Annotated in this window: 41 protein-coding genes (1 of these 41 cut by a window edge); 17 read left to right on the top strand and 24 right to left on the bottom strand. The window is 58.3% G+C overall.

All coding sequences use genetic code 11. From position 1 onward, the window contains the following. The first annotated feature begins 105 nt into the window (after positions 1-105). The 3 genes from DSM3645_RS21920 to DSM3645_RS21930 all read left to right on the top strand — a co-directional run bounded on the left by DSM3645_RS21920 (position 106) and on the right by DSM3645_RS21930 (position 2,326). Positions 106-1,254, top strand: coding sequence for an FAD:protein FMN transferase (locus DSM3645_RS21920; RefSeq protein WP_002654773.1), 1,149 nt, complete (start codon positions 106-108; stop codon positions 1,252-1,254). A 76-nt stretch (positions 1,255-1,330) separates the two neighbouring features. Further along, a complete protein-coding gene (locus DSM3645_RS21925) occupies positions 1,331-1,657 on the top strand; it encodes a YbjQ family protein (RefSeq protein WP_002654774.1) in 327 nt (108 codons plus the stop codon). A 30-nt stretch (positions 1,658-1,687) separates the two neighbouring features. After that, a complete protein-coding gene (locus DSM3645_RS21930; RefSeq protein ID WP_002654775.1) occupies positions 1,688-2,326 on the top strand; it encodes a DUF1801 domain-containing protein in 639 nt (212 codons plus the stop codon). Between the two features lie 48 nt (positions 2,327-2,374). Here the strand turns inward: DSM3645_RS21930 and DSM3645_RS28820 are convergent, their stop codons facing one another. Both DSM3645_RS28820 and DSM3645_RS31465 read right to left on the bottom strand, forming a co-directional pair. After that, a complete protein-coding gene (locus tag DSM3645_RS28820; RefSeq protein WP_002654776.1) occupies positions 2,375-4,105 on the bottom strand; it encodes a DUF1598 domain-containing protein in 1,731 nt (576 codons plus the stop codon). A 233-nt stretch (positions 4,106-4,338) separates the two neighbouring features. Then, entirely contained in the window at positions 4,339-4,821 is a 483-nt protein-coding gene (locus tag DSM3645_RS31465; protein WP_131282790.1) for a keratin-like protein, read from the bottom strand. Between the two features lie 409 nt (positions 4,822-5,230). Here DSM3645_RS31465 and DSM3645_RS21940 point away from each other — a divergent pair, with 409 nt between their 5' ends. After that, positions 5,231-5,560 (top strand): Hpt domain-containing protein, encoded by a 330-nt coding sequence (locus tag DSM3645_RS21940; protein WP_040352919.1) that lies wholly within the window; start codon positions 5,231-5,233, stop codon positions 5,558-5,560. Between the two features lie 62 nt (positions 5,561-5,622). Here DSM3645_RS21940 and DSM3645_RS21945 read toward each other — a convergent pair whose 3' ends face one another. After that, complete coding sequence (locus DSM3645_RS21945) at positions 5,623-8,007, bottom strand: redoxin domain-containing protein (RefSeq protein WP_002654781.1); 2,385 nt, start codon at positions 8,005-8,007, stop codon at positions 5,623-5,625. Between the two features lie 153 nt (positions 8,008-8,160). Between DSM3645_RS21945 and DSM3645_RS21950 the strand changes: the two genes are divergently transcribed. Further along, complete coding sequence (locus DSM3645_RS21950; RefSeq protein ID WP_002654783.1) at positions 8,161-9,417, top strand: lactate racemase domain-containing protein; 1,257 nt, start codon at positions 8,161-8,163, stop codon at positions 9,415-9,417. Continuing rightward, complete coding sequence (gene ygfZ, locus DSM3645_RS21955; protein WP_002654784.1) at positions 9,414-10,370, top strand: CAF17-like 4Fe-4S cluster assembly/insertion protein YgfZ; 957 nt, start codon at positions 9,414-9,416, stop codon at positions 10,368-10,370. Before DSM3645_RS21950 ends, ygfZ begins: the two co-directional genes overlap by 4 nt. A gap of 44 nt (positions 10,371-10,414) precedes the next feature. Here ygfZ and DSM3645_RS28825 read toward each other — a convergent pair whose 3' ends face one another. After that, positions 10,415-10,912 carry a hypothetical protein gene (locus DSM3645_RS28825; RefSeq protein WP_002654785.1) on the bottom strand — a complete coding sequence of 166 codons (498 nt, stop codon included), beginning with the start codon at positions 10,910-10,912 and terminating at the stop codon, positions 10,415-10,417. A gap of 40 nt (positions 10,913-10,952) precedes the next feature. Continuing rightward, on the bottom strand, positions 10,953-12,611 hold the full coding sequence (locus DSM3645_RS21965; RefSeq protein WP_116344550.1) for an HD-GYP domain-containing protein: 1,659 nt from the start codon (positions 12,609-12,611) through the stop codon (positions 10,953-10,955). 390 nt (positions 12,612-13,001) lie between these two features. Here DSM3645_RS21965 and DSM3645_RS21970 point away from each other — a divergent pair, with 390 nt between their 5' ends. The 3 genes from DSM3645_RS21970 (at position 13,002) to DSM3645_RS21980 (ending at position 16,565) form a co-directional block, all read left to right on the top strand. Then, the gene (locus tag DSM3645_RS21970; RefSeq protein WP_002654787.1) at positions 13,002-13,505 is read left to right on the top strand and encodes a DinB family protein; all 504 of its coding nucleotides are present in this window, start codon (positions 13,002-13,004) and stop codon (positions 13,503-13,505) included. Beyond that, on the top strand, positions 13,505-14,551 hold the full coding sequence (locus DSM3645_RS21975) for an SDR family oxidoreductase (protein ID WP_002654788.1): 1,047 nt from the start codon (positions 13,505-13,507) through the stop codon (positions 14,549-14,551). The genes DSM3645_RS21970 and DSM3645_RS21975 overlap by 1 nt, the downstream gene beginning before the upstream one ends. A gap of 94 nt (positions 14,552-14,645) precedes the next feature. Continuing rightward, positions 14,646-16,565, top strand: a complete 1,920-nt coding sequence (locus DSM3645_RS21980) for a hypothetical protein (protein WP_002654789.1) — start codon at positions 14,646-14,648, stop codon at positions 16,563-16,565. 36 nt (positions 16,566-16,601) lie between these two features. On the opposite strand, the gene DSM3645_RS28830 is transcribed toward DSM3645_RS21980, so the two are convergent. From DSM3645_RS28830 to leuS, 4 genes are all read right to left on the bottom strand, one after another. After that, positions 16,602-17,009, bottom strand: coding sequence for a hypothetical protein (locus tag DSM3645_RS28830; RefSeq protein WP_002654790.1), 408 nt, complete (start codon positions 17,007-17,009; stop codon positions 16,602-16,604). 115 nt (positions 17,010-17,124) lie between these two features. After that, on the bottom strand, positions 17,125-18,417 hold the full coding sequence (locus tag DSM3645_RS21985; RefSeq protein ID WP_002654791.1) for a glucose-1-phosphate adenylyltransferase: 1,293 nt from the start codon (positions 18,415-18,417) through the stop codon (positions 17,125-17,127). A 130-nt stretch (positions 18,418-18,547) separates the two neighbouring features. Then, complete coding sequence (locus DSM3645_RS21990) at positions 18,548-19,105, bottom strand: inorganic diphosphatase (RefSeq protein ID WP_002654792.1); 558 nt, start codon at positions 19,103-19,105, stop codon at positions 18,548-18,550. A gap of 78 nt (positions 19,106-19,183) precedes the next feature. After that, positions 19,184-22,021 carry a leucine--tRNA ligase gene (gene leuS, locus DSM3645_RS21995; protein WP_002654793.1) on the bottom strand — a complete coding sequence of 946 codons (2,838 nt, stop codon included), beginning with the start codon at positions 22,019-22,021 and terminating at the stop codon, positions 19,184-19,186. A gap of 334 nt (positions 22,022-22,355) precedes the next feature. Between leuS and map the strand changes: the two genes are divergently transcribed. Together map and DSM3645_RS22005 are read left to right on the top strand one after the other, a co-directional pair. Next, on the top strand, positions 22,356-23,153 hold the full coding sequence (gene map / locus DSM3645_RS22000) for a type I methionyl aminopeptidase (protein WP_002654795.1): 798 nt from the start codon (positions 22,356-22,358) through the stop codon (positions 23,151-23,153). 150 nt (positions 23,154-23,303) lie between these two features. After that, the gene (locus DSM3645_RS22005; RefSeq protein ID WP_002654796.1) at positions 23,304-23,948 is read left to right on the top strand and encodes a zinc ribbon domain-containing protein; all 645 of its coding nucleotides are present in this window, start codon (positions 23,304-23,306) and stop codon (positions 23,946-23,948) included. Between the two features lie 59 nt (positions 23,949-24,007). On the opposite strand, the gene DSM3645_RS22010 is transcribed toward DSM3645_RS22005, so the two are convergent. Both DSM3645_RS22010 and DSM3645_RS22015 read right to left on the bottom strand, forming a co-directional pair. Next, positions 24,008-24,313 (bottom strand): hypothetical protein, encoded by a 306-nt coding sequence (locus tag DSM3645_RS22010; protein ID WP_002654797.1) that lies wholly within the window; start codon positions 24,311-24,313, stop codon positions 24,008-24,010. A gap of 7 nt (positions 24,314-24,320) precedes the next feature. Beyond that, positions 24,321-25,790 (bottom strand): sulfatase, encoded by a 1,470-nt coding sequence (locus DSM3645_RS22015; RefSeq protein WP_050769483.1) that lies wholly within the window; start codon positions 25,788-25,790, stop codon positions 24,321-24,323. A gap of 271 nt (positions 25,791-26,061) precedes the next feature. On the opposite strand from DSM3645_RS22015, the gene DSM3645_RS22020 reads away from it, so the two are divergent. Then, a complete protein-coding gene (locus tag DSM3645_RS22020; RefSeq protein ID WP_002654799.1) occupies positions 26,062-27,162 on the top strand; it encodes a serine hydrolase domain-containing protein in 1,101 nt (366 codons plus the stop codon). Between the two features lie 122 nt (positions 27,163-27,284). Here DSM3645_RS22020 and DSM3645_RS30540 read toward each other — a convergent pair whose 3' ends face one another. Then, the gene (locus DSM3645_RS30540) at positions 27,285-27,446 is read right to left on the bottom strand and encodes a hypothetical protein (RefSeq protein ID WP_002654800.1); all 162 of its coding nucleotides are present in this window, start codon (positions 27,444-27,446) and stop codon (positions 27,285-27,287) included. A gap of 170 nt (positions 27,447-27,616) precedes the next feature. Here DSM3645_RS30540 and DSM3645_RS22025 point away from each other — a divergent pair, with 170 nt between their 5' ends. Continuing rightward, on the top strand, positions 27,617-29,074 hold the full coding sequence (locus DSM3645_RS22025) for a hypothetical protein (protein ID WP_040352921.1): 1,458 nt from the start codon (positions 27,617-27,619) through the stop codon (positions 29,072-29,074). A 27-nt stretch (positions 29,075-29,101) separates the two neighbouring features. Here the strand turns inward: DSM3645_RS22025 and DSM3645_RS22030 are convergent, their stop codons facing one another. After that, entirely contained in the window at positions 29,102-29,983 is an 882-nt protein-coding gene (locus DSM3645_RS22030; RefSeq protein ID WP_161603400.1) for a serine/threonine-protein kinase, read from the bottom strand. Positions 29,984-30,586: 603 nt separating this feature from the next. Here DSM3645_RS22030 and DSM3645_RS22035 point away from each other — a divergent pair. From DSM3645_RS22035 to DSM3645_RS22045, 3 genes are read left to right on the top strand one after another with little or no spacing between them, the layout of a single operon-like run. Beyond that, positions 30,587-31,702, top strand: coding sequence for a substrate-binding domain-containing protein (locus tag DSM3645_RS22035; protein ID WP_002654804.1), 1,116 nt, complete (start codon positions 30,587-30,589; stop codon positions 31,700-31,702). Positions 31,703-31,744: 42 nt separating this feature from the next. Continuing rightward, positions 31,745-33,244: a sugar ABC transporter ATP-binding protein gene (locus DSM3645_RS22040; protein ID WP_002654805.1), complete on the top strand. Its 1,500-nt coding sequence runs from the start codon at positions 31,745-31,747 to the stop codon at positions 33,242-33,244. Between the two features lie 30 nt (positions 33,245-33,274). After that, complete coding sequence (locus tag DSM3645_RS22045) at positions 33,275-34,396, top strand: ABC transporter permease (protein WP_081444969.1); 1,122 nt, start codon at positions 33,275-33,277, stop codon at positions 34,394-34,396. Positions 34,397-34,627: 231 nt separating this feature from the next. Here DSM3645_RS22045 and DSM3645_RS22050 read toward each other — a convergent pair whose 3' ends face one another. Next, a complete protein-coding gene (locus DSM3645_RS22050; RefSeq protein ID WP_002654807.1) occupies positions 34,628-36,772 on the bottom strand; it encodes a prolyl oligopeptidase family serine peptidase in 2,145 nt (714 codons plus the stop codon). 279 nt (positions 36,773-37,051) lie between these two features. On the opposite strand from DSM3645_RS22050, the gene DSM3645_RS22055 reads away from it, so the two are divergent. After that, positions 37,052-37,342, top strand: a complete 291-nt coding sequence (locus DSM3645_RS22055) for a hypothetical protein (RefSeq protein ID WP_002654808.1) — start codon at positions 37,052-37,054, stop codon at positions 37,340-37,342. 99 nt (positions 37,343-37,441) lie between these two features. Here the strand turns inward: DSM3645_RS22055 and DSM3645_RS22060 are convergent, their stop codons facing one another. The 10 genes from DSM3645_RS22060 to DSM3645_RS22105 form a co-directional block, all read right to left on the bottom strand. After that, positions 37,442-38,347 (bottom strand): DUF58 domain-containing protein, encoded by a 906-nt coding sequence (locus tag DSM3645_RS22060; protein ID WP_002654809.1) that lies wholly within the window; start codon positions 38,345-38,347, stop codon positions 37,442-37,444. An 18-nt stretch (positions 38,348-38,365) separates the two neighbouring features. Beyond that, positions 38,366-39,397, bottom strand: a complete 1,032-nt coding sequence (locus DSM3645_RS22065) for an AAA family ATPase (RefSeq protein WP_002654810.1) — start codon at positions 39,395-39,397, stop codon at positions 38,366-38,368. Between the two features lie 64 nt (positions 39,398-39,461). Continuing rightward, complete coding sequence (locus DSM3645_RS22070; protein ID WP_040352922.1) at positions 39,462-43,493, bottom strand: hypothetical protein; 4,032 nt, start codon at positions 43,491-43,493, stop codon at positions 39,462-39,464. Next, entirely contained in the window at positions 43,490-45,181 is a 1,692-nt protein-coding gene (locus DSM3645_RS22075) for a hypothetical protein (protein ID WP_040352923.1), read from the bottom strand. Before DSM3645_RS22075 ends, DSM3645_RS22070 begins: the two co-directional genes overlap by 4 nt. Then, entirely contained in the window at positions 45,178-47,670 is a 2,493-nt protein-coding gene (locus DSM3645_RS22080) for a hypothetical protein (RefSeq protein WP_002654813.1), read from the bottom strand. Before DSM3645_RS22080 ends, DSM3645_RS22075 begins: the two co-directional genes overlap by 4 nt. Further along, complete coding sequence (locus DSM3645_RS22085) at positions 47,671-50,202, bottom strand: BatA domain-containing protein (RefSeq protein ID WP_002654814.1); 2,532 nt, start codon at positions 50,200-50,202, stop codon at positions 47,671-47,673. It abuts the gene before it with no gap. Positions 50,203-50,237: 35 nt separating this feature from the next. Continuing rightward, positions 50,238-51,398, bottom strand: a complete 1,161-nt coding sequence (locus tag DSM3645_RS22090; protein ID WP_002654815.1) for a hypothetical protein — start codon at positions 51,396-51,398, stop codon at positions 50,238-50,240. 116 nt (positions 51,399-51,514) lie between these two features. Next, positions 51,515-56,170 (bottom strand): PQQ-binding-like beta-propeller repeat protein, encoded by a 4,656-nt coding sequence (locus DSM3645_RS22095; RefSeq protein WP_002654816.1) that lies wholly within the window; start codon positions 56,168-56,170, stop codon positions 51,515-51,517. Next, entirely contained in the window at positions 56,163-56,828 is a 666-nt protein-coding gene (locus DSM3645_RS28835) for an RNA polymerase sigma factor (RefSeq protein WP_002654817.1), read from the bottom strand. Before DSM3645_RS28835 ends, DSM3645_RS22095 begins: the two co-directional genes overlap by 8 nt. A 175-nt stretch (positions 56,829-57,003) precedes the next feature. After that, positions 57,004-57,671, bottom strand: partial view of a Gfo/Idh/MocA family protein gene (locus tag DSM3645_RS22105; protein ID WP_040352924.1) — the 3' portion only. It continues 661 nt past the right edge of the window; 668 of the gene's 1,329 nt are visible here — the last part of the coding sequence; its start codon lies off the right edge, out of view — the gene reads right to left on this strand; the stop codon is at positions 57,004-57,006.

Raw genomic sequence — 57,671 nt, forward strand, 5'->3', positions numbered from 1 at the left:
CCCCTTTTTTCGCCGACGCACCGATATCGCAGACCGGGAGCGCTATAATCGAAGTATCGACGACGAAACAGTTTTCGGCAAGCAATCGAACGTAAATCGCCTCTGATGAATTCTCGCAAATCGAACCGCCGCGACTTTTTACGGGGAAAATCGGCCGTTGATGCGCTGCACGACCTGACCTCCGAACCGTTGCCGCCCCCCAAATCGGTAAAACCGGCGGCGCGCCCTGCCGACGAAGTTGCCGAAGCTGGCGCCGACGGCGAAACGCCAGAATCGCCCGCTGAGCAAGACAGTTACCTGGTCGAAGTCAGTCGCGAAGCGATGGCCTGTACGTTCGCGATCTATCTGAACGCCGGCCAACATCGCCTGGGCGCCGAAGCGGCAGTCGCCGCGCTCGATAAAATTGATGACTACGAAGAACAACTGTCGATCTATCGATCGAGCAGCGAAGCTTCGCGATTGAATGCCGCCGCCGATTTTGCGCCAATCCAGATCGAGCGGGGGTTCTTTGACCTGCTGGTTCAAGCTCAACAAATCTACGCCGAGACCGACGGCGCCTTCGACATCACCGCCGGACCGCTCGCCAAAATCTGGGGCTTTTATCAGCGCAAAGGACGCGTGCCTGAAAAAGAGGAACTCGCCGCCGCGCTGGCCAAGGTCGGCAGCCAACATCTGACGCTCAACGCCGAGAACCGAACGGTCTTCTACGAACGGGCGGAGATGGAAATCAATCTCGGCGGCATCGGCAAAGGGTACGCGCTCGACCGCGTGAGCGAATTTCTGCTCGAGCAGGGAGTCGACAACTTCCTGTTCCACGGCGGCACCAGCAGCGTCTTGGCCCGCGGCTCACGTCTGCTGGGCGAGACCGTCGGGTGGCGCGTCGGCGTGCCGCATCCCTATCTGCCGGGCAAGCGAATCGGCGAAGTCGTGCTGCAAGACGAATCGCTTGGAACCTCCGGCGCCGCGCATCAAACCTTCATCGAAGGAGGCCGCAGCTACGGGCACGTTCTCGATCCCCGCACCGGTTGGCCCGCCGAAGGCGTGCTGTCGACAACCATCGTCGCGCCGACCGCGGCGATCTCAGATGCGCTCTCGACCGCATGCTTTGTGATGGGCCCTGAACGAACCGCCGCCTACTGCGAACAGCATCCCGAAGTGGGCGTGCTGTTTGCGATGCAAGGGGCGCGGCGCAATACGTTTGAGCTGCGGTTTTGTGGGGCGATTGAAGAGAAATTTCTGCCGGAGGGCGCATAAGGAAACGTTGGTAACGCTACCCAACAACCGGTAACGCAATTTCCATAATCTCTACCCATCCTTGAGAAAGCCAATCATGATTGTCACCACCGGCAACGAAATCGCCGGCTACCAAATCATCGAGTATCGCGGCGTCATCCGCGGCATTGTCGTGCGGTCGACGGGGATTGCCCGCGGTTTGGTCGGCGGCATCCGCTCGATCGGCGGCGGTAATATTCCAGAGTACGCCGACGTCTGCGAAGAAGCGCGGCGGCATGCCTACGAACTGATGCTGCAACACGCGCGAGAAGCGGGGGCCGATGCGATTATCGGCATGCGTTACGACGCGACCGAATTTATGCAAGGCGCGACGGAAGTGCTTGCTTATGGGACCGCTGTAAAGATTCAACCGGTCCACTTCTAAATCCCATCGCCCACTTTGAGCACGCGTCGCATGAATCCGAAAGTGAATGAGTATCTGCAAAACGCCAAGCTGTGGCCGAAAGAACTGCGGGCCCTGCGAAAAATCATTCTCGCCAGCGAGCTGACTGAGGATTTTAAATGGCGCAGTCCTTGTTACACCTATCAGAAGAGCAACGTGCTGATCATCGGCGAGTTGAAAGCATGCTGCACGCTTGGCTTTCTGAAAGGTTCACTCCTCAAGGATCCGCACGGCGTTTTGACCAAGCCTGGCGAAAATTCACGAGCGGCCCGCATGATGTCGTTCACCGATGTGAGCGAAGTTACGGAAGCGAAATCCATCCTGCAGGCCTATATCCACGAAGCGATTGAAATCGAAAAAGCGGGCCTGAAAGTCGATTTCGACCAGAATCGAGAGATGGATATTCCTGTTGAACTTCAACAGAAGTGGCGAGAAAATCCGTCGTTCAAAACGGCCTTTGACGCATTAACCCCGGGACGACAACGAGGCTATCTCCTCCACTTCACCGCCGCCAAACAATCCCAAACCCGAGAATCGCGGATTGAAAAAGCGACGCCGCGCATTCTCGCCGGCAAAGGGCTCGAGGATTGCATTTGCGGGCTATCGAAAAAAATGCCGCGATGCGACGGCTCGCATAAATCGACTGGTTAAAGGGCTGCTTGCCGTTCATCCAGCTTCAACAACCGCACCCAGTACACGTTAGTCCCACCACCAGGCTTCCGCCGCCATCTTCGGCGGAACAACGCTGCCCTTGAGATCCGCGTCCAGCAGGCCATATTCGTCGAGCTTGAAGTTTTCGTCGGTGATAAACTTCGACGCGTCGACGCGGACTCCGCCGCTGACGCCGGCGATGATATGCCTTTTGTTGATCACTTTGTGGTTCATGATCGTTTCGACTTCTTTAGCGACCAGTAAGCGTTCGGGGCGATAGCGGCCTTCGACGCCAAAATAGGTCTGTCCCCAAGCGCCGCGTGAGGCCAGGGCTTCTTTCTCGATGATCGCAGCGACCAGCGTCAAGTCAAAGACGTTTTGCAGTTCGGCGTAGATCGGGTATTTTTTCGCCAGCGCATCGTAGTGTTTGGTGAAATTGTGGGCGAAGGTTTCGTTGAGCGTGCTGCTTTTGCCGGTATGGACTCGCTCTCCATCTTTGGCCAACAACTCGTTCTCACTCAGCACTTGCACGCCGGGGCCGCGGATTTCAAATATATCGCGTGAGTCGGTGGTCGCCACCACCGAATAATTGAGCGCGAACCACCAACGCAGTACGTCCATCGGCGGCGGAGTTTCGTCAGGGCCAAGCTCAACCATCGAAAGATAGCTGGGAACGCCCAGCGTTCCTTCTTCCAGCCCCATGCCGATCCGCTTCATGTGATAGTCGGCTTCGACCAGGATCCGCGCGACATGCGTGTCGGCGTCGATCCCGTAGACTTCGATCTCTTGCTTGCCGAGCGTTTGCCGCAGATCATCGAGCCATTTGTCGCGTTGTCGCGGGTTGAGACTCTTCTCGCCTGACTTCTTCAAAAAGTCTTGCGTCGCCGCGAGTCGTTCTTGATACGGCGTAATCGAGCAACCGTAGCGTCCCTTGTCGCGCTGCGCGTTTCGCATGACGACGACCAGATCATCCAACCGCAATACGGGGCGCTGCGTCTCGATATTGACGACGCGGCCTTCGGCGTTGGGCGTCCAGTTGCCGGCTGGACCGGCGATCACAATGTCGCCGGTCTCGGGGTAGACCAGGACGTATTTCACTTTGTAGATTCCGGCAAGTCGCACCATTTCTTCATCCAACGGCTCGCCGGCCGCCATCTTCAGATGAACTTCCCGCTCCAAACGATTCAGAGAGATTTTGCGCAGCGGCGAGCTGACCGCGGCGCGGCGGTTGCCGGAGTCGCCGCCAGTCGCTTCACGGATCAGCTCTAAACGTCCCGACCGGTCACGCAGTTGGGCGCGTTGCAGCGTTCCCTTGGAATCGACATAGACGCCGCTTTCAAACGGGGCAACGGCGCCCGGGCCGCCCAGCAGATCCCATGTTTCGGGCTCGATGGTCGTGGTGATCAAATCGATCAATTGATCAAAGTCGGGTTCGACGCCTCCTCCCATCGCACCGGGTCGCGCGGTCAACGGCTTCTCGAGCCCGATCAATGTTTCGGTCCGGTATTGATCGCTGGCGATCGAGCGAGCGCTGGCGATCGCCGCTTGTTTGGCGCCGCCGGCCGCTTGAGCGCGAGCCAATCGAGCGTACATCTGATCGCGTTGCTCGGCGGTCTTCGCCTTTTTGGCGAGATCGATCGCCGGTGGAAACTCGCCGGCGACTAGCAACGCGTCAAAGTCGGCCATCATCGGATCGGGTCCGGCGCCCCAGACAACCGAAGTTTGGCCCCCAGTGACGACCAGCAAAAGCAACAGCGCGAGGGGAAAAAGCCGTGACATGGCGTTTCTCTCAATTCAACGAGGAGCGCGGCGAAGAGTTTAAGCGAAGCGAAACCCAACCAAAAGGGGGCCCACGGTCGACTTCTCCTTATTGTCAACCGTTTGGCGGGCGCGTCAATGAACCAGATCCAGAATCTGCGGCAAGAATGGAGAGCGGCAAGAAATAAAAGAACCGCTTACCAAGCGGTAAGCGGTTCTTTCTCAGTTTCAGACGGGACTACTGGTGTGGGCAATTAGCCACAGCAGGTCGGTTCCGGAGCGCAGCAGGTCGGCTCACAGCAAGACGATTTCTTGCAGTGATTGAACAGACGCTTCAGGAAGCAAGGCTTCTTGCAGCAAGGTTCGCAGCACGACGGCTCAGGAGCGCAGCAAGTCGGTTCCGGAGCACAGCAGGTCGGCTCGGGAGCGCAACAGGTCGGTTCCGGGGCACAGCAGGTCGGCTCGGCGCCGCAGCAGCTCGATTCGCAGCACTTCGGCTTGCAGCACGAAGCAAGTTTCGCACGCAGCTTGCCAAACAAGCCCATGCGGCAGCTACAGGGATCACAAGGATCGCAACAGCTAGGTTCGGGGGCACAACAGGTCGGTTCCGGCGCGCAGCAGGTCGGCTCGCAACCGCAACCGTGGTGGCCAAACAGGCCCGCTTCGGCGTTGGCAGCAACGACAGCAAAGATCGAAGCGACAACCAAAAACGCCGGGAGAACAAGACGGCTCTTCATCTGTGAGAACTCCAAAAGTCTCGACAAAAAAACTAAAACGGCTCTTGCGGCGCCAGCGTCTCCATAGCAAACAAACTATGAGACCCACCAGCTTGCAGAGATTACCTACTCGTTCAGTGACGAACGCTATCTGATGCTATCGTCCTCCCAGGACGCCCAGGTTAACCATGCGACTCTGTTTTCGCGAACGGATTTCTTTTCCCGGTCCGAACGTACCGAACGTCACGATTATCCGATGCAAAATCCCTAAACGGAGCATCTTACGGAGCTGTTACCCCCTCTCAAAAGCCTGTTCTTACTTCTCCTAACCCTGCTTTGCCCAATTTGCGACCTACCCTTTTTAAATGCAGCGCCCTATCCAATGGGCGAAAGGGGCAAAGGGGCAACAAAGGCACAACAGGAGTGCGAAATGTCAATTCAATCCATCAGCAAACCGCTCTATTCTGAGTTGGGGGATGATCCCGACTTGGCGGAAATCGTAGAAATGTTCGTCGACGAGATGCCGGACCGAATCGAATCGATGCTGAATTGCGTCGATAAGAATGACTGGGAAGGTCTCGGTCGAATCGCTCATCAGCTGAAAGGGGCGGCCGGCAGCTATGGATTTGGGCAGATTACGCCGTACGCTGCTCAACTCGAACACGACTGCCGCAGTCAAGCCGGCGACCAGGCGATGATCGCTTCGTGTCGCGAACTCGCCGGAATATGCCGTCGCATTCGTAGCGGCGCTCCTAGCTAGCAGAATGGAAACGTTTGAGAAACGGCGAAGTCGTGCAGGCGGCCGCGCCTGCCGAATCGCCGTTACTCCTGCTTCGCCAGCGCGAATCGTAGCCGGACAATGCGCCCCGGCAGCGTAGCAATCAGGTCGGCGCCGTTTATCGACGCCAGACCGCTGGGCATTTCGCCAAACGACAGACGATCGGTCACTGCGCCGTCCAGTTGCATGAGATGCAGCGTCCCATCGGGGCCGAGCCCGCACCAACCGCGCTGCTGACCAATCGCGAGGGCTATCATCGGCGGCGAAACATTCGGCAACTCGGCCGCCGGCAGGGGATAGCTCCACGTTTGCGCGCCATCTTTGGCCAGCGCGTCAAACTCCAACATTTCAATCTCGGCCAGCGCCAGGGCCAACAGTTCGCCAGACGGCGCGTCATACGCGAGCGACAGCAACGAGCGCCCCGGCAACGCGATCTCACGGCGAATTTGTCCTTGGCGATCGATCACCAGCGCTTTGCTAGATGCGTCCATCAACGCAATCTGTCCGGCGCCGACGCTCGCCAAGTCGCGCAGCTGCAGCATGTCGCGAAAGCTCCAGAGTCGCTTTCCGGTCTCATCGACGCCGTGAGCGCCGACCTCTCCATGAAAGGCGACCACCAACGTCGTCTGCTCGGCGCCGCTGAGAAGTTGGGCGTCGGCAATTCCGGCATGCGGCGCGTCGCTGGTCGGGTAACGAAACAACGGCTCAAGCTGTTCGTCGAGCAGCCAAAGTCGCTGAGCGTTCGCGGCAAAAAGAGCAACCCGCAATCCCTTGTCCGCCGAGGCGACGCGGAGACGATCGACAACGACCTCTTCTCCCAGATCGAGATCATGCCGCGACACGAGCTTGCCATCGCTATCGAGTTCACAAATAGCCGTACCGCCGTCGAGGACAAAAATACGCTCTCTCTCTTCGTGGCGCAGCACGGCGACGGCGCCTGGTTGCTCGACATCGGTCGTTGACCAGACCGTCTCCGCCGCAAAGTGACTCAACGTACGAGCCGGCGCCAAATCAACCGCCGGCAGCGGCAAATCACGATACGGATTTTTGCCTGCCATCGATGCGGTCAACGCCGCTTGATACAGCTTTTGCTCTGCTCTGGCGGCCGTCAGCGTCACCGCTGCGACGTTCTCTCCATCGGCGATGCGACGAGCAATTCCCCACAGGCGTTCGGCCAGATCCGGCGTAGCGCCCGCTTCCATAAACTGCACGCGGCCTTTTGCATCCAACAGAACGACCGTCGGTGCGCCTGGGATGCGGAACTGCTGTTGTCCCACCGCTTGCCCATCGCGATAGACGGCGAAATTGGCGCCCCATTGCTCGAGCCGCCGTTGCACTTGCTCGGCGGTCGTTTCACGCGGGTCGACCGAAATCAGTTTTACATCCACCCCGGTCGAAGCGTCCGCCGCAAAGCGGGTCAGTTGTTCCGCCATCAGGCGACTGGACGGGTGATCGTTGATCCACGCCAACAGGGTTGGCTGGCCCAGAAATTCGGTCGACGCGATCTCGCCGCCGGAGAGTCGCTCTAGCGTGAACTCCGGCGGCGTCTCGCCCAGCAGCGGACTGGTCGACGCTTGCGACGGACGCACGAAATAAGTGACCTGCTTGTCGTCTCCACGGATATTGAAGAGAAATTCATTCTCGTGAATCGGGTCGCCGATCGATGCGTCGATAAAATCGGCTACTAGCGAGATCTTGGCGTGAGGATCGCTCTCTTTCAACGCCGAGAGCATCGGCTCTTGCGGATATTCGATCCGACGCAGCAAAAAGTTGTCTGCGTCCACAAACATCGTCAGCGGACCATTGGGCGTTTGATAAATCAGCCGATGACAACGGCGACCATTGATATTGTCATCGACCCCCAGCACGTAGTGAGTCGCTTCTTGCGTAAAGTCAGGCTTTTCTTGGGCCAACAACATCTCCAGCGTTGGCGGAGGCCCCACGATGCCGCCCACCAAAATCTCGGACAAAATCGGGTCGCTTTGCTGCGGATCGAGATAGAGGACCGCCGCGTCAATCTGCTCCGGCGCCGGGCGAACCAACGCCTGATGATCCATTTCTTCGGTCGCTTCGTCAAAAATTTTGGCGATCAACCGTTTTCCGTCACAGGCGATCATCACCTGGTAGGCGTCAATCCGCAAATAATTGGGACGCTTCCATTTGACGGAGAATGCAACGTCATCGATGGTCGTTTCTCCGGCCAGCGTTCGACTCAGCCGCAACTTCCCATGATCGAGGTAAGAATCGGCCTGAGCATAAGCGGCGGCCATCCCCTCTAATAGTTCGAGCGGCGTTTTAGGGTCGTCAACGACCGCATCCGCCGGTTGACTGGGGGTGTCGGCGGCTGATTTTCCAGCTGAACCAGTCGATTTTTCGCACCCAACCGCTGGGCACAGGCCAAGGACCAAGAGAACGATCCAAACTCGCATGACGACATCCCTTCCGACAAACTGCGACTCGCAGAAAAGGCCCATTATCATCGATTTGGCGTCTCGGCGTAAACCTCGACTCGTTGACCCCCAGCGACAATCCCTTCTAAGATTGCAGGAATCATTTCGCTGTCACATTGTGCGTAGTTGACCATGCAGATCTCATTATCGTTCGGCGAAAGCCAAAAATTCGAGCTGGAACTGAAAGATGACAAGGTCGTCGCCCTCTGTGATGGGGCCGGTTCGACGCTGTCATCGGTCGGGGAAGCAGTCGACGCGGCGCTGACCAATCCTCCGCAGTTCCCCGCACTTGCCGACGCCACCGTGCCGGGCGACCTCATCGCTTTCGCGATTGGCCGTCATATTCCGGCGGTGGACGAAATCATCGCCGCGATTTTGCAAGTCGTCGCGCGGCCGGAGATGGCGGATCGCCGCATGGCTATCGTTCTGCCGCACGACGCCGCCAAAGATCTGGAAGCGGCCGTTCAGCAAATGATCGGCGAGCGCAACGATGTCACGGTCGAGCGTCATGACCCCGATGACCGCAACAAGCTGGCGTTCATCGGCGCGACCAAAGAGAATCGCCCGATCATGATCAACCGTTCGCTTAGCGACGCGGACATGGTGGTTCCGGTCGGATTGGCTCGTCTCGATTCGTCGCTCGACTACTTCGGCCCCTACGAAGCGGTCTTCCCCACGTTCACCGACCGCGAAACGATGCAACGTCTTTCGGCGCCGGCCTTCGTCGAACAACCGGTTTTACGCAAACGTCGCGCCGGCGAAGCGACCGAAGTGGGCCATATCCTCGGCGTGCTGTTTGGACTTCAGGTCGAAGCGAATGGCCCCGAGTCGATCAGCGCGATTCGCGCCGGCGCCATCGACCAGCTTTCGACGCAGATCCAAGCCGAACTCGCCAAAACGTGGCGCTATCAACCTTCCAAACGCGCCGCGTTGGCGGTGGTCGCAATCAGCGGCGGCCACTACCAGCAAACCTGGGCCAACTTCGCCCGGGCGCTTGCCGTCGCTTCGGCGGCGGCCGACGACAACGCGGCGATCATGATCTGCTGCGAGTTATCGACCCATCCCTCGGCGACCATGTTGCAATTGGCCGAGCACGACGATCTGGATGATCAGCGCCGCCGAATCCGTCGCGAGCGCACCACTGACGCCGTCGCCGCATTGCAATTGGCGACCACGCTCGACCGCAACAAGATCTACCTCTTGAGCAACTTGCCCGAAGCGATTGTCGACGAACTGAACATGGCGCCGGTCGCCAATCTCGAGGAAGCTCGCAAGGTGTGCGAATACTACGACTCGTGCACGTTCATCGCGCATGGGCAACTGGCCGAAGTCGCGGTCGAAGGGGAAGAGATTTCGAGTGATATCGATTGGGATCAATACGCACTATGAGTTCGTCTGAAGTTCGTTCGGCTGCCGATCCTTTGGAAAAGCCGCTCTGCTTTAATCTACCCCGTCGGACGCGTCTGCAAATGTCGGGCGCCGACCGGGTAAAGTTCCTGCACAATCTGTCGACCGCCGAGATCAAAAAGCTGCCGCCGGGGCAAGGCTGCGAAACGTTCATTCCGACCCTGCAGGGGAGGATCCTGGGACACTTCTTCGCACTGCCGACGGACAATTCGATCCTCCTCACCGGCGTGTCCAATCAAGCTGAGACGCTCCTCCCCCATTTTCAAAAGTACGCGGTGATTGAAGATGTCGAAGTCGTCGATCGTACGGCGGACACGAGCGAATACCTGCTCGTTGGTCCGCATGCGGCGACATGGATCGAGCAGACGTGGGGGATTGCGCCGCCGGAAACCAACTTGCAGATCGTCGCCGACGACGACGTGACGATCTATCGCACGCCTTATGTCGGGCATTCGGCCTGGGGAGTGATCGCCAGCGGCGAGAACCAAGCCGCACCGGCGGACGCATTGGCCGCGTTGCCGCAAGGGACCGAGGAAGCGCTCAGCGCACTGCGTATTGAAGCTGGTTTTCCGTATTTTGGTCGCGATATCACCAGCGAGAATCTCGCCCAAGAAGCGGACCGCGACGCCGCGGCGATCAGCTTCACCAAGGGATGTTACTTGGGACAAGAGACGATCGCGCGTATCGATGCGCTGGGACATGTAAACCGTCGCTTGCTCGGCGTGAAGTTCGCCGCAAAGCCAAGCGACGAAGCGACCTTTGAAATCGACGGCAAGTCGGCGCTAAACGTCACGTCGATCGCTTTCTCGCAGGATCAAGATCAATGGATCGGCCTGGCGATGGTGCGCCGCGGTTTTGATAAGCCGGGGCAAACGTGGGAGACTTCCAACGGACCGGTCGAAATCACAGCACTCCCCTTCTCTTCAAAGAAATAACGCAACCTCAAAACTTGCGTTGCGGGCTACGAAGAGATAGATGGCTACGCCTTTGGGGCGACGACGTTGGGAGCGGCGGCGACTTCGATGTTCATCTGTTGTTGTCGCCACCAGGCTAAGAATTCTCCGGCGACTTCCGTCCCGGCCGGGATCACGCTGATGCAGTCGACCTCGCCCTCTTCGATCGATTCGGCAAGCGTGCTCAGGCGCCATTCCATTTTGATGATCAGTTCGGCCTGATCGACATCGCTCAGCGGCGTAGAGACCAACGAGGTCGATTGCTCGTTACGCTCGCGACGCATGCGGATCAAGCGATTGTGATCGGCCTTGATAAGTTCGCCGTCGATATATCCACGGCGGAACTGACCGGCGTCGTTGAATTGGTAGACCGGGTCTGGCCCAAAATAGAGACTCAGCGCGCCACTCGTGCGAAAACCGATCGTCACCGATTCGACTTCCTGCGGCGCGTTGTAGGCCCCGCGGCGGACCAGAGCGGTCGCTTCCTGCATAAGATCTTCACGGTCTTCTTCGCTGTGAGCCATTCTCTCAGTATAGAGATTCTAGCGAGCAATTCGACCCGATTTATTTTAGCCAGTCGCGAACATCGAACCTGATTTCGGCTCTCTCTTCGCTCAGGATCGAGCGGAGTTCGTCGCGAGCGGCGAAAAAGGCGTTAATCACCGCCGGATCCCATTGTTGGCCGGCGCCATCGCGAAAGATCGCATCGACCTTTTCTTCCGGCATTCCCTTGCGATAGGGACGATCGCTCGACATCGCGTCATAAGCGTCCGCGACGGCGGTAATTCTTGCGAGCAAGGGAGTATCATCCGCCTTCAGCTTATGCGGATATCCTTTTCCGTCCCATTGCTCGTGATGATGCAACACGACCGGCAAGACTTTTTCAATCTGCTTCAAGCCCTTGAGGATGTTGTACCCTAGTTCCGGATGAAGCTTGATGTGCTCGTACTCGGCGTCGGTCAAGCGGCCCGGCTTGCGTAACACGCTATCATCGATTCCGATCTTGCCGACATCGTGCAGCAGACCCGCCATGTAGAGCAAATTAAGCGAGTCGGTATCTTGTCCCATTTGCCGCGCCAAGCAAACCGACAGCCGGGCGACGCGATCGCTATGACCGCAAGTATAGGGATCTTTCGCATCAATCGCGGACGTCAACGCTTGCACCACGCTGGTGACAAATTCGGACTGTTGACGATAAAGCTCGATATTTCCGCTATGAATGCCTAGGATCGCGCCGACGCTGCTGAGCAAGCTCGCTTCGACGGTGCCGAAACCTTTGTTCTCGCAGTGATTGAAGGCCATGATCCAACCGAAGATGTTATCCCCTTCGGCGAGCGGCACCACGATCAGTTGACGCACTTTTGGGAACGGCCATTCTTCGCGAGCCGTGATCCGTTGATTCGCGACAAACGGCGCTCCCTTCTCGCCCAAATTTAGATGTTGGACCAAACGGGAAAGTTCTTCCGACTGAAGCGGACAAACGCCGACGTTCAGCGTCTTCGTTTCGTTCCGCCCCTTCGACGAAACGTCGTCGTCGCGGGTCGGCAAAAATTGGATCGCCAGCCCTTCGCACGGCAGCACTTCTAACAACCAGTTCAGGGCCAGATCCCCCAACTGCTCGTCACTGCTGGAGATTCGCAAGTTTTGCGTCAGGCCATAGAGCAAGCTGATTTCTTCGTAGGTCGAAGATAGGCTATCCGAGATCTTGTCGATCTCGTTCGACAGACGTCGCGCCTCATCATCCACGCTTAGTTTCGACAACTGTAAGCGGGCGATCCGCTCTAGGCTTTGCGTCGTCCAGCGATTTTGTTCTCCTTTCCATTGACCAGCGCGATCAGGGGTCGTTCCCAAGAGTCGCGCCAGCGCTTCGACGTCATCGTCGCACTCAAATTGTTCGCCGGTCAGAAAGGGGCTCGTTGCGACAATCGTAGCGCTATCCATCGCGAGCGGCATCGCCAGGATGCAAGCTCCGGCTTGTTCGGCGACAATTTCCGGTTTTTTCTTGACTGCGACAGCGCGCACAATCGGCGAGAGGTAGTTCTCATCGCCGGAAGGCTGCATCTCGGCAGCACGCATCATTTCCCCGGTTTCGCCATCCCAATAGGAAAAGTCGACGCCAAACCAAGTTTGCAGTTCTCGGTTTACTAGCTCGAGACGATGCAAATTTGCATGTCGTTCTAGCGGTTTAGTTGGCAGCGCTGGTGCGCCTGGCAGGGTGGACATAGTCAAACCCGGGACTCGGACTGTACTTACGGATCAATTCCCATACGCAAGGGCAATTTTCCTGCTGAAACATAGGTTGGGCAAAAGGTAACTGCAATTTCTGATTTCTCATTCGCGCTCAAATTAGTACGATCCGCAGATAATCATGGATGCGACGATGGAGATGGTTCGAGAAACGCTACCCTCCAGAGAGCCGGAATCAGCGGAAATACCGTCACAACCCGCTGTTGGGGTGGGCCAATTAGACGACTCACGGCGAATAGTCTAGTTGCAAGGGGGGATTTCTGAGAATCCGCAGTACGGATCACCGAATTCCGGCATGTTGACCCAATACGGAGGTCTACCTACCCCCGATGAACATGCCTAGAATGCTGGGGCTGGAGAAAACCGATGATGAATTCGCTAGAAGTCGCACTTCATCAGATCCAGGCCGTCCGCCGTTATTCCACGGATCTGATCGAGTCGATCGATCACGCCGATTGGTATCGAATGACCGATGAAGGGATTTCGCATATCGCCTGGCAAGTCGGGCATTTAGCGATGGCCCAATATCGGTTGGCGTTGCGGCGCGTGCGCGGTCCGGCGGAAGGAGACGACGAACTCATTTCCGCCGACTTCTTGCGCGTTTTCGGCAAAGGATCGACTCCCGTCCCACAGCCGGAAGTTTATCCCTGCCCGGACGAAATATTGTCGGTTTTTCATCACGTTCATCGCCGGGTTATGGAAGAGCTGCCGCAGTTCCCCATTTCCCGCTTGTCCGACCCCCCTGAAGAACCTCACCCCCTGTTCCACACAAAACTCGACAGCCTCCTTTGGTGTGGCCAGCATGAAATGCTGCACGCCGGGCAAATTGGGCTTATTCGCCGCCTTCTGGGAGCGGACTACCGCTGGTAATGATTCAAAACACGCTAATCCATCGAGCACGAAATCTGGCCGTTGATACCACTCGGGCACAAACGCCGTTGCCGCTGCTGATAACCGGCGTCGCAGGCGTCCCCGGCTATAACGCGCTCCCCTACTTCACCGAAAAATACCCCGACCAAGTTGTCGGGGTTCGTCAGGTCAACAATTGGCGCATGCTCGGCGACAACATTGTCGCCTGCGATGTCGAAGACGTTGACGGCATGAAGCGTCTGTTCGACAAGTATCAATTTCGCGCAGTGCTCAACTGCGGCGGCTGTTGCGCCCTCAAATCGTGCGAGCTCGACCCGTCGATGGCTTGGCGAATCAATTTTGAAAGCGTTCGCAATCTGCTGACCGTGTTAGAAGGAAGCGACACGCGGCTCGTTCAGCTTTCGATCGACCTGGTTTATTCCGACAAGCTGGGCGGCGGCTATCTCGAGCATGAACCGACCGATCCGGTCACCATCTACGGCAAAACGATGGCCGCGGCGGAGAATCTCATTCAACTAGAGCGCCCCGAGTCAGCGGTCCTACGAATTTCGCTGCCGATGGGAGTCAGCTTCAACGGGCACGCCGGTGCGATCGATTGGATTCAATCGCGTTTCATGAAGAACAAACCGGCGACGCTCTACTACGACGAGATTCGCACCCCCACCTACACCGATTGCATGAATCGCGTAATCGACGACGTATTGGGGCGTGATTTGGCGGGCATCTTCCATGCCGGCGGTCCGCGTCGTTTGAGCCTGTATCAAATCGCCCAAATCATCAATCGCGTCGGCGACTATAACCCGCACAATTTAATGGGTTGTATGCGAGTCGAAGCGGGTCCCATTCCTCCGCGGGCCGGCGATGTCACCATGGACTCGACCAAGCTGGCCGATCAGTTGGGATACGAACCGTTCGATCCATGGCCGCTGGAAGAATGCTGGATGCCGACGCACGCCGATTGGCATCACGAGCGACCGGCGGACGAAGAGCGGGGCCCCCATCGGATTCAAGAGTTGCTTTGCCGCAACCCACGCTTTTTCGACTGAGCGCCATCGCCCCTGCGGCAGTTCTCGATTGCCCAAACAGCGGGTTTCTGATAGCAACTAGCCTGACCTTCCTCGTTCGGTTCAGGTTTCCACCATGTCTAAGTCGATCCCCGCCAAAATCTCACAGCGGCTGGCCGCTTGCGGCTGGATCGAACCGATTGCGCTAAGAGCGGCCGAAGAACGTCTGAGCGAGACGCCTGCAGCGCTCCGCGAGATGGACATCGTCTGGATCGACGCCCTACAAAGATTGGGACTGCTGACGCCGACGCAAGCCGAATTTTTCTACGCCGGCCGCGAATCGCAACTCACATGCGGCCTTTATCTGATTTCTCGCAAGCGCCTCTCGCTGGACGGGATCGATTGGTACGAAGCGACCAGCGAAGGCCAGTCAGGCTATTTGCTAGCAGTCGGCAAGCAACCGCTGCAAGAGCGGCCGCTCTCGCCGATCGCCGGTTATCGAGGTCGAATCGTCGACACCGGACAAAATGGAGACTCTCACTGGGCGGCGGCGATTCTTCCCGCTGGCAAAACCTTGGCCGAGTTGCTGACCCGCTACGGTCGCATGCCGTCGACGGTCGTGATCGCGATCCTGCGGCAACTGGTTCATCAACTGCTGTCGCTCGAAACCGCCGGACGGATGCATGGGCGCGTCTCGCCGGAGACGGTCTTGCTGAGTGCCGACGGAATCACCAGTGCTCCGCTGCCGGGCGTTTGTTGGCCATCCGCTAGCCCGCTGCGGAAGTCGAGTGACATGAAACAACTGGCGCAATTGATGCGGCAACTGTTGTGTGGAATTCCGCATGGCGCGCCGCCGCGCGTCCCCTTTAACTCGTTGACCGCCGATCCGCTGTTGTGCGAACTTCAGACGCGTCAGAACAGACCCGAAGTTCGGCTGGCCGATTGGTTCGCCTTGTTGGGGCCGTCCGATCAGGCCGACGCGCGGCTGCTGCAAAACTATCTTGGCGACCCGCCGCTGGTGTTGCCGTCGCTGCATGTTCATCTTCGCGAGGAAGCGAACCGCCGCCGCAAACGGAATATGCTGGTCGCATCCAGCGCCGCCGCGTTACTTGCCGTCGGGGCGGCGTGCTGGCCATCGCCTAGCGTCACTTCGCCAGAACTGCCGATCCGCTCTCCTGCTCCGCTCACAGCGGTCACTGCGAAGCCGCTCGTCCCCGAAGTTCTCGCCAAGCCTTCCCGCGAGATCCACCTGGCGTCGATCGAAATGCCTACAGCGGCTCTCCGCCGCGTTGTTCTGCCCAGCAGGCTAACGGTAAGCCAGTTTCCTCAAGCAATTTCCGCGGAAGCGACGATCTCGGCCGCAGAAAACGCGCGGACGATCCTGGAGATCGACGCGGCGCCATTACGACTAACGACCGAAAAGTTGACGCTGGAGCGAATTGATTTTGTCGCGAGCGGATCGACCGCCGCCGGCAGAGCCGCGCTGCTAGAAGTCGCCGCGTCCTCGATCACGCTGCGCGACTGCACGTTTCGTTGGCAAGGCGCAGCGGCGGCGGAATCGATCGCACTAGCATGGCGCCCTGTGGAAAGAACGTCGGCTGGATTGCAGTCGCTGCCGGAAGCGAAGCTAGACAACTGCCGATTCGACCAGTTACTGGTCGGAGTCGACGTGTCGGCGATCGGCGATGCGGCGATCCACTTGCACCGGTGTCACTACGAAGGAGTCGGAGGGCTGGTCCGCACCCAAGCGGGACCATCACCGCTCCGTTTTCACTTTCAAGGTTCGCAGCTAACGACCACCGGCGGAATGCTGTGGCATCATTTTCAAGCGGATCGCGACCTCCCCTTCTCGGCCAACGTACGGATCGCCGACTCGCAGATATCACCCGGCGATAACGGCGCCGCGGTCGCGATCATTGGAACAAAAGGACAGCCATACGCTCCGGCCGTTCGCTTTGACTTACGTAAGCTGACTATTGCCGATGACGCGCCGCTGGCGACATTCTTTGACAGCGAGCAGTTTCAACCGCTGCCAAAGAACGCATTCGCACACTAATCCGCTTCCGCCGCGCGCTGCGAAGATCGGAAGCATCTAGCTGAACGTTTCATTCTCGGGATCAAACAGCACGGCGCCGGGCAACTTTTCGAGCGATTCGATTAGCAGCGCGAAATCGTGAAAATGCTCCATCTCCGGATCATCACTCGCCATCACGATAATCCGCTGCGAGCAGTTGGCGATTCTTTCCTGGTCTTCCCGAAACTCTGCGAACGACTGGGCGATTTCCGCCGACTCTTGCCGGACGATGTCGCCGCTCTCATAAACGACCGCAATCGCCCAATCTTCCCACTGCAATTCGAGAAAGCGAGCGCCCTCTGGCGACGATGAAATCAGCATGCCGATCTCGGGCTCCGCTTCGCAGTCGGCGCACAAATGTGCTTCGAGCCGCTCGAGATCCCATGGATCGGCCGCGGTGAGCAAAATCATTTGGCCGTAGGACATGGTGAATTCTCCTCGCAGCGGAAATTGATGATTCCCATTGTTTCGTCGTCCACTACAAAAAAACACCCTCTGGTGGAGAGGGTGTTTTCAGCAATTATCAATCAACGGTATCGCGTTACGTCAGCGTCCAACCATCCGGAATCTGGGCGCCCTTTTCAACGCACGGAATTCCTTCGACCACGGTGACGCCTACGTCGTATTCTTTGTCTTCGATCCCGTGATCGTTGACGATGCGGACATTCTTGCCGATGTTGCAATTCTTGTCGATGATCGCTCCTTGGATGACCGATCCGCTGCCGATGCCCAGCGGCGGGCGCTTGCAACTACGGTGATCGGCCAGTTCCCCTTCGGTCTCAAAATAATCAGAGCCCATCAGGACCGAATCTTTGATCGTGACGTTCTCGCCGATCAAGCTGCGCAAACCGACGACGCTGTTGTCGATCACGCAACCGGCGCCGATGCGGCAACCGTCGGCGATCTGGCTTCGTTTGATGGTCACCTCGGACATCAAGGTCGGCGGCAGGAAGCGAGCACGCGAGTAAATCGGTTCATCCTCGTCCGAGAAGCTGAACGGCGGATTGGGATTGGCCAGCGAAAGGTTCGCTTCGTAGAAGGCGCGAATCGTGCCGATGTCTTCCCAGTAGTCGTCAAACGCATGCAATTGGACGTGGCGCGAACGAATCGCCGCCGGGAAGATCTCGCGGCCGAAATCTTCGTAGTCGGTCTTTTCCAACACGTCGACCAGCGTATCGCGATTGAACAAGTAAATGCCCATGCTGGCCAAGCAGTCGCGGCCTTGGCTCTTTACGCCGAGCGCCTCCAGCTTGTCTGGGGCCATGCGGACCAGGTTCAAATCTTCTTCGGTTTGCGGCTTCTCGACAAAGCCGACCACGCGTCCCGAATCATCCAAACGCATGATGCCGAGCGAACCGGCGTCTTCGCGCGTCACCGGGATGCCGGCGATCGTCACGTCGGCGCCGCTTTTGATGTGGGTTTCCAGCATCTTGCGGTAGTCCATCCGATAGAGTTGATCCCCCGCGAGAATCAAAACGTAGTCGGTGCCGTATTGCTGAATGTATTTCAGGTTCTTACGAACCGCGTCGGCGGTACCTTGGTACCAATCGGTCGATTCGTTGCCGGTTTGCTGAGCGGCCAACAGCTCGACAAATCCGCCGCGGAAATTGTCAAAGCGGTAGGTTTGCCGAATATGACGATGCAAACTGACCGAGAGAAACTGCGTCAACACATAGATGCGGTTCAGATCGCTGTTGATGCAGTTCGACAGGGGAATATCGATCAGGCGATATTTTCCGGCGAGCGGCACCGCCGGTTTGGATCGGTACTTGGTCAACGGATAGAGCCGAGTGCCGCGACCGCCGCCCAGTACCAGAGAGATGACATTACGCATAATTTCGACCGAGATTCCTCAAAGAAGTTTGTCCGTGGGCGGGTCTTTTCCACCCTAGCATATCAGTCTCGTCGCCGCTCTGGCAAGCGTCGCAGGCGGCGGTCAAAGAGAAGTTCTGATGAGGAACGAGCTAGCTCGACGGTTTTACATCAAAGCCGCGACGACGTTGCTCGCTATAGCGCTGCAACGCTTCTTCAATCACCGGAATCGCCATCTCGGTGGGTTGCATTTCGTCGACTTCGACCGTTTTGCCTTCTAATTGTTTGTAATCTTGGAAGAAACGCCGCAACATGTTGCGGCGATGGCTCGGCAGATCGACCGCTTCGCGATACGACGAATACTCGGGGTCGTTCACGGCGACCGCAATGATCTTATGATCCAGCTTGCCGCTGTCGATCATCGTCATCAGGCCCACGACCCGGGCTTCAATCAACGTCAACGGATAAACCGGTTCTTGGCAAAGAACCAGCACGTCCAACGGATCGTCATCATCGGCGAGGGTTTGCGGAATAAATCCATAATTGGCCGGGTAATGCACGGCCGAGTAAAGAATGCGATCCATCCGTAACAAACCGGTTTGTTTGTCGAGCTCGTACTTGAGACTACATCCGGTAGGGATCTCAATGACTGCGCAAAATTCAGTCGGCATGCGATGGCCGGGGCTGACGTCGTGCCAAGAGTGCGTCATCGTTCGTCCTAATTGTCAATTAAAAGAGAAGAAATGGGCGGGGTCTGTTTGACCGCCGATGGCGGCGTTCGAGTTCGCTTATTTGACGACAAAATTGACCAAGCGGCCAGGGACCACAATGGCTTTTACAATCTGTTTTCCGACGATTAGCGTTTGGATGCGTTCGTCAGCCAATGCGGCTTTCTCCAAATCGGCCTTAGAAATATCGGCCGCGACGACGATTTTGCTACGAATTTTTCCCAATATCTGCACTGGGATTTCAATTTCGTCATCCTTCGTAAACTTTTCATCAAATTGGGGCCAAGGATGATAAGCGAGCGTCTCGCTTTCGCCCAACACGGCCCACAATTCTTCGGCGATATGCGGTGCATAGGCCGAAAGCATCAACACCAGTGATTTCATCGCAGACTTGGGACGCACTTCTTCTTTGGTGAAGAAATTGGTGAATTCCATCATCCGTGCGATCGGCGTATTGAACTCCAACCTCGACAGATCCCGCGTCACCGCTTCGATCGTCCGGTGGATCACTTTGTTTTGCTCCGCCGTCGGTTCAATCTCCTGAACTGCCGCCAACAGCGTCGTCGTCTCGGCGAAGTCGTCCACGATCAAGCGCCAGACGCGATCCAAAAAGTTCCGGACGCCGCTCACCCCGGCCATGCTCCACGGCTTGGTCGCTTCCAGCGGCCCCATGAACATCTCGTAAAGTCGCAGGCTGTCGGCGCCATATTCTTTCACCACGATGTCGGGATTCACGACGTTGCCGCGACTCTTCGACATTTTCATTGCGCGGGCGTCGATCTTCACGCTGGCGTCGGCCTTCAGGACGAAGGAATCCCCCTGCTTCTCGACTGCGTCGGCTTCCAACTTGACGGCCGCAACCGGCTCGCTCGTCTTCGGGTCGATCCGCTCTCCAGCGGCGTCGGTTTTGGTTTTATTGTGCGAAACCCAGCGACCAGCGGCGGTTTGATAACCGGTATATTCCAGCTCGCCCAGAATCATTCCCTGATTGACGAGCTTCTGGAACGGCTCGGCCGTGCCGACCACGCCGCGGTCAAACAGCACTTTGTGCCAAAACCGCGCGTACAGCAGATGGAGCACGGCATGCTCGGCGCCGCCGATGTACAAGTCGACCGGCATCCAAGCTTTTTCTTTTTCGCGATCGATCAAAACCTGATCATTGGTCGGATCAATAAATCGCAGGTAATACCAGCACGAACCTGCCCATTGCGGCATCGTGTTGGTTTCGCGTTTGTACTTCACGCCGTCGATGATGGGATACAGCCAATCGTGCGACGCTTTTTCGAGCGGCGGCTCAGGACGGCCCAGCGGCTTGAAGTCCTCAAGATGCGGCAAGTTGACCGGCAATTGATCAACCGGAACCGGTAAGATCTTGCCGTTGGGCACTCCGTCGGCGTCCAACTCTTTGAGAATCGGAAACGGCTCGCCCCAAAAACGCTGCCGGCTGAAGAGCCAATCGCGCAGCTTGTAATTGACCGCAGTTCGTCCCAGCCCGGCAGTCGTCAAATCTTCGGCGATCTTGCCTTTGAACTCGGAAGTCGGGGTACCGTCGTATTTGCCTGAGTTGATCGCGACGCCGTCAACGGTCGAGCAAACTTTGCCTGCCAAAACTTCGGCTCGCTCGACGTCTTTGGATTCACCAGGATCGACGACGGCGATCACGGGAATATCGAACGTTTGCGCGAATTCAAAGTCGCGCTCGTCATGCGCCGGAACGGCCATGATCGCGCCAGTGCCGTAACTGATCAGCACGTAGTCGGCGATCCAGATCGGCGTTTTTTCGTCGTTGACCGGATTGATCGCGTACGAACCGCTGAAGACGCCGGTCTTCTCTTTGGCCAGTTCGGTTCGCTCCAGGTCGCTCTTGCTGGCCGCTTTGTCGCAGTAAGCTTTGACGGCGGCCGATTGCTCGCTGGTCGTCAGCGCATCAACCAACGGATGCTCAGGCGCAATCACCATATAGGTCGCGCCAAACAGCGTATCGGGACGCGTTGTGTAGACGCGCAAGACATTGTCGCTCGGTTTACGGGGGAAACCGCCGGCGGCGCGCGACGTTTTCCAGTCGGCCAGCTTGTCGGCGGCGCCGATATAAAAGTCGACTTCGGCGCCGGTGCTGCGGCCGATCCAGTTGCGCTGGCGAGCTTTGATCCCTTCCGACCAATCGAGCCCCTCCAGATCGCTCTCCAGGCGATCGGCGTAGTCGGTGATCCGCATCATCCACTGCTTCAGCGGAATTCGCTGCACCGGGTGACCGCCGCGTTCGCTTTTGCCGTCGATCACTTCTTCATTGGCCAGAACCGTTCCCAAGGCGGGACACCAGTTGACCGGGGCTTCGTTCAGATAGGCCAGGCGATGCTCGTCTTGATACTCACGAACCGCTTCGGCGCCTGCGGCGGAGATCTCGGCCGGAATCGGCAACTCGGCGATCGGACGCCCTCTCTGCTGCTCGCGGTCGTACCAGGTATCGTAAACCTGCAGAAATATCCACTGCGTCCAGCGAACGTACTCGATATCGGTGGTCGCGATCTGACGTTCCCAGTCGTAGCTAAAGCCGAGCATCTTCAGCTGACGGGTAAAATTGGCGATATTTTTTTCAGTCTGCACTCGCGGGGGGGTCCCCGTTTTGATTGCGTGCTCTTCGGCCGGCAAACCAAACGCATCAAAACCCATCGGATGCAAAACCGATTTGCCTTGCATGCGGGCATAGCGGCAGACGATATCGGTCGCCGTATATCCTTCAGGGTGACCGACATGCAGACCATCCCCGCTGGGATAGGGGAACATGTCCAGCACGTACATCTTTTCGCCGGAGGGCATTTCTGGCGTCGCGAAAGTTCGCTTTTCTTCCCAGAATTGCTGCCATTTGGGTTCGATTTCGGCGGGATTGTAGCGCGGCATCTGTCTATCGTGGTTTTTGGGAAGCGTCAGCGTGGCAGTTTGTACGTAAGCCGTTATCTTTGTTCGGCTTTCGCCAACCGCCAAGAAAGCCGTGATTCTAATTCTTTGCCCGATTTATCGCAATCGACGGCCGCGGATCGGCAAAATCGGTAGGGGCCGAAAATTGGGCGAAATCTTCTTGTCGATCGGCGTTTTCATTCCAGAATTGTTGGACGATGCGTAGGCTGATGGCCGGGTCGTTGTTAAACTTCTTCATATCTTGTAAATCATGTCGCTGGGCCTGTGCGACGTTCGATTTCGCCTCTCATTGTATAAACTCGGAAGGCAATCCTTCATGCTCGATGGACGTAGAAATTTAAGGCTGGTCGACACCGATCGCGACGCCATGCGCATAGCGGGCAAGTTTAACGCCCAATTGATGGATTTCATCCGTCCTCATGTTCAAGCCGGAATCACCACCGGAGAAATCGATCGTCTGATCCACGAATACACGCTGGATCATGGACACGTCCCTGCTTGTTTGGGTTATCACGGATTTCCCAAAAGCTCGTGCACCAGCGTCAACGAAGTAATCTGCCACGGCATCCCCGGCAGTTATGAGTTGAAGGATGGCGATATCGTCAACGTCGACATCACGTCGATCGTCGACGGTTGGCACGGCGATCAGTCAGAAACGATCTTGATCGGCGAAGTCTCGGACGAAGCTCGCAGCGTTACGCAGTGCGCCTTCGATGCGATGCACGCCGCGATCGCCGCGATCACGCCGGAGTGCTGTGTCGCAATCATCGGCCGCGCCGTCGTCGCCGAAGCGAAGAAGCACGGCTACGGCGTCGTGGAAGAATACGTCGGCCACGCGCTGGGCCGTCGGTTCCATCAAGAGCCATCGATTCCGCATGTTCCGACCCGCGCCACGCACAACGTGTTCCTGATGCCAGGCGTCTGCTTCACGATCGAACCGATGATCAACCTCGGCACGCACGAGACGGTCCTCGATCGCCGCGACGGTTGGACGGTTCGGACCAAAGACAACAAGCTGAGCGCCCAGTTCGAGCACACGATCCTGATGACCGAAACTGGTCCCGAGATCCTGACGCTGACGCAGAATGGCCCGCAAATCGGACATCAGTTCTAAGCATCTGACAACCAGCATGCAGAAAAACAAGAAAGCCGCCTGCAAATCGCTGGCGGCTTTTTTGTTGGTTCACTTCTCCCCCCTCGCTTGCCGATGGAAACAAGAGTTAGGCGAAGCGTCATTCTCATTTTGCTAGCACGGAGAACAAGGATGTTCTGCTGCGAGTGCGGGTCGAAGGCCCAAGGCAAGTTTTGCTCCCATTGTGGTCATCCTTTGCAAGCGGACGCGTCCGCGCCGCTGACGGAAGACTGGGAACACGATGTCCGCTACGAGGCGATCGTCAACGTCGCCGCCGTGCGTGACGTCATCGCGAGCCATGCGCAGCACGCGAAAAAAGGAATGTCGGCCGAGACATTTCTGTCGATCTGCGACAAAGTGATCGACTCCCCCATTTCTTATGCGGGCCTGGCCGAAGTCGTTCAACCGATGTGGGCCAAAGTTGGTGTTCGAACCGGCAAAGAACGAGCCGAAGAAATCGCCGCGCCCATCGGTCGCGTCATTGCACGCGCTGTTTGCAGCTTAGCGAAACATGGCCAGCCGATTCTAAACGTCCAACAAGGAGACGGCGGTTGTTTGCTAACGGCCGAGTTCCCCTCGTCGATGTTGGCGATGAAGGGAGACCTCAGGATCTCCGTGGTCCGCATGGAACAAGGTGCTTTCGTCGGCGCCGAGACCGACATCTCTGGTCAGATGTTTGACTGGGGAAAAAGCACGAATGCGTTGGCGCAACTCTTCGCCGATTTGCACAGCGAGATGGGACTGCCGGCAAGCGAGCAAAAGCGAATCGCGGCGTAGCTTGCTACGACGCTTGGCATAAACCCAATTTTGCAGCAAAATTGGGACCTGATCCCCTTTTATGCCAACTCACGCTGTCTGGAACCTCGACTGAATAGCGCTGCCGCAATGATTGCGAGCAGCGCGAGAGGAACTGTCAGCAATGCGACGAAAAAGTAGATCGATGTCGTAGCATAAAAGTTGTGGAATTGAACGTCATTTCGATCATAAGGAACTCGGCCTGAAAGGGGCGCATCCCAGCGGATCGTTACCTCTGTTCCCTGCATGCTGATAACGCCAGAACCAAAACCAATGATCAAGCCAGCGCCGATGGCGACAAATATCAGCGCAAAGATGATCCAGACGTAAATAGCGGCGGTCTTCATGCTGGTTCTATTTCGGCTTGGCCGCTTGCCAGCCGGCATCCAACTGTTTTTGCAATTGCACGATCAACTCCGCGTTCTCCGTCAGCCCGGCAACATTAACATTCTCAGCCGGGTCAACCTGATGGTCATACAATTCGGTCGCGACTACCTTGCCTGACTTTTTGTTCTTCCACGCGGTGAAGCGATAGCGGTCGGTCTTCATCGTGTAACCCATGATCTGGCGACGCGGATATTGGCTGAACGCGGCCGTTTTCCAAGCGGCGTCCGGCTGATCTAACAGGGGCGCGGCGCTCGTTCCTTCTAGATGCTGCGGCAACGGCAGTGCGGCCAATTCGCAGAGAGTCGGATAGATGTCGACAAACTCGACCAGCGCCGTCGATTTGGCGCCAGGCGATTTTTGACCTGGGGCGCGTATGATCAGCGGCGCGTTTGCGTCGTCTTCAAAATTCGTATGCTTGCACCAACTGTTGTGCTCGCCCAACTTCCAACCGTGATCTCCCCACAATACGACGATCGTTTCGTCGGTCAGTTTCAACTTGTCGAGTTCGTCTAACAGTTTGCCAACGTTGGCGTCGGTGTAGCTGATGCAGGCATAGTAGCCATGCTTCAACTCGCGAGCTTTTTCGGGTGATAGATCTCCCTGCTTCGGAATCCCATCGTAGACGCGCATCTCACCCCAACTGGTCAGCGAGTAGGGAGTCACATTCTTCGGCGGATAAGGATTGGCGGCTAACTCAATCTTGGCCGGGTCGTACATGTCCCAATACTTTTTGGGCGCGTTGAACGGCAGGTGAGGTTTTACGAAACCGACCGCCAAAAAGAAGGGCTCGTCGCGTTGGCTCAACTCACGCAGCGATTTGACCGCCAAGTCGGCGACGGCTCCATCGGCATAGGCGTTGTCGGCAACATCAGCCATTTCGGTCGCCGGGCCACGAGCGGCGCGACTTAGCTGCACCCCTCTCAGGCCTTTCGCCCTGGCGGCGTTTCGTTTGTCTGTGATCGTTTGCAAGTTCTCGGCCAGCACATAACCAGCGCCTCCTTGCGGCTTGCGAGCCGGTTCGCTCCAGGTCGGCGGATCGTCATAGCCCCCGTGATAGATCTTCCCCATGCTGACGCTATAGTAGCCGTTCTGTTTGAAGTGCTGTCCCAACGTCACGACATCCGGCACATTCTTGCGGAAGTGGGTCACCAGGTCATATACCTTGGTGGAGTCGGGCCGGAGTCCGGTCATCAAACTGGTGCGCGACGGCGAGCAGACCGCTTGCTGACAATAGGCCCGTGTGAAGACGGTCCCAGCGGCAGCCAATCGATCGATGTTTGGACTGTGAATCTGCGAAGCGCCATAGCAGCCAAGTTCGGTCCGTAAGTCATCGACCGCAATGAATAAGACGTTCGGCTGGCGATCAGCGGCGCTCGCTGCGGAGACGAAACAGACTGCGGCGAGCAGCGACACCGCGAAAGTGCAAAAACAAGGCATCAGCAAGTCTCCCGGCGGGTTCAACAAGGCAGCGTGAGCACGCTCTATTCTAGTCGCTACCATGGCGACAGAGAGCTATGGAATTTCGTCTGGGGACAGCGAAACGTAAATCGTCACTACCCAATCGGGGGCCGAACTTTGTAACCTATAGTTGAGCATCCCTCTAACTGCTAACTGCTTGACCAACGAAATGGTGACTGGGCTCATGGACATTTTCCGAAATTGCACTCTCGGGGTCGCTTCCCTTTTTGTCTGCATATTTAGCGCAAACGTGCATGGCCAATGGCCTGCCGACCAGGCCAAGTTGGCCGCTACTGTGGAGCAGTTGCTTCAAGACAACGCCGTTCCCGGAGCGGTCGTGCTCTTGCGGCAAGGGGACCAGCAATGGTTGCAAGCGTTTGGCGTCGCCGATCTGAAAACCGGACAATCGATGCAAACCGATATGGCGTTTCGGATCGGTTCCAACACCAAAACAATGACCGGCGTCGTGATTCTGCAATTGGTGCAGGCAGGCAAGATAAAGCTGGACGACAAAGTCTCGCAGTACTTCCCCGACGTTCCGCAAGGAGACAAAATCACGATCGCCGATCTGCTTAGAATGCGGAGCGGGATTCCCACCTATAGCGAACTGAAGTCGTTCAATCGAATCCTTGACGAACATCCGGAGCAGTCGTTCACGCCGGAAGCGTTGATTCAAATGGGGATCGAGCAAAAGCCGATGTTTCCGCCGGGAACAGAGTTCTTCTATTCCAATACCAACTACGTGATGCTGGGGGTCTTGGTCCAGCGCTTGACCGGAATGACGCTGGAGAAAGCGTACGAGCAGCGAATCTTTGCCCCGTTGAAGATGACGCGAACGCTACTGCCGGCCCGGGAGGATAACCAGATGCCGCCGCCGTTTGCGCATGGTTATTTGTTTGGCACCAATCAAAACTCGGTTTTGACCCCAGAGCAACAGCAGCAAGCCCTGGCCGGCAAGCTCCTTCCCAGCGACGTGACCAATGCGAATCCGTCGTGGAGTTGGGCGGCCGGCGGAGCTATTTCGACGGCGAAAGACTTAGCGACCTATGTCGAAGCGCTGGTCGGCGGACAACTATTTTCGCCTGCGATGCATAAGATACAAATCGAAAGCATTCAGTCCAACGATCCCGACGATCCCGATAGCGCCGGCTATGGTCTAGGCATTGCGAAAATGGGCCCCATGCTCGGACACGACGGCTCGCTGCCGGGCTACCATACCTTTATGGGGCATGACCCGAAAACAGGACTCACAATGATCGTTTTGACCAATCTGCAGGCGACCCCGTCTGGTGGTCAAACGGCCAATATCATCGCCAGAGCGTTGATGACAGAGATGGCGCCGGCGAAGTAACCGTTTGTCGACGGATGGCGCAGGATCTTGTCGCTAAAGCGTCCCCCGGTCTTCGCGACCGGGTCGGCGCAGGCGCCCCAAGATTTCTCCGGACGCGTGAAGAGCGGCCGGCGAGCAATGGCCTATGACTCCCGCGCCGTGCGCAACTTCCACAGCCCAAAGCCGACAACCAAGCAAAGCGTCCCTGCGGCGAACAAGTAGCTGCGGTAGTCGTGCATTACGATTCCGGTGACGCCGAGTCCCAGGAAGGCGAATACCAGAAGGAAGGCAAGTGTTTTCAACATTTGGCGTTCACTTTCGGATCAATCGATTTTTCAACTGCAGGAATCGCTCTAACTATTTCTGGCGCTCTCGCTAGCACCACATTCTATCGCTCTTGAATCGACAGGTCGAATCAGGTATTCACCACAGTGCATCTACGCAGGGGGGAAACTGCGCTAGCTGGGCTGGTTCGATGAAACTATCACTAGAACGCTTTACGCTGACTCGCTTCGCCGCTACCTGTGTGGCTCAGTTGCTAATGGCGACCGTCGTGCACGCCGCTGCGCCGACGCCGGAGCGTGCGGTGATCACCGCGAAGGTATCGGACATCTTCAGCGGTCCCGGCGAAAAATATTACGTCTGCGACTTCTTAGAAGAAGGCGCCGAGATTGAGATCTACGCCGAGGAAGAAAACGGCTGGCTGGCGATTCGCCCGCCGCACGGCAGTTTTAGCTGGATCTTGGCCGACGCGCTGATCGCGACCGACAAACCGAACCTGATGGAAGCTTCGCGCGACGAGGCTCCCTGCTTTATCGGCAGCCGACTCGAAGAGCGCCGCGACGCCGCGCATGTTCGGCTGATGCGAGGCGAAGTCGTCCAAACGCTCGGCAGCGGACAGTCGCTAAACGCTGAGACAGGCCAAGTCGAAAAATGGATCAAGATCGCTCCACCGGCAGGCGAGTTTCGCTGGATCAAAGCCGATACCGTCGGGAAGCTGCCCGAGGTTGCGGCGAGTGCCGCGGCCGGCAGCACCACGCCGGCGCCGCGGATGAACGCATCGGCCGGCGGATGGAGCAAGCGTTCCGATGATTCTCCCTGGAGCATCGATGATCCCGAACCGCTTCCGGTAAAAAACAGCACGACGCAATTTGTCGCCGCTCCGCCGAGCACGCAAATTCCAGTGACGGCGAGTCTTCCGCCTGGTCCGCTGAATCACGCCAAAGCGAGCGCCGTCGCGATGGTCCCCGGTTCGTCCAGCCGGACGATCGCGGCGCCGGCGACGATGCCCGATTTTGGGGGCGACTTTCGCGCCTCGATCCAGTGGCTAGAAGCGGAGTTGACCAAGACGGTCGCATTGCCGATCGACCTTTGGCAGTTTGATACATTAAAAGCAGCAGCGCAGCAGTTGCGGTACACCGGCGCGACTCCGCTCGAACGCGGCGAAGCGCTCGTGATGGTGGAAAAGATCGAAGAGTTCGCTCAACTGCAAACGCGCAAACGCGAAGCGTCGAAGATCGCGGCGACCATCTCCACCGACCAACCGAAAGTGGATGTCGCTTCGGCAAGCATGACGAGCGATGGCGGCGCTGAGGGGGACAAGTCCGATCCGATTGGGACCGGCGTCTATGTCGGCGGCGACGATCACGACCCTCGTTTCGACGGCGAAGGCTGGTTGATGCCGGTCATCAAACGCGCGTCGTCGGCGAAAAACTCGGCCCGCTATACTCCGCCGTTCGCGCTGACCGATGAGGACGGCAACGTGCTGCAGTTTGTCACGCCGTCACCGGGGATCAACTTGCGACGTTACCAGAAACAGAAGGTCGGTCTGTATGGGCAAGTCTCGACATCCAAAGAATTTACGCGGCCCCACCTGACGGCGCATCGCGTCGTTGTCTTAAGCCGTCATGAGAAAGCCGACATCAAGCGATAACGCCGGGGGCCGCTCGAACCGCCCGTTCTAGCCAACCATGCCGATCGTTTCAAACTCGAGACTGCGGAGTCGCTCGGCGACATCATCGGCGGTCTCGGGACGGCGGAGCGGATCTTTCGCCAACATCCTGGCGATCAAAGTCGCCAGCGCCGCCGGAGCATTCGGCAAGAAGCGGCGCAGCGGCGGCGGCGTGTGCGACTTGTGAGCGGCGACGATCTTCGCCAAATCAACGGTATCAAAAAGTCGATGCCCTGATAACAGTTCAAAGGCCATGACGCCCAAGCTATACAGATCACTCGCATCCGAGGCGGCCAGCGTCGACGTGAACAGTTCCGGCGCCATATACCGCGGCGTCCCCTTCTGGTACTGCACCGCGTCGACTTCTTCGATACCGATTTGCGTTGCGAAACCGAGATCGATCAGCGTCACTCTGCCGCTTGCGTCAATGATGACGTTTTCCGGTTTCACATCGCCATGCCGCCAACCGGCGGCATGCAGCGCAGCCAAGCCTTCGGCCACCTGGCGAATAATCCAAATCCGCGCCGCCAACGGACCACGGCGGGGAACCAACTGATGAAGGGTCACGCCGGTCAGATAGGGAAAGACCAAATACGCTTCTTCACTACCGCCGATCTGATGCGCGAGAACCGTCGCCAAGCGGGGCGAAGCGACCTGCTGCGAAACGCGGATTTCGCGCCGCAACATTTCTAAGGCTAACGGATCGGTCGCATATTCGGGTCGTAACGTTTTAATCGCGTAGTCCCACGCGATCCCCTTGCCTCCCAGGGGCTGGGCTCGCGAGACGTCGCAGAACGAACCTCGCGCGACCAGGTTCCCGATGCGCCAATCTCCCACGACCGATTGGCGCGCGGGGGTGCGAAGTTTTCGATGTGCAAGAGTCGGCTGCATGAGCATCTGCGGAAGGGGAAGAAGGTGAAAGACCTTGTATCTAATAGTCGGCCTGCTGGGCCGAATTACACGATGGAGCGTCGGCGAATCGTGTTAGCCTGATGGCGCCGATTTTACCGTTCTAAATTTTATGAACCCAAGCAGGGGAAAAAAACGCGTAGTTGAGTACCTGAATACCTTTCAGTAGACTGGCACATACGTGGAAAACGTCGCAATTTGAAGAAGGATTATGCAGATGAAAATCATGAAGACGTTGATGGTTGCAGTGGTGCTGGCCTCCTTGGCCGCTCCGTTTGTCGGTTGTGCTCCGTCGGAACCCCCGACGACTCCTCCGCCGGCTAACACCACCAACTAGTTATCTATTTCGACTTCCCAGCGGCCCTTCGGGTTCACTGCGGAAATACGAAATCGCGACGCGCGTCCTGTGGGGCGTGCGTTTTTTTATGCGCGTTGCCGAATGATCGGATCATAACGGGGTATTTGGACACATTACTTATCGCTTTGCTGTGCGTCAGTTGCCTCTGCATCGATGTCACCTTAAAATAGCGACTTGTCTACTTTTGATTTCTCCCCTGTCTCCCTCTTCCGCTTTAGGCCAGCCTTATGAAACGTCGTCTCTTTCTAAAGGCGTGCGCCATCGCCGCTTCGGCCGCAGTCGGATGCAGTTCTCAGTCGAACCCCGCGGGCACTTCGGGGGGAGCGGTCAAGAACGAATTTCCCCTGACTAACGGCAAATACACGATTCTCGACCTGCGCTCCGACAGCGGAAATCATGACCGGGCCAAACAAAATGCTGAAGCTGCGATCTCGAAATATCCAAATTTAAACTGCATGGTCGGCCTTTACGCCTACAATCCCCCTACAATTTTGCGGGCCGTCGAAAATGCCGGAAAGCAGAACGACATCAAAATCGTCGGCTTTGACGAGGACATTGAGACGCTGAAAGGGATCGAAGCCGGCAAGATTTTCGGCACCGTTGTGCAACAGCCATTTTTGTTCGGCTTCAAATCGGTCGAATATCTTTCGGCATTGGTTCGGGGTCAAAAGGTCGATGTGCCTGAGAGCGAAATCCTCTATATCCCACATCGGGTGATTCGTCCCGCCGACGCCGCCCAGTTCAAATCCGATATCGAGCAGATGATGGCCGGCGACGGCAAAGCTCCCGCCAGCGCACGGGACGACTACGACACCAGCGAGCCGGTGAGCCTGGCGTTTTTGACCAATACGGTCGATCCGTTTTGGACCCTGGCCGAACGCGGCGTGCAATGCGCCGAGCCGATCTTTAACGCTTCGTGCGACGTCTATCATCCGCCGACCGCCAGCGCCGAAGAGCAAAAGCGTTTTATCGAGCGAAAATTGAATGACGATTGTCAAGGTCTCGCACTGTCGCCGATTGACAAAGAGAATCAGGGGAACCTGATCAATCGCGCCTGCGAAAAGATGAAGGTCATTTGTCACGACAGCGACGCTCCCGATACGAATCGCTTGTTCTATATTGGAACCGGCAACTATCTGGCGGGGCGCGCCGTCGGCAAACTGGTGAAAGAAGCGATCCCCGACGGCGGCGAAGTCGCGATCTTTGTCGGCAAGCTTGAGCAACTGAACGCCCAAGAGCGCAGCCAAGGGGTCATCGACGAACTGCTCGACAAGCCGATCCCCCCGCAATACGCCGCCGGAGCCGAAGCCGCCGCTTCGGCGGCCGAGTCGGCGCCACAGTAAGCACGCCCCGCAACCCCCTGCCCACGTACGAAAGGCGTTCGCGTGCCGCTGCTTGAAGTCTGCCATGTCTCGAAACGTTTTCCCGGCGTCCAGGCGCTCCAAGATGTCAGCCTGTCGATCGCCCCTGGCCAATCGATCGCGGTGATCGGCGAGAACGGCGCCGGCAAAAGCACGTTGATGAAGATCTTGGCCGGGATTCAAACCCCCGACGAAGGCGAAATCCGCATCGATGGTCGCGCGGTGGAGATTCGCACCGTCCGCGACGCCGAGAAACAAGGAATCGCGCTGATTCACCAAGAGTTGAATCTGTGCGACAACCTAGATGTCGCGGCGAATATTTTTCTGGGCAAAGAACCGCGGAGCTGCGGCTTTTTGCGCCGTCGCGAAATGGATCGCCGCGCTGCGGAAGTCTTGCAACAAGTAGGGCTCGATATCCAGCCGACAACCTCTTTGGCGTCGCTCTCGATCGGGCGACGACAATTGGTCGAGATCGCCAAGGCGCTAGCGTCCGACGCTCAGGTGCTGATCATGGACGAACCGACTTCTAGTCTCTCGACCGGCGAAGTCGAAAATCTCTTTCGCGTGATCCACACGCTGCGGCAGCGCGGCGTCAGTATCGTCTATATCTCGCACCGCTTAAGCGAAATTCATCATGTCGCCGACCGCGTCGTAGCGCTGCGTGATGGGAGAAACTCAGGCGAGCTGGAACGGGACGAGATCACGCATGAACAAATGGTTCGCCTAATGGTGGGCCGCGATCTGGATCAATTTTTCCCGCATGTGCCGCACTCCGCTGGCGAAGTCGTGCTATCGGCCCAGGGAGTTCGCGTCCGTGGGAAGGCCGCTTTTCCGCTTGATCTAGAGCTAAAAGCCGGCGAGATCGTCGGTCTGGCGGGTCTGGTTGGCGCCGGCCGAACGGAACTGCTGGAAACGCTGTTTGGCGTTCGCCGCAGCGCCGGAGGATCGGTCGAAGTCGCCGGCAAGCGGATTCGCTTGCGAAGTCCCCGCGACGCGATCGCCGCTGGACTGTTCCTCATTCCCGAAGACCGAAAACAAGACGGCTTGGTGATTGAGATGACGGTCGGCGAGAACATCACGTTGCCAGGTTTGATGCGGGCCTCCACCGCCGGCATCTTGCCTACTCGCTGGGAGAAATCGACCGCCGACGCAATGATCCAAAAGTTGCGGATCAAGACGCCGGGCCCGGGGCAAATTATTCAGTTCCTCTCAGGGGGCAACCAACAAAAAGCGGTGATCGCCAAATGGTTAGCAATGGGCCCCCAGGTGCTGCTGCTCGACGAACCGACGCGCGGCATTGATATTGGCGCGAAGCACGAGATTTATGAGATGATGGAGACGCTCGCGCATCAAGGAGTCGCGATTCTCTTCGCTTCCAGTGAAATGGAAGAAGTGATCGGCATGTCCGACCGGACGTTGGTCATGCACGAAGGACGGATCGCCGGCCAACTCGAGCGCGGGCAACTGAGCGAACAGGCGATCATGCGACTAGCGACCGGCGCAGCGAGCGCAGCGACAACATAGCGAACCATCAGGCGACACAAGGGCTGCTGAATGAATAAAAGTTGGGGAATGCTATTCTTGCTGGTGCTGATCTGCGTCGTCACGGCGATCTTTCGCCCACGATTTGTGGAACCAGGGAATCTGGCGAACATCATCCGCTGGACGTCGCTTTACGGCGTCATGGGAATCGGCGTCGCGTTTGTCATCATTACAGGGGGAATCGATCTTTCGATCGGATCGATGCTAGCGCTAGTTGGCAGCTTGTTCGGCGTGCTGATGGCGCAGTACAACCTTCCGCCTGCGGCGGCCATCATGATGGTATTGGTAATGTCGACGCTGCTTGGTCTGGTTTACGGTTTGCTCATCACGAAGTTAAAACTGCAACCATTTGTCGTCACGCTTTGCGGTCTGCTGATCTTGCGCGGTCTAGCCCGCGCAACGGCCGGCGGCAGTTCGGTTGGCGGCTTTCAGCGTCTCAGCTATCTGATCAACTACGAATGGGGAAGTATTCCCGTTCCTTTTCTACCTTGGATTAACGAAGGCTATTGGAGCTTCCATAAATGGCTCCCCAGTCGCGGCGATCAACCGGGACACTTCGCACTGAATGACGCCGGAGAACGAATCTCGCTTGATTGGTACGACTGGGTCCCGCTTCACCCGCCAATCCTTTATTTGGCGGCGATCGCGATCATCGCGGCGATCTTTTTGAACTGGACCGTGTTCGGACGCCATCTGAAAGCGCTCGGCAAAAACGAACAGGCCGCACGTTATAGCGGCGTGCGAACCGACACGATGGTGATCATCAGCTATATGATCTGCACCGCGATGGCCGGCGTCGCCGGAGTCTTGTTCTCGATCGACATCGGCAGCGTCATGCCGAGCACCTTTGGCAATTTTTACGAACTGTATGCGATCGCTGCGGCGGTGCTAGGAGGCTGCAGCTTACGCGGCGGCGAAGGTTCGATCATCGGCGTCGTCATCGGCACCGCAATTTTGCGGGTACTACAAAACTCGATCGAGATGTGGTCGATCCAAGAGCTGGAGTTCGCCGTGGTCGGCGGCGTTATCTTGATCGGCGTCATCGCCGACGAAATCGCGCGGAGAATCATCGCCCAACGTCGCGCCAGCCAAGAAGCGGCGCTGCTAGAAAAACAGAACGCGTCCCCATCGTAGGATAGGAACGCGCTTCACGGTTGATTCCTGTCGTGAATGTGGGCAGCAAATTTGCAAGCAGCGCGCCGCCAAACGTTCATTTCACGCACAATCATTGCCACGCAAGGCCGTGGCAATGGCGCCCGCAAATCGGAAAAACGGCGTGAAAGCGGACTCTTAACCTGGCGCAAATCTCGGGCCGAACGGTATTGGACCTGCCCCCGTTTTCTGTTTCGCTGCTTCTGCTGCCGCTTATTCTTTCGCCGGCGGAAAGAGCTGCTGCTTTAAGAACGTGAACGCCATCGCGGTCATGAAGGCCGATTGGCGATTGTTGGCGGCGCCGCCGTGTCCGCCTTCGATGTTCTCATAGTAGAGAACATCTTTGCCCCATGCTTCCATTTTGGCGAACATCTTCCGCGCGTGACCAGGATGGACGCGATCGTCGCGTGTGGACGTGGTGAAGAAGACCGTTGGATAGTCGACACTTTCTTTTACATTGTGATAGGGCGAATAGGTTCGGATGAACTCCCATTCTTCCGGCACGTCAGGGTTTCCATATTCGGCCATCCAAGAGGCCCCCGCCAACAGATGGCTGTACCGTTTCATGTCGAGCAGCGGAACCTGACAGACGGCCGCTTTAAACAGCTGTGGATAAAGAGCGACCATGTTGCCGACCAACAGTCCGCCGTTGGAGCCCCCCTGAATCCCCAGATGCTGGGTCGAAGTCACTCGGCGATCGATCAGGTCTTGTCCGACCGCGGCGAAATCTTCGTACGCTTTTAGCCGGTTTTGCTTGAGCGCCGCTTGGTGCCAACGAGGCCCATATTCGCCGCCGCCGCGGATGTTGGCGACGACATAGACGCCTCCTTGCGTCGACCAGGCGCGGCCGACGGTGGCGCGATAGCCGGGTTGCAGCGAGACTTCAAATCCGCCGTAGCCATACAACAGCGTCGGGTTGGCGCCGTCGTACTTCATCTCGTCGCGATAGAGCATGAAGTACGGAATCTTCGTGCCATCTTTGCTCGTGGCAAAGTGCTGCGTCACTTTTAAACCGGTCGTGTCAAAAAACTCCGGCATCGACTTTAACTCTTCCGGCTCTTTGCCGACTTCGCCCATATAAAGCGTGGTCGGCGTCAAATAGTCAGTCGAAGTCATGAAGTATTCGTTCGACTCATCGGCATCGACCGGCGAAACGCTGACCGTCCCTAACGTCGGAGCGCCGACCAGCGGCGTCTTTGTCCAACTCCCGTCGGCTTCCGCTTGCATGACAAACAGTTTGCTCGCGACGTCCTCTAGCACGTTCAGCAACAAAAAGTCTTTCGTAAAGTTGTAACCTGCCAATGCGCTGCGTTCATTCGGCTCAAACAGCACCGTAAACTCACGCTTGCCGGCCATGAAGTCGTCAAAGTTGGCGACGATCAATGAACCAGCGGCGTAAGTTTTTTCGCCGACCGTCCACGCATCGCGCAGTTCCAACGTCAGATAGTCGCGATGAACTCCTTTGCCGGCCGAGTTCGGCGCTTCGATCAGAGCGAGCGAGCCATCCTCTTTCAACAGGTAAACCTCGTTGTTGTAAAACGCGATCGCGCGACGGACGAAGTTTCGCTCGTAGCCCGGCGTATTGTCATGCGACGCACTGATCGACAAATCGGTTATCGCTCCCTCGTAGACGACCTGGGCCTCTTCCAGCTTCGTGCCGCGCGTCCAGAGTTTGGCGATTCTTGGATAGCCGGAACTGGTCAGCGAACCCGGCCCGAAGTCGGTCGAGATAAAGACATGATCGATGTCGATCCAGCTCATCCCTCCCTTCGCTTCCGAGCGATTGAAACCATCGGTCACAAACTGCCGCGTCGTCAGATCATATTCACGCGTGACATCGGCGTCGGCGCCGCCGCGCGACATGCTGAGCAAACAGCGCGTGTAATCAGGACGCAGCAGTTGAGCGCCGCTCCAAACCCAGTTCTCGTTCTCGGCTTTGGCGAGTTCGTCCAGGTCGAGCAGGATCTCCCATTGCGGCTCCGCTTTCTTGTATTCGTCGAGGGTCGTGCGTCGCCAGATTCCTCGTTCGTTCTTTTCGTCGCGCCAAAAGTTGTAGTAGTACTCGCCCCGTTTGCGGACAAACGCAATTCGCTCGTTGGAATCAAAAATGGCCAGCAGATCGTCACGCAGCTTCTCGAAGCTGGGATCGCGCTCCAGTTGCGCCTGCGACAGTGCGTTTCGCGCTCGCACCCAATCGAGCGATTTTTCGCCTTCGACATCTTCTAGCCACGCGTAGGGATCCGTTTCGCTGCTCACGCTTTCCGCCTTCTTATTTTCTTCGCCGCTCACCACAGCCAGGGGAGCCGTTACCAAAATCAACCAAGTACACGCGGCGCTAGCCGCAATTCGCAACATCATATCGAGAAATCCCTGTTTCGACTGCGAAGGTCGCTAATGGAGTGACCCTAAAGATCGTCCAGAACGGACGACAACCCACAATCTTAGCCCACACGGCAAGGTCGGGTCCTCTGCAAATCGGCGGAAACCACGCTGAGAACTTTGATTTTTCGGAGATCGCGATCCCGCGCTGCAGAAAATCACGCGAGCAGAGAAGAAAACGTCCTACCACAAATGAGCTAACAGCATCAAGTTAGCCGATTCCGCGGCAAGCGAGACGCTTGGAGCATCCGCCAAAAATTGTCGCTTGACGAAGCGCACGAGACTGGCGTCGAATACGCAACAACGGAGCAACCTCTGCGCGCGCTGGTCAGCCCAAAAGCCGACAAACCGCCGCTCCTCTACGCGCCTCCTGCAGCCCCAAGAGCAAAGCGTCTTTACGGTGGGCAGTCCGGCCCGACGGACAAAACCGTTAGACAGGCCGCCAATCCACACGAACGAAAATCGAGAAAGATGATGGCAAAAAAAATTCAGCAGTCCGGTCCGCCCTATCGGAACAATGTCAAAGGTCGAAACCAGCATGTCGAATAACGCAACCGCCGAGCAAAAAAAAAGCGAACAGTCCGGTCCAGTCCGGTCCAGTCCAGTGAATCACTTCAGCAGATAATTTGGCCCGGACGGAAGGGAGGGTTAGCGGCGCGGCATGCGCATTCGCTTGTTCAGATAGTCAGCGAACATTCCGGCCATATCCTCGCGGGTATCGACCAACACATGATCGCAGCCGTTGCGTAGCGCGATTTCCTCGAGCTGCGCATTGAAGGCGCCGACCGCTTCGAGATAGGCGGCTCGCAGATCCTCTGGCTGGGCCAGGTATTGCTCGGCGACTTCTAGACCGACAAACCGGACCATGCCGTCCATGTCGAAATAAAGTTCGTCATGGTGCATCACTTGAAAAAGGACCACTTCGTGCTTGCTGAACCGCAGACGCTGGATCGCCGCTTCCACCGATTCCAAATCACCAAAGAAATCGCTGAAGATCATCACGATCTCGCGGCGCTGCATCCGTTCGGCCAGTTCGCTTAGACACTGGGCCAAGTTGGTTTTTTCGATCGCATCGACTTCATCCAAGTGCTGCGTCATGCGCACCACTTGATGCATCGAGTTGCTCGCGCGAATGTGCCCGCGGATGTGGGTATCGAACGTCGCCAGCGAGACTTTGTCGCTTTGACGTACGATGCTATGTCCTAAGACGGTCGCCATGCGCGACGCATACAGCAGCTTTTGTTCGTCCCCTTCGCCGTAGCGCATCGACGAACTGATATCGAGCAGCAGATGGCACGTAAAGTTCGTCTCCATCTCGTACTGTTTGATGAAGTACTTGTCGCGCGTGAAATAGATGCGCCAGTCGATATGCTTAGGATCATCGCCGGGGACATACTCGCGATGCCCGGCGAATTCGACGGCGAAACCGGATGCAGGCGAACGGTGCGCGCCGGCAAGGTTTCCCATCACCAGCCCGCGCGGTTCAATGCCGCGGCCGGCGACGCGGCTCAGAACTTCCGGATCAAGGTAACGTGCTAAAACGCTGCTGGACATCACTAGGCTTTCGGCAAATTACGCGGCGGGACGTTCGTACTTTTTGTCGGCGGGGATCGCATCTAACAGCATGCCGATCAAATCTTCGCTCGACAGATTGTTCGCTTGGGCTGCATAATTGCCGGCGATGCGATGTCGCAGCGCCGGCTTGGCGACCGCTTGCACATCGGCGACGCTCGCATGGTAACGTCCGTACAAAATGGCGCGAGCTTTCGCGCAAGTGACCAGGGTGAGCAGACCACGCGGACCGGCGCCCCAAGCGACCCATTTGTTGACAAAGTCAGGCGCTTCCGGCTGGCCAGTGCGCGTCGCGCGAATCAGCGCCCATGCGTAACCGAGGACTTGATCGCTGACCGGCACGCGCCGAACCAGGTTTTGGAACTCTTGGATCTCAGCGCCGCTGACGCACGGTTCGATTTTTCCCATTTGGTTGGTGGTCACGCGACGCGCGATATCCCATTCTTCGGCGCCGCTTGGATAGTCGACTTTGATATGCAACAGGAAGCGGTCCAACTGGGCTTCAGGCAGCGGATAGGTCCCTTCCTGTTCCAGCGGGTTTTGCGTCGCCAACACGAAGAACGGATCAGGCAGCTTATGAACCGAACCGCCCGCGCTGACTTGCCGCTCTTGCATTGCTTCGAGCATCGCCGCTTGCGTCTTGGGAGGCGTCCGATTGATTTCGTCCGCCAACAGCAAATTGGCGAACAGCGGTCCCGGCAAAAATTTGTAGCCGCGCTGACGCGTTTCGGGATCTTCCTGAATCACTTCGGTGCCTGTCACGTCGCTGGGCATCAAGTCCGGCGTAAATTGAATCCGCTTGAACGTCAGATGCAGCGCGTCCGAGAGCGAGCTGATCAACAACGTCTTGGCCAGACCCGGCACGCCTTCCAACAGCGCGTGGCCGCGAGCGAACATCGCTACAAGGACTTGTTCGACGACGTCGTTTTGCCCGACGATCACCTTGGCCAGTTCATCACGAATCCGTCCATACGCTTGTTCGCACCGCTGCACCGCGGCGACGTCGTCTTGCGAAATCGGTTCGCTGCTCATCGAAAGCTCCTCAAATTTTGGGCGTGGAAATCGCCGTTGGAGATGTATTTGCGTTGTGGGTTTGTTAGTCGATGTTCTCAAAGTAACGGCGGAGTCGCTGCTCATATCCGCGCGGTGGTTCACGCCGAGCACCCGCTTGAATCGCTTTTTGCAATCCCGGAGGAAGCTTGGCGAACCATGGTTCGTTGTCGAAGCGTCGCGACTTGGCGTCGCTATCCCCGGCAGTTTCGCGTCCCCGCGAATCGCCCCCTTCCGGTTCCGGCGAGAGGGAAAGCGGCATGTCGGCGCCATCCTGGTTTTGCGTTTGCTCCCCTCCCTGCGACGTTCCGCCTGTCGCGGCGACGCTTGACGCGGCGCCTGGCTGCGGTTGCTGACCTGGTGTCGCGGCGCTGGCGGCCGCTGGCGCCGGTGCTTGCGCCGTGGGGCCATCCCCCACACCGGGTCGCGGCGCACCGGCGACTTGGCCCGGCATCCCGGCCTGCGGCGCTGCAGGCATCGCTTGCAGCGCCTGTTGGACCGCCTGGCCGCCGGCGATCGCGTCAGCCGTCGCTTGCGGCGAGTTCGGTACGAGTCCGGTTCCTAGTTCGCTGCTGGTCGGCCCCAAGTCGGGCCCGGCGCCTGGCATTGCTTGCGAAGCGTCGCCCGAGGCCGTTTGCTCCCCGGGACCTTGCCCCTGGGCGGGCTGGCCCAGTGGTTGATTATTGGAAGCCGGTTGATTTCCTTCGCCGCCGGGGGACTGGGCCGACGAGTTCATCTCCCCGCCGGTTTCGCCCATCGCGAGATCGCTGGCCGGCGGCGCAGGCGCCAAAGACTGCTCTGGCAGCGGCAACTGGGAAGCCGCTTCCAGACCTTCACGAAGCGGCTGGTTCGCAACTTCCTGCTGACCTGAGATCTGCTGGGCGCCTTGTCCGGTCGCGGTTTGGGCTTCGGCAAATTGGCGTGAAGCGTTTGCAAGTTGCTGAGCCGCGGCGGCGGCAGCGGGTGATATCGGCGAAGTCGTTTGACCTTCCGCCGCTTCGCCCTGCGGCGGGCTCGGCATGTTTTCGGCGAGCGCATCGGCCTGGCGGTCAATTTCGTCACGCGCATTTTGCTGCTGCTGAGCGAGCGCGGCCAGCGCTTCGGCGATCGATTTGTCACGCGCCAACTGTTGCTCTCGCGCGGTCAACGCGGCCGCCGCTTGTTGCAGGCTGCGCTGCGCGCTGTCGGCCGCTTGTTGCATTTCGCCGGGAGCAGGGGACGCGGGAGAATCTGCCTGCGGGCTGTTCATTTCGGCGCCTGCTTGACTGGCTTGCTCGGCCTGACGAAGCGCCGACGCGGCGTTGGGATCGACGGCGCCAGCTTGCTGGGCGAGTTGATCCAGTTGCGGCGATTGCTTGCCCAGATCTTGCGCCAACTGCTGGGCGGCTTGGTCGATGGCGCTGGCCAACTTTTGGGCGGCGTCCCCCAGCGACTTGTCCGCTGCGGCCTGGCTTTGCGCCGCGCCTTCCGGTTCGCCTTGGGCGAGATTCTTCGCCGCCGCTTCGCCTGCGTCGGCCGCTTGTTGGGCGGCGGCCGCAGCTTCTGGCGCGGCGTCTGCGGCCAACTGGGCCGCTTCGGCGGCGAGATCAGCCGCTTTCGCCTGAGCGGCGGCGTCGGTCTGCCCCGCCGGCTCGGCCGACTTCTCGGCCGCCATCTGCTGTGCTTTGCGCTGCGCCGACGCAAGTTGAGCGGCAGCTTCTTCGCGAGCCGCGGCCGCTTTGTTGGGATCGCCGCTGAGCGTTTCTTTGGCGGCGGCAGCGGCGGCTTTCTCCGCGTTTTGCAGCGCTTCGGCAATGGCGCCGTCCGTTTGTTGGGCGAGCCCCTCCGCTTCGTCGGAGACTTGCTGCTGCTGGGCGGCGGCGTCGACCGGCGAGTTCGCTTTCCCTTGACTCAACTGGGCGGCGGCGGCGTCGGCTGCTTGTTGCATCTGGGCAAGCTTGCCGATCTCTTGGGCGAGTTGCTGCGCTGCTGCGGCGGCTGATTTACCCTCGGCTTTCATCTGCTCCATTTGCGCGGCGGCAATCTTCTCTTGCGCGGCTTGAAGTTGCTCTAGATTGTCGCCGGAAGCGGCGTTGTCGAGCGACTGCTTGACGGCTTCCTTGGCGGCGCTGGTTTGCGCCAGTTGTTGGCCGGTCATCTCGGCCAGCTCTTGCGCCGCTTTGCCGGCTTCCTTGCGCAGCTCGGCGGCTGCTTGCTTCAGAGATTCACCGGCAGATTGAGCGGCCTCGGCGGCTTTCTGCAGTTGCGGCGTCGCCTTGTCGGCGTTCTTGGGATCGGCGGCGGAGGCCAGATCCTTCGCCGCTGCGGCGATCGCCGGTTTCGATTTCTTGAGCACCTCGGCGACTTGGGGCGCCGTATGTTCAAGGCCGGCGGAAACATCGTTCGCGACCTTCTCCACTTGCTTTTGCGTCTCGGCCAGCTCGGCCGCGGCCGCTTGCGCTTCTTCTTCTGGCATCGTAGCTGCGGCTTGCGCGTCGGCTGCGACATCCCGTTCGGCGGCGGCGGCGCGTTCGAGCGCTTCGGCCGCTCGCGCCAGTTCGCCCACTTCCACGGCAAGCTGCTTCCGCTTCAAATCGGCCAGTTGTGCGGCGGTCTCGGCCTGGGCTTTCTCAATCGCTTCCGACGCTTGCTGCATCGCTTCTTGGGCCGATTGCTGGGCTTCTGGCGACGCGTCGGCTTGCGCCATCTTTAGCGCATCCGCTGCTTCCGTCGCCGCTTCTTGGGCGTCCAGCAGGCGGGATTCAACCGGCGCCGGCGACGCGTCATCGGCCAAATGCGCCAATTCTTCCGCGACGCGCGTTTCTTCCTTTTGCGCGGCGGCGGGATCCTTCATCGCCGTTTCTTCCGCTGCGGCTTGCTCTTTAGCGGTTGCGGCCAACTTCTCTTGCAGTTCTTCTAACTTCTTCACCTCGGCCGCCAATTCGTCGGCGCTCTTCTCTGCGTCATCCTTGGGCGCCGCCGACTCGAGTTGATGGGCTAACTCGGCCAGCGCGCCTAAGACCTCGCTTTGATCGGCCAGCGCTTCGGCTTGATCTCCTTCAAACAGCTCGGCCACCGCATCATGAGCGGACGCTTTGCTCTGTTCTAACAAGGGTTGCAGCGGCTCGAACTCTTCCAACTGCTGCGCCAACTTGCCTAGGTCGTTCCGAATTTCTTCCTGCGCCTCGGTCAACGCGTCGGGCGTCAATTGCGTCAGGTCGGTATCTTTGGTCGTTTCACGCAGCTTTTCCTGCTTCTTGGCGATCTGTTCAATCAGCTTGCGGGCCGCATCCCGATCGCTACTGATCAGGCCGCGCGTCTCTTCTAGCTTTTCGAGCAGACGTTTCAGCCCTTTGACTACTTCGGTCTGCTCTTCGCCTGCTGCGGAGTATTGTCCGGTCGAGAGATTCTTGTCCGCCGTGTCGAGATGGAGGCCGGTTTCCGCCGCTTTCAGAATGCGAACTCCATCGGCTGCGCCGGCGCCTACTTTACCGCCCCAAGCGGCGACTTCTCCCAGGTCATGGACGAGTCGCACAAACAGACCCGCCACGTCGCGCTGATCTTGAATCACGCCGAGCGCGATCGATTCGCGCTGCTGCATCGGCTGATCGAGCAGACCGACCGTGCGGTCGCGGGTCTTCTCTTCGATCGCGATCAGCTCGCGGACCTGCGCCGCCAGCTTGGCGATTTGCAAGCGTCGATACAGACGTTGCCGTTCGGCCATCAGTGCGAGCACTACTTCGCGGATTTGATCACGCGCAGCGTTAAAGTGCTTCAGACGCGTCGGCTGATCCCCTTCTTGCGCTTGAACGAGCAATTCGACGACCGTCTGCATCTCGGCGCCGACCAAGCCGTCGACGTTGTCCCGCATCGTTTTGATTTCGACATAGACCGGCATCTTGGCCAAGCCGTTCTCTTCAAACTGACGCAGTTGAATATCAAGAATGCTGGTGACCAGATCGCGGGCCATCGCCTGCGCGCGTTCCTGGGCGAGCTCGCGTCGTCGCAAGGTGGTCGAGTTTAACTCTTGTGCGCCAGCGAACGATGTCGCGGTCAGCACGATCGCCGTAGTGATTGCAGTTCGTAGGTATTGTCTCATCGCGCCTCTCCAATTCCGAGTTGACGTTTGATGATTTCGGTGAGTTGTTCTTCCGACCGCTGGTCCGCTTCCGAGATGGCCGCCAGCACTCCGCTTTCATCCGATACTTCCAGCACCAGCGGTTCGCTGTTGGCGACAGCGCCTTCGCCGCGACCGCGCCAGTCGCGGGCTTCGAGGGTGACGCTCAGACGATCTCCCTTTTCCAGCTTCAGCGCCGACAGCGGTAGTGCGAAGTCGCCGGAGTAAGGAAGCTGGTTCGCTTTCAGCGGCGAGTCGAGCATTTCATACGATTCTTCCGCCAGTTCCGCATCGCCGCGTTCGATTTTCAAACGCAGCTTTACCGACGCAACTCCATAGTCGTCGCTGGTGCGGAACGCGATCACCGGCGTCGCCGTTGGCAACACGACGCGATGAATGGCGCTGGCGGCGATTTGCGGAGCACGATCATTTTTCAGGCGTAAATAGCCGCGAGGGACAAACTGCGGCGAGAGGCCATCTTCGTCTTGCATTTCCAATTCAAATCGAATCGGCGCCGCAACGCTCGAGAACGGCGTTTCGCCGCTGGGCGATTTCCAGGCAAGTCGCTGCTGGTCGGCGGCGACCAACTCGATCGTTTCGGTCTCTGCGCCGATTGTTAAATGCAGCCGCGCCACGGCCAACGGCTTGCTGCTGGTCAGTTGCAGGTCAACCTGACTACCTTCCAAAACGGCGCGCTGAAGTCCGCTCGCCGAGTCGTCGCTCTCGAGTCCGGCGGCATATTCCGGCGGCGTGACGGACATCTCGGTCTCGATCGTCGGCAACGGCATCACTTCAATCCGCGCCGGATCGGTCCAGGCGTCTCCGAGCGAAATTTGATAGATCGCCGGCTCCATCAGACGAGGTAACGTCGCGATATAAGGGCCTTTCAGCTCACTGTCGCTGCTGGTTTCTTCCGGCAACAGGTCCAACGTCGTGGCGCCGCTCTTTCCCGAAAGAGAAAACTGGCCGCTCGGCGGCAAGACGCCGGAGGCATGCACTTGAACGTCAAACGGCTGTCCAAATCCGATCTTCACCACGGTTTTGGCGGCCTCGGCAGGGTCCACATCGACGCCGCCGATGCGAAGCGACTCAATCGTCGTCTTGGTCGGGTAATGGTCGTCGCTCAGCGCCAGCCGTTTCATAAAGGTCATCATGTGACGCGGCGCAATCGCGACCGCGCCGATCGCAATGACCAGGATGATGATCGCCCAGATGGCGCGGCGACGCAGCGGGCTACTGTCGAATCCGTCGAACACGTCAATGTCGCCGCCGAGGTCGGCCACGTAGTCAATCACGGCCGATTCCAGCTCGGGCGAGCCCCACTTGGCGGCGTCCGGCGTTTCAAATTGCAGCGCGCCGACCAGATCACTTTCGATCCCGTGACGGCGTTCGACCATCATCGCCATATCGAGCATCGTTTCGCGATTGCCGAGCCATGGCGCGGCGAAGCGGCGCCAGGCCCAGATCAACGTCATCGCGGCGATCCCCATGACGATCACGCGCTGGACAACGTTCATCTCCAGCGCCCGATCGAGTCCAAATAGGATCAACAGCGCCAACAGCAAGCTGCCGACGATGACGGCCAGCGCACTACCTAGGCGAACGCTCCGGCGCGCCTGTCGCAGCTTTTGCAATTGCCAACGAAGTTGATTTAGTTTGCTGCGGGTCATGCCAAATTCGCTCTCTTCCGCGAGTACCATTCGCCAAGCATCAGGCCGACCAACAAGACGAACCAGAGCGGCGTCCCCCAGAGCGGTTCGTTGCGGGTCACTTCTTCGCGAACATCCTTCAATTCAATTTTGTCGAGCAGCGAGTCAATCTCTTGCAACTCCACCGCAATTCCGCCGGACTGCTGGGCAATATCATTTTGCAGACTTACATTGCGAACGGCGCTGCGCAACTCGGCCGACGCGCCGGTCGCCTGAAAACGGACCTCGCTGACCTTGTCGGTCACCGGGTCTTTGACACGGACCACATATTGCCCTTGCCGACTGACGGGAACACGGATCTCAAAGCGGCCTGTCCGTAATTCTGGAATCGTGATCTCGCGAGGCAACATGGCGCGGCCCGAATCGTCCGGCGTTTCCAGTTCGCCCTGCAGCGCTCCGCCAGCCAAAGTAGCTGCCGACAGCGGCTCAAAGTTTTCATCGTACGCTTCGACCGAGATCAACGCTTTTTCATCGACCAGATACTGATCCCGTTCGGCTCGCACCACAAATCGCTTTTGAGCGCCCAACGCATGGCTCAGCCCCAGTCGATTGATCAGCTGCGACCAGAACTGGCGATAATATTTTTCGCCGTGCATGCGACGTAGTCGCCACAATTCGTTGAAGCTGACATAGACGACTTCGCCGGCGCCATAGCGACGAATCGCAATCAACGGCTGCGGCGTCTTGCCGTCGGAGCACAGGTCAAACGGATGCTCGGCCAGGACAGTCGCTTGCGAGTGGACCCCTTGCACTGGCTGATACCAGGGAAGCTTGCCGAGTGATTTCCAGGCGGCGACGTTCTCACGGCGATCATTCGTATCGCCCAGTTGCATGAAGTCGGTTTGCAGTCCGAGCGGCGTCAGCCGCGGCTCAAACTCTTTGTCGTCGCGCAGCGCCATCGATCCGTCGACCTTCACCGGCAACATATCGGCCAGCGCCGTGCCATTGAGCTGTGACGGTCCAAAGCGAGGACCGGCGATCACGACCAGCCCGCCCCCAAACTGCCCAACAAACTCTTTGGTCATTTCACAAAAACGATCACTAAGCGCCGCGGCAGGCATATCGCCGAGAAAGATCACGTCATTGGCGAAAAATTCGCTCCGCTGCGGAGTCAGCGTCGGCAAAAACAATTCGTTGTTCTGTCGCACTTTGGGATCGGCGGAACGGAGAAATGTACGAAAACCACGCATGCCGACCAAGCGATCCCGATGGAACACTTCTTTGACAAAGCGCCACTCCCAGGTCGGTTCATTCTCGACAAACATCAAACGAAGATAGTCGTCAATAATGTTCACCGCGCGAACCGACGTGTTGTTTTCCAGAGTCGCTTCGCCGATTTGCGGCGTGACTTCGGCGATAAAGGCAAAGCGGCCGGCCTGTTCCGGAGTGAACGGCATATCGATATACATCACGCTGGAATCGAGGGGCAACGTTTCGGTTCCGACGGTGATCCGCGACATCCCGGTCAGCGACTCTCCCTCCAGCGGTTCGGCATAGACGTTGACGTCAACCGTTTCGCCGGTCAGGCCTGATTGATTGACGCGCACGGCGATCGTGGCCCGCTCCGCTTTTTTCATCTTCGGAGGCGGCTGCACGTCGACCGCAATATCGACCGCCGAGTGGGAGCCTAGGCCGATCGTATAGATCGGAGCGCCGACTCGTTGGACCGGGCTCAGACCGCTGCGTGACTCGTTGAGCGGCGGGGCGCCTGCGTTTTGTGCGAAGTCGCTAAAGAGCAGGACGCTCGCCAAGCGGCTGGTGCGATGCTGCGTCGATAGATCATGCAGCATATCGCCCAGTGCAGTGACGCGGCCCTCGGTCGTTAACTCGATCGCGGCGTCCGCAAGCTCCGTCGCGTCCGACTTCTCGTCTGCTCGCAACAGACGGCGCAGACGGCTGGTGTTTTGACCGTCGAAAATAAAGGGCTCGATCTGAACTCCCCGCTCTGCGGCCAGTCGAGTCAGCAGATTGCCGTCGGGGTTTTGCAGATAGGCCTGCAACCATTGGGCGCGTGAGGCGACCGCAGACTCGGAAGTCCCCAGCGCTGCAGAACTCCCTTGCGTCTGAAGTCCTACAACGGCGGCCAGCGCCTCACGCGTTTCGGGCAGCAAGTCGTCCGCGATCGTCATGCTTTCCGTTCCGTCGAATACGGCGTACACGACAGGCTCCGGGTCATTGGTCGCGGTGACTTGCAAAATGGGATCGGCCAAAGTAAAGATCAGTAGCGCCAACAGCAAGCCGCGCGCTGCGCCCAGCGAACAGCGAGCCCATCCGCTCAAACGAGGATGAAACTTGGCGTAAAACCACAACGACGCCGCAAACGCCGCGGCGCAGCCTAGGATTACCCAAAAGGCGTTGCCGCTGGCCCATGGCGCCGCTAGCGAAACTTGCACGTGGTCGATCGACGACGCGTTACGAATGTTCAATAGCCAGCCGAGCGTTTCGGTCATCTAGGAACGAGCCTCCTCGGATAGCGGGGTCGCGTCGGTCGCAGCCGAGCGTGAAAAGATCCGATCGACCCAGCCTGGCCGCGCGATCAACAGCATCTCGATCAGCAGACAACCGAGCGCCAGAGCAATCAGGTATTTCCACCAGTCTTGGCCTCGAATCTGGGCGCCGGCCAGACTGATGACTTCCCCCGAAGCGATCCATTTCAGTTTTTCATCAAGTCCGCGCGACTCAAAATCTTCACGCGTTAAACGATCAATCTGCGACTCAGCCGCATGCGGCTGCACGGCCAGGATCAACGTCTGCGGCGGTTCTGGGGAAAGGGTCGGATCGCTGCTGAGTTGTCGCTCGCTGACTTTCAATTGATACTCGCCGCCGCGCAGCAATTGCGGCACGGTCACGCCGCGAGTTTGATCGTCCAAAAAGCCGATCGGCAGTTCTTCCGAACCGTCGACGCCGGGGCGAGTCAATTCGACCATCGTCGTCGTCGACGCCGATTCCAGCGGCAACGATACTTCCGCGAGCGCCGAAAAATTTCGCTGCGGCAGCGTTGTCTCCAGCATTCCCCGCAACAAGCGATCAAAGATCAACACGGCGTTGGTGCGCGGCAAAGTATTCCACAGGTTATCAATGCCGGTCGAAACCAGCAGAACGCGGCCATCGCCGATTTGGCGTTCCACCAGAAACGGCAGATCATTGTCGAACCGGGCCAAGACGCGCGGCAAGTTGCGCCGATCGAACGGCGTCTCTGGGCTCTCGGTCGAATCGTCGGCTGCTGTTTCCGCGACTTCGCTCTCCGCCGTTTCTTTCTCTGTGACTTGCGCAAGTCGGGTCGTACGCGTGACGTCATTGCGCCAGAGGAGCCAGCGATCGGTCGTCATATCGTCGTCGTTGACCGGTTCGCCCGCTTTGGCGCGCGTCGCTTTTTCGACCGCCGCCATCGTCGTCTCATCGACGCGCGGAGTGATGGATTTGAAAAAGAGAGGCTCGGCATAGAGATCAAGCAACTGCGAGTCGGATAGCCCCGAGAGTTGAAAGTAAGCGTTGTCTTTCATGCTGTCATACGACAAGCGGAACGGTTCTAAGCGATCCACGTTGGCGTCTAGCGAAACGCCAAACGGAATCGGGTCGAGCGGCGCCGGTAATACTCCCGCCCCCTCGCGCCACGCAACTTGCGTCCAACGCGCCGGATCAAATTCTCCACCAGCCGTGATGACGAGTTGCCCTCCCTGATTCACAAATTCGGTCAGCACGTCGACGGCGAACTCCGGCGGCTCGGCGATTCCGCCCAACACCGCCAGGCGCGCGTCTTCTAACAGCGCCCGTAAACTGGGAGCATCCAAGTCTTCCAGCCGACGATGGCGGACCTGAATCAATTGACGTTGCTCTTCGCGGCGACTTGTGACCGGCGCCAGCAACCGACGCAGCGCCCAGGTTTCGCCATAACGATTGCGACGGGGATCTTCGTCCGTTTCTGAGATCGAATCGAGGAAGACGACCGGCAGGGCCGCGACGACTGATGCGACAATCGTACGCGAGTCGTCGGCCGGCAAGCGATCAGGCGGAAGCGAAACTTCGACCGCGACCGACGTCGACTGACCCGGTTCAATCGCCATTCCGTCAAACAGATATTCAAACGTTAGCTCGCGCTCTCCGTTGGGCTCGAGCGAAATCATCTGCGAGTCAACTTCTTCTCCGTTGACGCGAAAGACGACCGGCACGTCTTCTCGAGCGGATGTGCCGGCATGCGCGACGCGGACCACAAACGTCGACGGAGTATCGACGTCGGCTAGCGCGTCTTGAAGTTCAAAGCCTGAGATCCAACTATTGGTCGCATCGTGCGTACCGACCTCGACCACTTGCAGCGACGGAAACTGTTCCCATTGGGCAGGCGATCGCAAGTCTTCCCAGGCGCCCGCTTGTTGATCGGTAAAGAAAATCGCCCGCGGTGAAAGTTGCGGCGTGCGCGCGGCGGCGACCGCGATTTGATTGCCGACGGCGATGACATCCGCCGCGCGATCGGTCGGGTCAATCGCCGAGACAGCGGCGGCGGCGTCTTCGCGCGTTCGATAAGGGTCCACGGCCGGCGTGCGGGTTGATCCGCAAGCGGCGATCACGCTGATGCGACTGCCGGGCGGAAGCTGATCAAGAAACTCGATCGCTTGACGTTTTGCTTCGTCGAGCAAGGTTCCGTCGAGCGATTCGATCCCCATGCTCATGCTGTTGTCGATCGCCAGCACCGCATGCAGCGGCTGAGACGCGTCAAAATCAGCTGCACCGACCGAGAGAAAAGGACGTGCGAGCGCCAGTCCAAACAACAAGACGGCGGCGGTGCGCAAGATCATCAGCAGGATATCTCGCAGTTGCAAAATGCGGCGATTGCGTTTCATCGCTTGCTGCAAAAAGTCCATCGCTCCCCAGTGCACCGTGCGAAATCGGCGACGATTCATCAAGTGAATGATGATCGGCCCCGCTGCGCACATCAGTCCCGCGATCGCGAAACCGCTTGCCGTGAGTGAAGGGAGAAAGTTCATCAGCGCCGCCTGTGACAAGCCAAAGGAGAGAAGTGCTAGTTCGAGTTAAACTGCTGTGACAAGCCTTCAATGCGGCCTTCTTGCAGAATCGGCAAATAGCGATTCGGCATCGCCAAGATAAAACAACCCACCGCGGTTCCGTACAGGTCGCTGGGCATGCCGCCCAGATGGGCCCCGGCGCCCCATTTGCCATGCTCGCGAGGAATATCGGCCCGCAGGATCTGACTGCCGACGACACGATCACGAAGAATCGGGTATGACTTTTTCCAGTCATCGCCCCCGACCTGATACAAGGCCTGACCGACATAGTACATCGTGTAGGCGTCAAACGGCAGCTTGCCGTTGTGACGTTCTTCTTTGCCTTTCAGTTCTTCGATCTTGATGTTGATGATGTCCAGATTTTTGCGAATTCGCCAATCGTCGTATTGGCCAAACTCCTGCAGGCAAACGACTCCGGCGGCGGCCATCGCGGTCGACGACTTTCCGCCGTTGCGCGAGTAGGTGAACTGACCGGCTCGCTTCATTTGTTCGGTTTCTGGAGAGTTGCGTGAGATTCCTTCCGGCTCGTAGTGGTCACGCACGCTCGCGATCGCCATCTGAATCACCTCGGGTGGAACCTCCAAGCCGCTATCAACAGCGCTGCGCAGCGCTTTGGCTTGCATCACGGCCAGGCTCAAATCGTGACCATGGTCTTGCCGACGAGCACGATAATCCCAACCCCCATCTTCGCATTGCGTATTGGCGATCAGCTTTAGCGAGCGATCGAGCACCGAGTTGATCCGAGGATCGCCGGTCATACCGTGAGCCTGACCAAGCACGAAAGTCGCCAGCCCATGGTTGTACATATCGCGCTGTGCGTCGGCGACATTCAATAGCCCCGACGGTTTGGCGTTGGTCAGCAGATATTCGACCGCGCGCTCGACGGTACGGCCATACTTGCCGCGACCGGGCGCATGTCCATCGGCCAGAAAGGCCAACGCTCCCATCCCTACCAGTCCCAGATCGTCCGATTCCCAGTTTCCTCTCGGACCTTGGTTCTTGGCCAACCAGTCCAGACCGCGCTCGAGCGCGGCTTCGCTCTCTGGCGTCATTTCCCATTCCCCTTGCGCGGCGGCAAACTGAGGAGTGGTCGCCAGGCTGATTACGACAATGAGCCAACCAGCGAAACGCGGGGGTGAGATGGGATAAGCTCGCACGACAAGTCCAACAATCAGGAAAAAATAGCTCTTTCCATGGTATGTAAGGACATCGCCGAATCGTTACGGAGAATTTTGGACTTCAGGACCGATTCGCCGAAAATCGCCTGATCGACCTACTGAATCGTTAAATCCCTCACCAAGATCTTGCCGCGCCCCTGCAACGAGATCTGCACGAGATCGCCTGCCTGACGATTGGGGGGCAAGTTGACCGAGATTTTGGCGAGCTCCCCTTCTTCTGGCATCGCACCGTCGAACAACGTTTCCTGTCCGCAGCGAACCGAAACATGAACCGCTCCGCTCCCCTTGCTGCGATCGACCGTCAGGAAAACAAGCTTTCCGTCTCCCGCCGGATGGATCAATGTTGTTTCATTCGATGGATGCAGGCCTAGCTGAAACTCCAGCTTGCCATCTTGCTCGACGATCGTCGCGCCGCCGCTGGTTTCGAGTGTCGCGATTCGCCAGTCAGGAAAACGCCCAGCCCAAGCGGCGGCGAAAGTGGGGTAGAGCGGTTTGGCCGCCGCGAGCGGTTGATACTCGCCGAGGGCTAGCGGCGCCTCGCCGGGTTCCAAACGATGCAGCCGAATATCGAGATCACGCACCTCCGGCCGAAAGCTGACGTAGGCGCCTTGCGGATGGATGAGCAGTTTGCCGAGTTGAGGATCTTTGGCCGACAATTTCGCCAGCGGAACGCCTGACAGCAACTCGCCGGTCTCAAGCGAGAGCCAACGAATCCAAGGTGTGATTTGCTTGTCGCCGCTGCGCCGCCCGCTACTCGCGATTTCGACGAGATAGGATCCCGCGATGGCCGCCGAGTAAACTTGCCAGTCATCGCTGCGGCGCCAGACGACGCCTCCATCATCGGTGGAGAGCGCGACGGCGCCGTGATGCTCTAAGTAGATCAGCTTTCCCTCGGCAGTCCCCACGCACCGTTCCAGGTCGGGGGCAAATTCCGACCAAAGCAAGCGCCCTGTAGCGATGTCGATACAGTCAATCGACAAGGCGCCTGGCTGTCGTACGATTACGCGATTGTCAATCACGATCGGCGCCATCTCTTGCTGACGGACAAGATCGACGCGCGCGGAAGCTGGCGCCGACGTTTGCTTACGAACCCAACGGACTCCGCCCGACAAGTCGCATGCGAGGACAGCCCCGCCTAAGTCGGCGACGATCAAGTCGCCTGCGACCACCGCGGCGCACAGTCGACGTTCGCCCCACGACTGTCGCAGCCGAACCAGCGGATGTTTGCGCAGCGTCTCGCCGGTCTCGGCGTCGATGCGGGCCAGCTGAACTTGCCACAAATTTTGCGAGTCTTCTTCGCCGACAATCGCGAACAGTTCGCCTTGGATCCACAGCGGATCCGAGAGAACCGGCGTTTCTCCTTCGGCGCGCCAGATCAGCTTTCCATCATCGCGGCGATAGCAATAAAGCTCGGGACGATTGGAATGCAGCAAGCGAACAAAGACGCGATCCCCCACGACGACGGGGCGCATCTCGGTCAACTCCCAATTGTCGTGAGCGCGGGCGCGATGGCTGTCGATACGCGGCGTCTTCCAGACAATTTCGCCCGAGTCAGGTTTCAACTGCAGCAATTGAAAGCGATTGCTAAGATAGATGCGATCGTCGTTCAGCGTCGCAGCTAACGTTTCGGCCGCCCAGTCGACGTCATTGGATCCATAGAGATTGTCGCGATCATTCGATCCTTCGCCGAAGTCCAACTGCAGACGGACGGCGTCCTGGATTTTCGGGTTGGTCGGCGCAAACTCGAGTTTGCTTTGCTCGATCGTCGATTCACGAGCGGCGCTCCAATTGGCCATTCCCGACGAGCGCCGTTGCTCGCCGAACTGCTTGATCGCCGAGGGAGAAAAGGACTCGCCGCCGATCGCGACCGCAGTCGTCAGTTCGTCGACATCCGGCGCGCCGATCATCGCGGTCGCCAGCGCCAAGCGAGCGCTTAACATCTCTTGGTCAATTGTCGACTGCTCGCCTCCCGCTTGTCGATAATGCGCGATCGCTCTGGCGACTTGCCCTACGGCGAGCGCCTGATCTCCTAGCCATAAATGAGCTTCGGCCGCCGCTTGGGTACCATAAAATTGCAACGTGACTAGTTCTACCGCTTCCACATCGCCAGAGTGGATTTCGGAGCTGGCGCGAAGGCGCGCAACGTCCGAGAAATTGCGATTCATCTCGTCCCGCAATTCTGGGTTGCGACGCATCGCCATGGTGATCGCGGCAGGCAGCGAGAAATAGAGATCAGGATCTTCGCGATCGGGCGCCAATCCGCTGGCGCCATGCAGATTGACGCTGTTGATAATTCGGCAAGCGTCGTCAAAGGCGTTGCTATCGACTGCGGCCGATAAGTCGGCGCTGACGTTGTACGCTTCTTTACTTAGCTCTTCTAGCAAAGGGGATCGATAGCGAGCGTCGATCGAAGGCCAGTCCCCTTCGACGCGAATATTCGCTTCGCGCGTCGCCGCCGTATAAACCCACGTCGGCAATTGGAAATCGCGTCGCAACCGGTAATCGTCTTGGCCAGCATACGCGCGCTGTTGGAGGCAAAGTTGGATTGCGCCGTCCCAATCGCGGTCGGCTAACTTTTGCAGCATCGCCTGCTGGATCACTCGCTCATCGACTAGATTCACGCGATCGCGCATATCGATCGGCAGCGCCAATATCGTGCTTCGCAGATCATCCGCCGTAAAGACGCGACCATCGGCATACGTCCGACCAACCAGGTTCGCCGCGTACGATTGGAAGAATTCGAAGAACTCTTTTTCGTTTTGGCCGGCGGGCCATGTTCGCACCAAATAGGCGAACTTGCGCAGACGGTCGAGCGACGCTTCGAGCGAAGCTGGATCGTCTAGCGAGTCGGCGAGCTGCTTGAAAACATTCGGGTTATCGGTACCGGCGACAATGGCCTGCTGGGCGGCCGCCGCCATCCATGCTTTGAGCGGCACATCCGCCGGTCGCGCTGCGATCGTCTGCGTGATCCAGTCGATCGAATGCTTGACTTCGGTCGGCGCCAACGCCAGCTTGTCGGCCGGGATATCGCCGGAGAGTAATTCGATGCGGCGAACAATCACTTTACGCAAACGGATCTTTCGCGGCTGCGGTCCCGCTTTGATCGAGATGCCGAATTCCGTCTGCTGACGTTTGACGCCGCTGGCGGGATGGGGATTGAGCGCCCAGTTGCGGCCATCCACGCTGGTCCAGAACCGGGCCTGACCATCGACAACTGCGATGCGAATCCAGATGGGACTTGCGACATCGCTGATCGGCACATCCTGCGGCTTGCGCTGATCCTTCCGGCCATCGTCTCCCCACCACGAGAGGAACGGGAAGTATTCATTGGTTGCGTTGTTCCGGCCGAAGGGAACGGCGACGCCGGGATCGTAGCGCGGCGGATCTTCACCGGAGTTAGCGCGAAACGCCAGCAAGGCGGAACCGCCGACTTCAAAATCTTCCAGCAAAAAGTCGACGACGCGAACTCCTTCTCCAGGGATCGGCGCCGTGATATAGCCTTCCCCCTTCAGGGCTTCTAACTCGATCGCCCCATCGTCGAGCTTGCGAATCGTGATCCCTGCTTCCGGCAGACGCTCGGTCCACGGCAGGTCAGCGGGACGATTGATCTCGGCGACGATCGGCAGTTCGAGTCGGCTCGTCCGAGGCAGTTCGCTCAGACGCTGAAAATCGAGCCCGCGCATCCCGGCTTTGCCTTCGAACAAGACTTCGGTTGGCGGGCCAGACAACGGGGCTCGCAGCAACTCGATCTCACCGCGAAAGAGGACCATCTCGTGCTGTTGCGCATCGTAATAGAACCAAGTGATCGGCGCTTCGTGCAGATCCGAGCGGCGATCGGCGAAGTTGTCGCTAGCGGCCAACGTGCGGCGACTGACGTTTTCTTCATCCGGTTTGCGCGCAACCTGGTAAGCGTTCCACGGGTCGTAGTCGCGATTGTGGTGAACGAGCGAGATCCCTTCGTCCCCGTGCAAAAAGTGAAGTGCGAACTGCTCTCCATCCCAGACCGACAGTCGCAGCGCCGCGTCGTTGGTCCAGGGCGCATTCAGCCGAAACGCGCCGCTCATGCTGGTCCGCATCGTATTGTGATGCTTGTGGGTCTCGAAACGACCTCCCGATTTTTTCAGCGGCGTAAACCATTGCTTGAGAGAGTCTTCGGTCGGCGCATCGCGCGCCGGGTCAAAATCGTGGTACCAAGCGTCGGCGAAGCGAACCGCCGGGCGAGCCAGCGAGACGTCCCAAGGACCGGCTGCCTTGGTCTCTTGCTGGTCGTCGTCATCGGCCTTCCCAGCTGCTTCGCCGTCAATCGGCGACATCGGTAGCGCCAAGTCCGTTTCGCCCTCTTCGACAACCTTCGCTGGATCGGCCCCCGGCTCTAATTTGAGCGGTTGTTTGTCAGCGGGATCAACCTGCACCGGGTTAGCAGTCGCGTCGGCGACCTTGGCTGGGGGTTGATAAGAATAGATCAAGCCAGCCGCGGCGGCCAATACGATCAGCGCTAAGCCGCCCCCAATCGCGGTGTAGGTGCGCCGTCGACGTTGGTCTCGATCAAATTTGGCTAAGAGAGTTTCGGCGGAGAAGCCGAGTCGCCCTAGCGCGTCGGTCAGATAATGCTCCATTTGCAGCTGATCAATCAATACGCGGCGCAGTTCGGCCGATTCGGCGATGCGCTGGCGCAGCAATTCGATCTCTTCGAGCTTCAGCTCAGCCGGAGTATGGGACTGAACCAGCTCGATTAATTCTTCGTTAGTCATCGGCGCTTGCGTGGATCTTTCGCGTAATGCAATTCTTCAGCGCTTGTCGAGCGCGAAAGACGAGCAGCTTGACGGCGCCTTCGCTACGTCGCAACTTGGCGCCGATCGCCGACATTTTCATCTGGGCGTAATAGTGCATGTCGAGCGCGTCACGAGCGCTTTTGCCAAGCGAATCCAAGCATTGCTTCAAGAAGCCTTGCACAGCCGAATAGTCGTCATGGTCGTTGTCGGCCAACGCGTCGATCTCGAGGCAGAGCTCGGTCCAGGCGACTTCTTTGCGGCGATTCACTTTGCGTACATGTTCGCGCAGAACATTCCGAGCGACCCCCAAGAGCCATGGCCGGATCGGCACGTTTTCTGGAAATCGAACTTTGCCGACAAAGCAGCGCAAGAACACCTCTTGGCAAAGATCTTCCGCGTCCGATGGTTCGAGCATGCGCGAGCGCAGATAGCCGAACACAAACCCTTGCTGCCGCGAAACGAACGCCGTAAACGCTTCGCGATCTTTCCTTTGGATCGCTTCCACCAACAACGCATCGTCATCGGCGGCGACCACGACCTGCCGATCGTCGCATGTCGTATGATCTACGGCAGCGCGTAAGTCAAACGGCAATGTCGCCGCGTCAGGCAAGTAAGTTGTCGGCTGGCCGGAAGGCATGGCGATGCAGGCAGGCGGAAGGAACAGGAAGGATGACGTCGGCTGGTTCCATGTTATCGCAAAACGAGAAGATTATGCAAACAATCCGTCAGACGGAGTGCACGGGCGCATAAAAAAAGAGGAGAGTCGTCAGACGACTCTCCCCCCAAATTTCTGTCAGATCGGACGGCTCGCCTTACAGGCTGTAACCTTCGCGATAGGTCGGCTTGATGATCTCGGCAACTTCCGGAGCATTCTTGGCGACCATGTTTTTGGCGTCCCAATCAATCTTCTTGCCCGCCCAAACCGACAGGTTACCGAGCAAAATCGTCTCGGTAAGCGGACCGGCGTAGTTGGGGAAGTTCGAGACCGGCTCCGGTCCACCCTTGATGGCGTCCGCGAATTCTTTGAAGTGACCCGGCGAACGCGGAATCGTTTCGGCCGGTCCTTCGTAATCCTTGTACTGGGCTTCCGGCAGCAATTGGAAGCTGGCTCCGTAATCGCTGGACGAATACAAACGACCCTTGTCGCCGACCAATAGGCAACCGCTGCTGGCGACTTTGCCTTCGCCGTCACGCGGCACGCCGTCCAACAGTTCGTTGTCGGGCATCTTGCCGCCGTCATACCAAAGCAACTGGCAAGCCGGACGTCCGTCGAGTTCGGGGAACTCGAAGGTGATCGTCGACCATTTCGGGTAGGTGATGCCGTTGTGGCCCGAGGTAACCGCTTCGACCGAAGTAGGGTCACGCAGTTTCAAAGCCATGTACGGCATGTTGACCGTATGGCAAGCCATGTCGCCCAAGGCGCCGGTGCCAAATTCCCAGAAACCACGCCACTTGAACGGGTGGATGTCGGGACGATAGT

Source organism: Blastopirellula marina DSM 3645 (genome assembly GCF_000153105.1).
In the GTDB taxonomy this organism is placed as follows: Bacteria; Planctomycetota; Planctomycetia; order Pirellulales; family Pirellulaceae; genus Blastopirellula; species Blastopirellula marina.

Bases quoted from the DNA above. Each gene is read 5' to 3' on its own strand.
- DSM3645_RS21920 (WP_002654773.1), top strand. From the start codon at position 106: ATGAATTCTCGCAAATCGAACCGCCGCGACTTTTTACGGGGAAAATCG.
- DSM3645_RS21925 (WP_002654774.1), top strand. From the start codon at position 1,331: ATGATTGTCACCACCGGCAACGAAATCGCCGGCTACCAAATCATCGAG.
- DSM3645_RS21930 (WP_002654775.1), top strand. From the start codon at position 1,688: ATGAATCCGAAAGTGAATGAGTATCTGCAAAACGCCAAGCTGTGGCCG.
- DSM3645_RS28820 (WP_002654776.1), bottom strand. From the start codon at position 4,105: ATGTCACGGCTTTTTCCCCTCGCGCTGTTGCTTTTGCTGGTCGTCACT.
- DSM3645_RS31465 (WP_131282790.1), bottom strand. From the start codon at position 4,821: ATGAAGAGCCGTCTTGTTCTCCCGGCGTTTTTGGTTGTCGCTTCGATC.
- DSM3645_RS21940 (WP_040352919.1), top strand. From the start codon at position 5,231: ATGTCAATTCAATCCATCAGCAAACCGCTCTATTCTGAGTTGGGGGAT.
- DSM3645_RS21945 (WP_002654781.1), bottom strand. From the start codon at position 8,007: ATGCGAGTTTGGATCGTTCTCTTGGTCCTTGGCCTGTGCCCAGCGGTT.
- DSM3645_RS21950 (WP_002654783.1), top strand. From the start codon at position 8,161: ATGCAGATCTCATTATCGTTCGGCGAAAGCCAAAAATTCGAGCTGGAA.
- ygfZ (WP_002654784.1), top strand. From the start codon at position 9,414: ATGAGTTCGTCTGAAGTTCGTTCGGCTGCCGATCCTTTGGAAAAGCCG.
- DSM3645_RS28825 (WP_002654785.1), bottom strand. From the start codon at position 10,912: ATGGCTCACAGCGAAGAAGACCGTGAAGATCTTATGCAGGAAGCGACC.
- DSM3645_RS21965 (WP_116344550.1), bottom strand. From the start codon at position 12,611: ATGTCCACCCTGCCAGGCGCACCAGCGCTGCCAACTAAACCGCTAGAA.
- DSM3645_RS21970 (WP_002654787.1), top strand. From the start codon at position 13,002: ATGATGAATTCGCTAGAAGTCGCACTTCATCAGATCCAGGCCGTCCGC.
- DSM3645_RS21975 (WP_002654788.1), top strand. From the start codon at position 13,505: ATGATTCAAAACACGCTAATCCATCGAGCACGAAATCTGGCCGTTGAT.
- DSM3645_RS21980 (WP_002654789.1), top strand. From the start codon at position 14,646: ATGTCTAAGTCGATCCCCGCCAAAATCTCACAGCGGCTGGCCGCTTGC.
- DSM3645_RS28830 (WP_002654790.1), bottom strand. From the start codon at position 17,009: ATGTCCTACGGCCAAATGATTTTGCTCACCGCGGCCGATCCATGGGAT.
- DSM3645_RS21985 (WP_002654791.1), bottom strand. From the start codon at position 18,417: ATGCGTAATGTCATCTCTCTGGTACTGGGCGGCGGTCGCGGCACTCGG.
- DSM3645_RS21990 (WP_002654792.1), bottom strand. From the start codon at position 19,105: ATGACGCACTCTTGGCACGACGTCAGCCCCGGCCATCGCATGCCGACT.
- leuS (WP_002654793.1), bottom strand. From the start codon at position 22,021: ATGCCGCGCTACAATCCCGCCGAAATCGAACCCAAATGGCAGCAATTC.
- map (WP_002654795.1), top strand. From the start codon at position 22,356: ATGCTCGATGGACGTAGAAATTTAAGGCTGGTCGACACCGATCGCGAC.
- DSM3645_RS22005 (WP_002654796.1), top strand. From the start codon at position 23,304: ATGTTCTGCTGCGAGTGCGGGTCGAAGGCCCAAGGCAAGTTTTGCTCC.
- DSM3645_RS22010 (WP_002654797.1), bottom strand. From the start codon at position 24,313: ATGAAGACCGCCGCTATTTACGTCTGGATCATCTTTGCGCTGATATTT.
- DSM3645_RS22015 (WP_050769483.1), bottom strand. From the start codon at position 25,790: ATGCCTTGTTTTTGCACTTTCGCGGTGTCGCTGCTCGCCGCAGTCTGT.
- DSM3645_RS30540 (WP_002654800.1), bottom strand. From the start codon at position 27,446: ATGTTGAAAACACTTGCCTTCCTTCTGGTATTCGCCTTCCTGGGACTC.
- DSM3645_RS22025 (WP_040352921.1), top strand. From the start codon at position 27,617: ATGAAACTATCACTAGAACGCTTTACGCTGACTCGCTTCGCCGCTACC.
- DSM3645_RS22030 (WP_161603400.1), bottom strand. From the start codon at position 29,983: ATGCAGCCGACTCTTGCACATCGAAAACTTCGCACCCCCGCGCGCCAA.
- DSM3645_RS22035 (WP_002654804.1), top strand. From the start codon at position 30,587: ATGAAACGTCGTCTCTTTCTAAAGGCGTGCGCCATCGCCGCTTCGGCC.
- DSM3645_RS22045 (WP_081444969.1), top strand. From the start codon at position 33,275: ATGAATAAAAGTTGGGGAATGCTATTCTTGCTGGTGCTGATCTGCGTC.
- DSM3645_RS22050 (WP_002654807.1), bottom strand. From the start codon at position 36,772: ATGATGTTGCGAATTGCGGCTAGCGCCGCGTGTACTTGGTTGATTTTG.
- DSM3645_RS22060 (WP_002654809.1), bottom strand. From the start codon at position 38,347: ATGTCCAGCAGCGTTTTAGCACGTTACCTTGATCCGGAAGTTCTGAGC.
- DSM3645_RS22065 (WP_002654810.1), bottom strand. From the start codon at position 39,397: ATGAGCAGCGAACCGATTTCGCAAGACGACGTCGCCGCGGTGCAGCGG.
- DSM3645_RS22070 (WP_040352922.1), bottom strand. From the start codon at position 43,493: ATGAGACAATACCTACGAACTGCAATCACTACGGCGATCGTGCTGACC.
- DSM3645_RS22075 (WP_040352923.1), bottom strand. From the start codon at position 45,181: ATGACCCGCAGCAAACTAAATCAACTTCGTTGGCAATTGCAAAAGCTG.
- DSM3645_RS22080 (WP_002654813.1), bottom strand. From the start codon at position 47,670: ATGACCGAAACGCTCGGCTGGCTATTGAACATTCGTAACGCGTCGTCG.
- DSM3645_RS22085 (WP_002654814.1), bottom strand. From the start codon at position 50,202: ATGAACTTTCTCCCTTCACTCACGGCAAGCGGTTTCGCGATCGCGGGA.
- DSM3645_RS22095 (WP_002654816.1), bottom strand. From the start codon at position 56,170: ATGACTAACGAAGAATTAATCGAGCTGGTTCAGTCCCATACTCCGGCT.
- DSM3645_RS28835 (WP_002654817.1), bottom strand. From the start codon at position 56,828: ATGCCTTCCGGCCAGCCGACAACTTACTTGCCTGACGCGGCGACATTG.